General features: G+C 46.1%; 58 protein-coding genes, 1 tRNA gene and 1 other RNA gene (2 of these 60 cut by a window edge). 17 read left to right on the top strand and 43 right to left on the bottom strand.

Annotation, left to right across the window (positions count from 1 at the left end; translation table 11 throughout):
- From HYN51_RS10150 to ffs, 3 genes are all read right to left on the bottom strand, one after another.
- On the bottom strand, nt 1-739 hold the start of the coding sequence (locus tag HYN51_RS10150; protein WP_230513966.1) for a GH3 family domain-containing protein. 791 nt of this gene lie to the left of the window's left edge; the window shows 739 of its 1530 coding nt (coding positions 1-739); the start codon lies at nt 737-739; the stop codon falls past the left edge of the window.
- Nucleotides 732-1442, bottom strand: coding sequence for a hypothetical protein (locus HYN51_RS10155; RefSeq protein ID WP_108899921.1), 711 nt, complete (start codon nt 1440-1442; stop codon nt 732-734). Before HYN51_RS10155 ends, HYN51_RS10150 begins: the two co-directional genes overlap by 8 nt.
- A 372-nt stretch (nt 1443-1814) precedes the next feature.
- An RNA gene (gene ffs, locus HYN51_RS10160) (signal recognition particle sRNA small type) lies at nt 1815-1911 on the bottom strand.
- A 183-nt stretch (nt 1912-2094) separates the two neighbouring features.
- Here ffs and HYN51_RS10165 point away from each other — a divergent pair.
- The 3 genes from HYN51_RS10165 to HYN51_RS10175 all read left to right on the top strand — a co-directional run bounded on the left by HYN51_RS10165 (nt 2095) and on the right by HYN51_RS10175 (nt 5060).
- On the top strand, nt 2095-2415 hold the full coding sequence (locus HYN51_RS10165; RefSeq protein WP_108902027.1) for an MGMT family protein: 321 nt from the start codon (nt 2095-2097) through the stop codon (nt 2413-2415).
- 225 nt (nt 2416-2640) lie between these two features.
- Nucleotides 2641-3507: an acyl-CoA thioesterase II gene (tesB, locus tag HYN51_RS10170; protein ID WP_108899922.1), complete on the top strand. Its 867-nt coding sequence runs from the start codon at nt 2641-2643 to the stop codon at nt 3505-3507.
- 251 nt (nt 3508-3758) lie between these two features.
- Nucleotides 3759-5060 carry a serine/threonine transporter gene (locus HYN51_RS10175; RefSeq protein WP_108899923.1) on the top strand — a complete coding sequence of 434 codons (1302 nt, stop codon included), beginning with the start codon at nt 3759-3761 and terminating at the stop codon, nt 5058-5060.
- A 204-nt stretch (nt 5061-5264) separates the two neighbouring features.
- On the opposite strand, the gene amtB is transcribed toward HYN51_RS10175, so the two are convergent.
- The 7 genes from amtB to HYN51_RS10210 all read right to left on the bottom strand — a co-directional run bounded on the left by amtB (nt 5265) and on the right by HYN51_RS10210 (nt 12506).
- A complete protein-coding gene (gene amtB, locus HYN51_RS10180) occupies nt 5265-6551 on the bottom strand; it encodes an ammonium transporter AmtB (protein ID WP_192878394.1) in 1287 nt (428 codons plus the stop codon).
- Between the two features lie 37 nt (nt 6552-6588).
- Nucleotides 6589-6927 carry a P-II family nitrogen regulator gene (glnK, locus tag HYN51_RS10185; RefSeq protein ID WP_108899925.1) on the bottom strand — a complete coding sequence of 113 codons (339 nt, stop codon included), beginning with the start codon at nt 6925-6927 and terminating at the stop codon, nt 6589-6591.
- Between the two features lie 482 nt (nt 6928-7409).
- Nucleotides 7410-7625: a hypothetical protein gene (locus tag HYN51_RS10190; protein ID WP_108899926.1), complete on the bottom strand. Its 216-nt coding sequence runs from the start codon at nt 7623-7625 to the stop codon at nt 7410-7412.
- A 33-nt stretch (nt 7626-7658) separates the two neighbouring features.
- Nucleotides 7659-7865, bottom strand: coding sequence for a hypothetical protein (locus HYN51_RS10195; RefSeq protein ID WP_108899927.1), 207 nt, complete (start codon nt 7863-7865; stop codon nt 7659-7661).
- 533 nt (nt 7866-8398) lie between these two features.
- A complete protein-coding gene (locus tag HYN51_RS10200) occupies nt 8399-10171 on the bottom strand; it encodes a SmdB family multidrug efflux ABC transporter permease/ATP-binding protein (protein WP_108902028.1) in 1773 nt (590 codons plus the stop codon).
- 1 nt (nt 10172) lies between these two features.
- A complete protein-coding gene (locus HYN51_RS10205) occupies nt 10173-11912 on the bottom strand; it encodes a SmdA family multidrug ABC transporter permease/ATP-binding protein (RefSeq protein ID WP_108899928.1) in 1740 nt (579 codons plus the stop codon).
- 132 nt (nt 11913-12044) lie between these two features.
- On the bottom strand, nt 12045-12506 hold the full coding sequence (locus HYN51_RS10210; protein ID WP_108899929.1) for an Lrp/AsnC family transcriptional regulator: 462 nt from the start codon (nt 12504-12506) through the stop codon (nt 12045-12047).
- Between the two features lie 149 nt (nt 12507-12655).
- Between HYN51_RS10210 and HYN51_RS10215 the strand changes: the two genes are divergently transcribed.
- Nucleotides 12656-13696, top strand: a complete 1041-nt coding sequence (locus tag HYN51_RS10215; RefSeq protein ID WP_108899930.1) for a PLP-dependent cysteine synthase family protein — start codon at nt 12656-12658, stop codon at nt 13694-13696.
- Nucleotides 13697-13950: 254 nt separating this feature from the next.
- Here the strand turns inward: HYN51_RS10215 and rhtA are convergent, their stop codons facing one another.
- Nucleotides 13951-14859 carry a threonine/homoserine exporter RhtA gene (gene rhtA, locus HYN51_RS10220; RefSeq protein ID WP_108899931.1) on the bottom strand — a complete coding sequence of 303 codons (909 nt, stop codon included), beginning with the start codon at nt 14857-14859 and terminating at the stop codon, nt 13951-13953.
- A gap of 181 nt (nt 14860-15040) precedes the next feature.
- The gene (fabB, locus tag HYN51_RS10225; protein ID WP_108899932.1) at nt 15041-16255 is read right to left on the bottom strand and encodes a beta-ketoacyl-ACP synthase I; all 1215 of its coding nucleotides are present in this window, start codon (nt 16253-16255) and stop codon (nt 15041-15043) included.
- A 175-nt stretch (nt 16256-16430) separates the two neighbouring features.
- On the opposite strand from fabB, the gene mnmC reads away from it, so the two are divergent.
- Nucleotides 16431-18455: a bifunctional tRNA (5-methylaminomethyl-2-thiouridine)(34)-methyltransferase MnmD/FAD-dependent 5-carboxymethylaminomethyl-2-thiouridine(34) oxidoreductase MnmC gene (gene mnmC, locus HYN51_RS10230; RefSeq protein WP_108899933.1), complete on the top strand. Its 2025-nt coding sequence runs from the start codon at nt 16431-16433 to the stop codon at nt 18453-18455.
- Between the two features lie 58 nt (nt 18456-18513).
- On the opposite strand, the gene HYN51_RS10235 is transcribed toward mnmC, so the two are convergent.
- From HYN51_RS10235 to prmB, 6 genes are all read right to left on the bottom strand, one after another.
- Nucleotides 18514-18786, bottom strand: coding sequence for a YfcL family protein (locus tag HYN51_RS10235; protein ID WP_108899934.1), 273 nt, complete (start codon nt 18784-18786; stop codon nt 18514-18516).
- Between the two features lie 70 nt (nt 18787-18856).
- Nucleotides 18857-19417: an elongation factor P hydroxylase gene (locus tag HYN51_RS10240; protein WP_108899935.1), complete on the bottom strand. Its 561-nt coding sequence runs from the start codon at nt 19415-19417 to the stop codon at nt 18857-18859.
- 43 nt (nt 19418-19460) lie between these two features.
- On the bottom strand, nt 19461-20261 hold the full coding sequence (locus HYN51_RS10245) for a sulfite exporter TauE/SafE family protein (RefSeq protein WP_108899936.1): 801 nt from the start codon (nt 20259-20261) through the stop codon (nt 19461-19463).
- Between the two features lie 3 nt (nt 20262-20264).
- Nucleotides 20265-21101 carry a penicillin-insensitive murein endopeptidase gene (gene mepA, locus HYN51_RS10250; protein ID WP_108899937.1) on the bottom strand — a complete coding sequence of 279 codons (837 nt, stop codon included), beginning with the start codon at nt 21099-21101 and terminating at the stop codon, nt 20265-20267.
- Between the two features lie 11 nt (nt 21102-21112).
- The gene (aroC, locus tag HYN51_RS10255; protein WP_108899938.1) at nt 21113-22198 is read right to left on the bottom strand and encodes a chorismate synthase; all 1086 of its coding nucleotides are present in this window, start codon (nt 22196-22198) and stop codon (nt 21113-21115) included.
- Between the two features lie 68 nt (nt 22199-22266).
- Entirely contained in the window at nt 22267-23199 is a 933-nt protein-coding gene (prmB, locus tag HYN51_RS10260) for a 50S ribosomal protein L3 N(5)-glutamine methyltransferase (protein ID WP_108899939.1), read from the bottom strand.
- A gap of 202 nt (nt 23200-23401) precedes the next feature.
- Between prmB and smrB the strand changes: the two genes are divergently transcribed.
- The 3 genes from smrB (at nt 23402) to HYN51_RS10280 (ending at nt 25100) form a co-directional block, all read left to right on the top strand.
- Nucleotides 23402-23953 carry an endonuclease SmrB gene (gene smrB, locus HYN51_RS10265; RefSeq protein WP_108899940.1) on the top strand — a complete coding sequence of 184 codons (552 nt, stop codon included), beginning with the start codon at nt 23402-23404 and terminating at the stop codon, nt 23951-23953.
- 74 nt (nt 23954-24027) lie between these two features.
- The gene (locus tag HYN51_RS10270; RefSeq protein ID WP_157953026.1) at nt 24028-24441 is read left to right on the top strand and encodes a hypothetical protein; all 414 of its coding nucleotides are present in this window, start codon (nt 24028-24030) and stop codon (nt 24439-24441) included.
- 335 nt (nt 24442-24776) lie between these two features.
- Nucleotides 24777-25100 carry a low molecular weight protein tyrosine phosphatase family protein gene (locus HYN51_RS10280; RefSeq protein ID WP_108899942.1) on the top strand — a complete coding sequence of 108 codons (324 nt, stop codon included), beginning with the start codon at nt 24777-24779 and terminating at the stop codon, nt 25098-25100.
- Between the two features lie 92 nt (nt 25101-25192).
- Here HYN51_RS10280 and sixA read toward each other — a convergent pair whose 3' ends face one another.
- Both sixA and HYN51_RS10290 read right to left on the bottom strand, forming a co-directional pair.
- On the bottom strand, nt 25193-25672 hold the full coding sequence (gene sixA, locus HYN51_RS10285; protein ID WP_108899943.1) for a phosphohistidine phosphatase SixA: 480 nt from the start codon (nt 25670-25672) through the stop codon (nt 25193-25195).
- A gap of 79 nt (nt 25673-25751) precedes the next feature.
- Nucleotides 25752-26045, bottom strand: coding sequence for a YfcZ/YiiS family protein (locus HYN51_RS10290; RefSeq protein WP_108899944.1), 294 nt, complete (start codon nt 26043-26045; stop codon nt 25752-25754).
- Nucleotides 26046-26461: 416 nt separating this feature from the next.
- On the opposite strand from HYN51_RS10290, the gene fadL reads away from it, so the two are divergent.
- The gene (fadL, locus tag HYN51_RS10295) at nt 26462-27757 is read left to right on the top strand and encodes a long-chain fatty acid transporter FadL (protein ID WP_108899945.1); all 1296 of its coding nucleotides are present in this window, start codon (nt 26462-26464) and stop codon (nt 27755-27757) included.
- Nucleotides 27758-27940: 183 nt separating this feature from the next.
- Here the strand turns inward: fadL and mlaA are convergent, their stop codons facing one another.
- From mlaA to ccmA, 10 genes are read right to left on the bottom strand one after another with little or no spacing between them, the layout of a single operon-like run.
- Complete coding sequence (gene mlaA, locus HYN51_RS10300; RefSeq protein WP_108899946.1) at nt 27941-28696, bottom strand: phospholipid-binding lipoprotein MlaA; 756 nt, start codon at nt 28694-28696, stop codon at nt 27941-27943.
- Between the two features lie 32 nt (nt 28697-28728).
- The gene (gene ccmI, locus HYN51_RS10305) at nt 28729-29934 is read right to left on the bottom strand and encodes a c-type cytochrome biogenesis protein CcmI (protein ID WP_230513967.1); all 1206 of its coding nucleotides are present in this window, start codon (nt 29932-29934) and stop codon (nt 28729-28731) included.
- Nucleotides 29931-30425 (bottom strand): cytochrome c-type biogenesis protein, encoded by a 495-nt coding sequence (locus HYN51_RS10310; protein ID WP_108899947.1) that lies wholly within the window; start codon nt 30423-30425, stop codon nt 29931-29933. The genes ccmI and HYN51_RS10310 overlap by 4 nt, the downstream gene beginning before the upstream one ends.
- Nucleotides 30425-30979 (bottom strand): DsbE family thiol:disulfide interchange protein, encoded by a 555-nt coding sequence (locus HYN51_RS10315; protein ID WP_108899948.1) that lies wholly within the window; start codon nt 30977-30979, stop codon nt 30425-30427. The genes HYN51_RS10310 and HYN51_RS10315 overlap by 1 nt, the downstream gene beginning before the upstream one ends.
- Nucleotides 30976-32937 carry a heme lyase CcmF/NrfE family subunit gene (locus tag HYN51_RS10320; RefSeq protein ID WP_108899949.1) on the bottom strand — a complete coding sequence of 654 codons (1962 nt, stop codon included), beginning with the start codon at nt 32935-32937 and terminating at the stop codon, nt 30976-30978. The genes HYN51_RS10315 and HYN51_RS10320 overlap by 4 nt, the downstream gene beginning before the upstream one ends.
- On the bottom strand, nt 32934-33431 hold the full coding sequence (ccmE, locus tag HYN51_RS10325) for a cytochrome c maturation protein CcmE (protein ID WP_108899950.1): 498 nt from the start codon (nt 33429-33431) through the stop codon (nt 32934-32936). The genes HYN51_RS10320 and ccmE overlap by 4 nt, the downstream gene beginning before the upstream one ends.
- Nucleotides 33428-33643: a heme exporter protein CcmD gene (gene ccmD, locus HYN51_RS10330; RefSeq protein ID WP_108899951.1), complete on the bottom strand. Its 216-nt coding sequence runs from the start codon at nt 33641-33643 to the stop codon at nt 33428-33430. The genes ccmE and ccmD overlap by 4 nt, the downstream gene beginning before the upstream one ends.
- Nucleotides 33640-34377: a heme ABC transporter permease gene (locus HYN51_RS10335; RefSeq protein WP_108899952.1), complete on the bottom strand. Its 738-nt coding sequence runs from the start codon at nt 34375-34377 to the stop codon at nt 33640-33642. Before HYN51_RS10335 ends, ccmD begins: the two co-directional genes overlap by 4 nt.
- Before the next feature lie 60 nt (nt 34378-34437).
- Nucleotides 34438-35097, bottom strand: a complete 660-nt coding sequence (gene ccmB, locus HYN51_RS10340; RefSeq protein WP_108899953.1) for a heme exporter protein CcmB — start codon at nt 35095-35097, stop codon at nt 34438-34440.
- Nucleotides 35097-35723 (bottom strand): cytochrome c biogenesis heme-transporting ATPase CcmA, encoded by a 627-nt coding sequence (ccmA, locus tag HYN51_RS10345; RefSeq protein ID WP_108899954.1) that lies wholly within the window; start codon nt 35721-35723, stop codon nt 35097-35099. The genes ccmB and ccmA overlap by 1 nt, the downstream gene beginning before the upstream one ends.
- Before the next feature lie 362 nt (nt 35724-36085).
- On the opposite strand from ccmA, the gene HYN51_RS10350 reads away from it, so the two are divergent.
- The 8 genes from HYN51_RS10350 (at nt 36086) to HYN51_RS10385 (ending at nt 41925) form a co-directional block, all read left to right on the top strand.
- Nucleotides 36086-36328, top strand: coding sequence for a DinI-like family protein (locus HYN51_RS10350; RefSeq protein WP_108899955.1), 243 nt, complete (start codon nt 36086-36088; stop codon nt 36326-36328).
- Nucleotides 36329-36570: 242 nt separating this feature from the next.
- A tRNA-Arg gene (locus HYN51_RS10355) sits at nt 36571-36645 on the top strand.
- Nucleotides 36646-36808: 163 nt separating this feature from the next.
- Nucleotides 36809-37981: a tyrosine-type recombinase/integrase gene (locus tag HYN51_RS10360; protein ID WP_108899956.1), complete on the top strand. Its 1173-nt coding sequence runs from the start codon at nt 36809-36811 to the stop codon at nt 37979-37981.
- 122 nt (nt 37982-38103) lie between these two features.
- Nucleotides 38104-38553 carry a DUF2787 family protein gene (locus tag HYN51_RS10365; protein ID WP_108899957.1) on the top strand — a complete coding sequence of 150 codons (450 nt, stop codon included), beginning with the start codon at nt 38104-38106 and terminating at the stop codon, nt 38551-38553.
- Between the two features lie 324 nt (nt 38554-38877).
- Complete coding sequence (locus tag HYN51_RS10370) at nt 38878-39765, top strand: GTPase family protein (RefSeq protein ID WP_108899958.1); 888 nt, start codon at nt 38878-38880, stop codon at nt 39763-39765.
- A gap of 80 nt (nt 39766-39845) precedes the next feature.
- Nucleotides 39846-40946 carry a hypothetical protein gene (locus tag HYN51_RS10375; RefSeq protein WP_108899959.1) on the top strand — a complete coding sequence of 367 codons (1101 nt, stop codon included), beginning with the start codon at nt 39846-39848 and terminating at the stop codon, nt 40944-40946.
- A 117-nt stretch (nt 40947-41063) separates the two neighbouring features.
- Nucleotides 41064-41531: a DUF1281 domain-containing protein gene (locus HYN51_RS10380; protein ID WP_108899960.1), complete on the top strand. Its 468-nt coding sequence runs from the start codon at nt 41064-41066 to the stop codon at nt 41529-41531.
- 58 nt (nt 41532-41589) lie between these two features.
- A complete protein-coding gene (locus HYN51_RS10385; RefSeq protein WP_108899961.1) occupies nt 41590-41925 on the top strand; it encodes a DUF1281 family ferredoxin-like fold protein in 336 nt (111 codons plus the stop codon).
- Nucleotides 41926-42073: 148 nt separating this feature from the next.
- On the opposite strand, the gene HYN51_RS10390 is transcribed toward HYN51_RS10385, so the two are convergent.
- From HYN51_RS10390 to HYN51_RS10450, 13 genes are all read right to left on the bottom strand, one after another.
- Complete coding sequence (locus HYN51_RS10390; protein ID WP_108899962.1) at nt 42074-42325, bottom strand: hypothetical protein; 252 nt, start codon at nt 42323-42325, stop codon at nt 42074-42076.
- A gap of 61 nt (nt 42326-42386) precedes the next feature.
- Complete coding sequence (gene tssE / locus HYN51_RS10395; RefSeq protein ID WP_108899333.1) at nt 42387-42800, bottom strand: type VI secretion system baseplate subunit TssE; 414 nt, start codon at nt 42798-42800, stop codon at nt 42387-42389.
- A gap of 12 nt (nt 42801-42812) precedes the next feature.
- On the bottom strand, nt 42813-43358 hold the full coding sequence (tssJ, locus tag HYN51_RS10400) for a type VI secretion system lipoprotein TssJ (protein ID WP_230513968.1): 546 nt from the start codon (nt 43356-43358) through the stop codon (nt 42813-42815).
- Nucleotides 43359-43375: 17 nt separating this feature from the next.
- Nucleotides 43376-44416, bottom strand: a complete 1041-nt coding sequence (tssG, locus tag HYN51_RS10405; RefSeq protein ID WP_108899332.1) for a type VI secretion system baseplate subunit TssG — start codon at nt 44414-44416, stop codon at nt 43376-43378.
- Complete coding sequence (gene tssF / locus HYN51_RS10410; protein WP_108899331.1) at nt 44380-46146, bottom strand: type VI secretion system baseplate subunit TssF; 1767 nt, start codon at nt 46144-46146, stop codon at nt 44380-44382. The genes tssG and tssF overlap by 37 nt, the downstream gene beginning before the upstream one ends.
- Nucleotides 46147-46160: 14 nt before the next feature.
- Nucleotides 46161-47741: a type VI secretion system protein TssA gene (gene tssA, locus HYN51_RS10415; protein WP_108899963.1), complete on the bottom strand. Its 1581-nt coding sequence runs from the start codon at nt 47739-47741 to the stop codon at nt 46161-46163.
- Nucleotides 47731-51159, bottom strand: coding sequence for an ImcF-related family protein (locus HYN51_RS10420; RefSeq protein ID WP_192878395.1), 3429 nt, complete (start codon nt 51157-51159; stop codon nt 47731-47733). Before HYN51_RS10420 ends, tssA begins: the two co-directional genes overlap by 11 nt.
- 302 nt (nt 51160-51461) lie before the next feature.
- Entirely contained in the window at nt 51462-51719 is a 258-nt protein-coding gene (locus HYN51_RS10425; RefSeq protein WP_108899965.1) for a PAAR domain-containing protein, read from the bottom strand.
- Nucleotides 51720-51773: 54 nt separating this feature from the next.
- Nucleotides 51774-53231, bottom strand: a complete 1458-nt coding sequence (locus tag HYN51_RS10430; protein ID WP_108899966.1) for a hypothetical protein — start codon at nt 53229-53231, stop codon at nt 51774-51776.
- Nucleotides 53232-53274: 43 nt separating this feature from the next.
- Entirely contained in the window at nt 53275-53544 is a 270-nt protein-coding gene (locus HYN51_RS10435; protein WP_108899967.1) for a hypothetical protein, read from the bottom strand.
- Between the two features lie 39 nt (nt 53545-53583).
- Nucleotides 53584-55890: a T6SS effector phospholipase Tle3 domain-containing protein gene (locus HYN51_RS10440; RefSeq protein WP_108899968.1), complete on the bottom strand. Its 2307-nt coding sequence runs from the start codon at nt 55888-55890 to the stop codon at nt 53584-53586.
- Nucleotides 55891-55892: 2 nt separating this feature from the next.
- Nucleotides 55893-57410, bottom strand: coding sequence for a T6SS immunity protein Tli3 family protein (locus HYN51_RS10445; RefSeq protein ID WP_108899969.1), 1518 nt, complete (start codon nt 57408-57410; stop codon nt 55893-55895).
- A 38-nt stretch (nt 57411-57448) separates the two neighbouring features.
- A protein-coding gene (locus HYN51_RS10450; protein ID WP_108899970.1) for a DUF2345 domain-containing protein crosses the window boundary here: on the bottom strand, nt 57449-57671 show its 3' end. It continues 3059 nt past the right edge of the window; 223 of the gene's 3282 nt are visible here — the last part of the coding sequence; its start codon lies beyond the right edge, outside the window — the gene reads right to left on this strand; its stop codon occupies nt 57449-57451.

Raw genomic sequence — 57671 nt, forward strand, 5'->3', positions numbered from 1 at the left:
CTTTCTGTAACTGATAACCGGCAACCTCTCCTCCGCATTGGAGCAGCGCTAACAGCTCATGTTGACGATTATTCAGCCCTTCCAGTAACTGAATCAGGAAACTGGGGCTCCAAACTGAAAATAATCTTAAATCGCGGCTACACACCAGATAGTAGAGAGTGAGCAGTTGCCAGTCATCAACATTAGCAACCTGCGCTAGCGTCAATGGAACAGCTGAAATTTGTACAAATGCACTTAAATACTCGATCCCTAAATAGAGTGCATCTCCGCCGCCGATAGGGACTCCACCCTTTGTTTCAGTAGCCTGAGTAACCGCTGGACTCAGCGCCCAATAAGCACGTCCTCGATCAATCTGAAATTGTTCAACCAACTGAGCCAGCCAGTCTGACAGCGCGCAACGAAAATCATCTAATCCCGCCACAGAGTAAGGGATCAGTTTTCCACCACTATGGCTCCCACCGGTCTTTTCGAATCCAACCACTTCACCAGAAAACAGCTGATAGCGTTCATCGGTAACCAAGTTATCAATCCAAGGACTAAACTTGCCATAATCCGCAATCGGTACCTGTCGTTGAAAATCCTCTACGCTCTGAATTTGCTCAAAACCATACCGTTGACCATAGGCCGCGTTTTGATTACGTTTCAGGCATTGACGTAGCCATGTTGTTTGCCGTTCGCTTACGGATAAGTTTTCACTTCTCGTGCTACGACGAAACTGATGCCAAGGAGAGTTATTCACGATATTCAACCACGGGATTTAACAACAAAGAGCGGCAGCGTAAGGGCAAGTTTTCCACACTGATTTCACATAAGCAAACCAGTTCATGACCGTCAGCATACTGAGGGTTTTGCGCCAGAAAGAACTGAGCGTCTGTTTTTTTCAGGCTGGCTGGTGGTATAACAGCCATTTTTTGCGTCAGAAAACCATAATCGGGAGGGCATTCAACGACTCCCCGTTGCACGTTATACAATAGGCCAAATTTTTGCTTGGCTAATTGATCGGCTAGTTGCTTAAGCTCCGGTTGTGGTGACTGCCAGTGAGGATAAAACTGTTTGGCAAACACCAGCAAATATTTATAAGTACGGTATCCCTTTACCAGAAGAAACCAGTATAAAGGCTGCCCAGGATGCTGTTGCTTAAACAGCCCCATGCGCTGAAGCCAGACCTTATGTAATACCTGCTGCTGCCAATGTTCAGGCATCACGATAGTATCGCCGGAATAAACAATCATTGAATGCTGATAAGGATAAAACTGTAAGCTGCTAAATCCTACAAGTTCCTGATTATGCTCTAACATCAGGACTTCATCTTTGTTATCTAAATCGCGGAAAAAACGTTCGGTATCACTGCCAGAATAACATTGAAAATAGATCGCGACCATTCGCTGTCGAGTGGAAACGGAGAGTGTATTAATTTTCTGAAAATAGGCAACATAGCTCATGACTCACCTTTTCCATAAGAATGATACATATAGATATTTTCCTGTACCTCTGTCCATAATTAAACAGCAATAACCTGTTGCTCATCAACCTAACCCGACATAACTGTGCTAATAGTATCAGCCGCTGCAAGTGGTCACCATACTATTGAATCTTAGCAATATGTAAATATTTAGGTAAGTACATCTAAATCATCTACGTTTGCCACAGGGTAAAATATTCACTTTTCTGTAGTATCAGATTCTATGATGGAAAAGTATAAAAGATACGATTTCACACTAAGTGATACACAAACGTTGTACCACTTGAGCAATTGAGGAAATAATTTTTATTTTTTCAGAAAATAGGAGAGAAACCCCAGAATTGGGTGGGGGCCCTGCCAGCTACATCCCGGCACACACGACGCTTGCTGCGGCTGCTTCCTTCCGGACCTGACCGAGTTGACAAGTTAGCGTTGCGGGAGAACCAACAGAGCCCCCATTGACGACTTCATTCTCATGAAGCGCAGGCATTATCAGGGATGGGCCGTTCAATTGCAAGGCTCCTGACGCTAAGCGATGTTTTCTTACCCAGTTCACCAATTTATGGCAGAATTAGTGGCCTGATTTTTATCCTATGAATCTGCAATATCAGCCATATAAAGGAACCCTGCAGATGGAAAACGACGAACCATCACTCCCCACCCGGATTTATACTGTTGTCGCTTCAATTCCGCCGGGAAAGGTAACAACCTATGGCACGGTAGCTCGTCTGGCTGGCGCGGCGGGTGCTGCGCGTCATGTGGGGATCATATTAAGTCGCTTACCGGAAGGAAGCACGCTACCCTGGTTTAGGGTGGTCAATTCTCAAGGAAAGATCTCTTTGACGGGGCCGGACTATATTCGCCAGAAGCAGGCGCTGCTGGCTGATGGCGTTCTTTTTACTCGCTCAGATAGAATCAATTTTAAAATTTATGGTTGGCTGACGCAGCCATAATTCCAACCGATTACTTCAGTATCCGGTTGTATCTGCCGCCCACCAAGACACAAAAAACACCTACACACGAGTTTTACCGTAATTTTCCATCATTATCATCTAGCCACACATTTCACTGATAAAAACTCCCCTTTCACGACGTTCCCGACTAAAATACCCCCATTAAACCATCATATTATTGATACGAATCAAGGCTACAAGGCCATCAGACAGGACATTCCCGCCATGAGCGACGTTTTACAAAATCTATTAACGCTACTGCATCTAGAAAAAATTGATACCCATCGGTTTCGCGGACAGAGTCAAAATCTTGGTTTAAAGCAGCTATTTGGTGGGCAGGTTGTCGGTCAGGCGCTTTCCGCGGCTAAACAAACGGTATTACCAGAACGTAAAGTACATTCCTGCCACAGCTACTTTTTACGTCCTGGCGATAGCCATCAGCCGATTGATTATGAGGTAGAAATCATCCGTGATGGCAACAGCTTCAGTACCCGAAGAGTCAGCGCAATACAGAACGCTCAAACCATTTTCTATATGACCGCCTCATACCAAAGCCATGAAGACGGTTTTGACCATCAGGCTGCCATTATGCCCGATGTTCCACCGCCAGAATCGCTGGTTTCAGAAACCGATATCGCCCGAAAGTTTGCTCATCTACTGTCAGAACCCATGAAAAGCATTTTCTGCAATGAGATGCCTATCGAGATGCGACCCGTCAAATATCATAATCTATTGAAAGCAGAGATCGATAAACCGATTCGCCACGTTTGGCTACGTGCCAACGGCATCATGCCAGATGACCCGGGTATTCATAAATATCTGTTGGGTTATGCCTCTGACTTTAACTTTCTGCCAACCGCTCTTCAGCCTCATGGCGTCGCTTTGCTGCAACCCGGCATGCAGGTAGCCACCATTGACCATTCTATCTGGTTCCATCGTACCTTCCGTATGGATGACTGGCTTTTGTATGCGGTCGAAAGCCCTTCGGCGTCGGGAGCCAGAGGCTTTGTGCGCGGTCAGTTTTTTACCCGCAGCGGTTTGTTGGTTGCCTCCACCTGCCAAGAAGGCGTAATGCGCTTTCATAAAAGCTAACTAAAGTTATTTATTCTGGTCACTCACTGGAAACTAACGTCCTAAATTCAGGACGTTAGTTTTTAATTCATCTCTCATCAAGAAATTTCACAATGCCTATGACTTGAATAATAAAGTAATACACTGCTACTAGGCCTTTCGGGGCGATTTAAATTCTGATTGTGTGATCCAATACATATCTTCCCGTAGTAACTGCCCCTAGAATACGCGCGATTTTTAATATTCTATTTTTACTCATATGAGGGTTATAAATGTCGGTTAAAGACATCTCAGTATCGATACCTGATACAGATACGGGTATTCAAGCATCAAAATGGTACAAACAAGATACAACGTGGATGTTGGGTTTATACGGTACGGCCATCGGAGCAGGGGTTCTTTTCCTGCCTATCAACGCTGGTCTAGGCGGTATATGGCCTTTGGTGATTATGTTAATCATCGCCTTTCCAATGACCTATTTCTCTCACCGAGCCTTAACACGTTTCGTTTTGTCTGGTTCATCACGTGGTGGTGACATTACCGAAGTGGTAGAAGAACACTTTGGTAAATTTGCCGGGGCGCTCATCACCCTGCTCTATTTCTTTGCTATCTACCCTATTCTGTTGATTTACAGCGTGGGTATTACCAATACCACTATCAGTTTTATTGAAGTTCAGATGGGTATGACTGCGCCGCCACGCTGGCTGCTGTCGATCATTCTGATCCTCGGCCTGATGACTATCATTCACTTTGGTCGTGATATGGTGGTTAAGGCAATGAGTATTCTGGTTTATCCGTTTGTTACCGTTCTGATGCTGCTGGCGCTGTATCTGATCCCTCAGTGGAGCGGTGCGATTTTCGAACAGGCTAACACCAGCTTTGACGCAGGCAGTATCAAAGCTTTGCTGTTAACCTTATGGTTAATTATTCCTACCATGGTATTTTCATTTAACCATTCTCCCATTATTTCCTCTTTTGCCCTTAGCCAGAAAGAAACGTATGGCAAAAACGCCGATGAGAAAAGTGGTCGTATTTTAAGATACGCGCATTTGATGATGGTAATCACCGTCATGTTCTTCGTATTCAGTTGTGTGTTAAGCCTGTCTCCTGCAAATCTGGCAGAAGCCAAAGCACAGAATATTTCGATCCTGTCTTACTTAGCTAACCATTTCCAAACGCCGCTTATCGAGTATGTTGCACCGGTTATCGCATTTGTGGCGATTACTAAGTCATTCCTTGGGCACTATCTTGGTGCAAGCGAAGGTATGCAAGGGCTAATGATCAAATCGCTCCGCTCCAAGGGCAAGCCGGTACAGATCAAAAAGCTGGAACGCATTACTGCGGTTTTTATGATTATTACCTGCTGGATCGTTGCCACACTGAACCCAAGTATTCTGGGCATTATTGAAACCTTAGGTGGCCCCGTTATCGCGATGATTCTGTTTATCATGCCGATGTACGCCATCCATAAGATTCCTGCCATGCAGAAATACCGCGGTCATATAAGCAATATCTTTGTGGTACTGATGGGCCTAGTAGCAATGTCAGCAATTTTATATTCACTGTTTGCGTGATGGATTATTGTTGATCATGGGTTTAAATCAACATTAATGGATATTCCGGTCGTAAAATCTAGAGGGCTTATATTGGCTTGGTGCTCGACCGGAAGACCAACTGTGCTTGGCTTTAGTGCATGTCGGGAGGATCTCCCTCCCGACATTTAGCTATTTTAAGACACCATACTGAACAATCCGGTTTTGTCATTCATTTGAGTATGACTACTGGTTATACGCACTCTCACCGTGTGAGTTGACATCCAGCCCTTCACGTTCCATTTCTTCCGCTACCCGCAGGCCGAACAAGATATCTGCTATTTTGTAGGCCACAAAAGCAACAATACCTGACCACAGCAGACAAACTACGATACTTATCCCCTGAACACCGACTTGCTTCAGCATGGTCACGCCTTCAGCGTAGCCTGTTCCCCCCAAGGTCGCGGAGGTCAATATGCCGGTCCCGATACAACCCACAATACCACATACACCGTGCACGCCGAAAACATCACAGGTGTCATCAACGCTTAACCATGACTTCAGTACTACCACGCCCCACAGGCCAGCAACACCGGCAATAATGCCCAGAATCAGTGCGCCACCGATACCAACGGAACCCGCAGCAGGCGTAATGGCAACCAGACCCGCGATACAACCGGAACAGGCACCCAGTAAAGAAGGCTTACCGCGCACCATCCACTCTATAGCCAGCCAACCCAGTACGGCTCCCGCCGTTGCGGTTACTGTGTTAACAAAAGCCAGTGCGGCAATTTCGTTAGCACTGCTGGCAGAACCGGCGTTAAAACCGAACCAACCGACATACAGAATTGCGGTGCCGGTAAATACCATTGGCAGGTTATGTGGTTTAAACGCTTCACGACCAAACCCACTGCGTTTTCCTAACATGTAGGCACCAACTAAAGCTGCAATCGCTGCATTAATATGTACCACCGTACCACCGGCAAAATCGATAGCGCCCATTTTGAACAGGTAACCGCCTCCCCATACCATATGCGCCATTGGCAAATAGGCCAGCGTAAACCAGATGAAAACAAAAAGAATTACCGCAGAAAACCGAACCCGCTCCGCGAATCCACCGACGATTAATCCTACGGTAATACAGGCAAACGATCCCTGAAAAGCAACATGAATTAACTTGTAAAACGTGCCGGTTACATCGGTTAAGTGGACATCTTTCAGCAATATACCGTTAAAGTTACCAAAGAAATCATTCCCCTCACCAAAAGCCAAGGTGTATCCATACATCACCCAAAGCACACACACTAAAGAAAACGTGGCTATCACTTGAGTCATCAAAGAAAGTACGTTTTTTGAACGCAGTAATCCACCATAAAACAGCGCAATGCCAGGAATACTCATAAACAGAACCAGCGCAGTACTTATCATCATAAAGCCGTTATCAGCTTTATCGGCGACACTCTCAGCAGCCACGGCGAAACCAGGAAACATGACCGGCAGACTCATCGCTATTGCGGATAAAAATCTTTTCATCTCTATTCATCCTTCTCACATGTTGAGTATTTATGACTTACAGAGCGTCTTCGTCTGTTTCGCCGGTGCGAATGCGTACTACCCGCTGCAATTCGGTAACAAAAATCTTTCCATCGCCAATCTTTCCGGTGTAGGCAGACTGAGTTATCGCTGCGATAGCGCCCTCAACCTGATCGTCAGACATCGCAATATCAATCTTCACCTTCGGCAAAAAGTTAACGTTGTATTCTGCACCCCGATATAACTCCGCATGTCCCTTCTGGCGGCCGAATCCCTTAACTTCTGTAACCGTCAATCCCTGAATTCCTATTGAGGATAAGGCTTCGCGTACATCTTCCAACTTGAAGGGTTTAATCACTACGGTGACAAGTTTCATATGCCTCTCCTCGATTAAGGGTTAACGATGAATAATGGTTAGCTGATAAATGGTCCACAATCAGATAAAAGCAAATTACATGCCAGAAAAGAAAGATATCGTCCTTTTTTACGCTAAATAATTTCAATATAAAAAACATTACGGTGTTAAAACGCGTTTTAACATTCACAAATAAGCAGATCCAACACATGGTTTTTTAAGGCGAAATGACAATGCGTACATAGATATCTTCACCATTAAGCAATGGTAAATAAAAGCAGTAGCTGTAGTTAATAGAAGAAGTGGGTTATAAGGATAAACGCATTCAGTCAGCGAAAATAAAACTCACTGCATTATTGCTCCGCACTAAAATAGTGCGAAATAAAGCGTAATTTGATGCAAAATAATCTTTATATATTATCTATTGCACAAAATTGATCTGTTTCTGAGCGCATAAAAAAACCCCGAAACCGGGGTTTTTAACGCGTGTGACAAAACTGATATTAGGCCGCCGGAGTCATCGACTGCTGGCTTGTTGATTTAGTGCCAGATTGAGCTTTAGCATGTTGCTTATGGTGCTTCGCCTTGCCACCCGCTTTATGTGTAGTAGACGAAACCTGCTGAGCATCTTTTACCGGTTGAGTATTACTATCAGCCGCAAAGGCTGTGCCAGACAGAACAAATAAAGCGGCTGTGGCTATTGTGAGTAATTTTTTCATTTGGTACACCCTAGTATCTGTTATTAGTGCTAATTACTTAGCTGCTGGTTCTTGAGTTGATTGTTTAGCTTCAGCTTTCTTACCGTGTTTTTTATGCTGTTTGCTCTTATCGGTAGTTTTGTGCTGAGCGGTAGCTGTTTGTGCAGAGTCAGTTGGAGTGGTTGTAGCCATATCAGCAGCGAATACAGAACCAGACAGTACAAACATAGAAGCAACGGCTAAAGGTAATAATTTTTTCATTTGATAATTCCTCAGAATTGTTAATTCATATTACGTTTGATAACTCAGCAGGCGGAAACGAACCGGATGCCTATTGTTGATTTAGCTTCGTATCTCGTTAAATCTGAAATAAATATAATCTCTATTTTGTCAGTGAGAGTAAGAGCTAAGTAATTGCTATGTAAATTAAATGTAACCAACAGGCACTACTTACCGCTAATACAGCCATAAGACAAAAATCATTAAAAATCAATAGATAGAGATATTTTCATTGAATATTTTTGTTATAAAATATCAGGTCAAACCAGAGAGGAAAACGATAATTTGAGTAAGTTGTTTAGTTAGGGAGGTATTTGTTACTAATTGATTATCAATAGAAAAATAAAATCGCAACAATAAAGGTGAAATGTAACTGTATTCATAGTTTGTCGATATATTAAGTTTATTTAACCGTTGCTAAAAATAGAAAAAAGGTATTCAACACAATTAATTGCTTAATAAATAATATAAAGTATAAGCAGGCCATTAATTTCTTCCCCGCTTATGTTTTATATTTAAACCTGCGCTTCTAATTCCGTGGCGGCCAATTGTAACTGGTGCATTTGATAATAACGCCCTTGTTGCATCAGTAATTGATGATGAGTGCCATGTTCAACAATCTGACCGCGATTCAGTACCACAATTTTATCCGCCTCCACGACAGTAGACAGACGGTGAGCAATCACCACCAACGTAGTTTTATGCCGGATAGCGCTCAAGGCACGGTGAATAGCCTGCTCGGTACCTGAGTCAATATTTGCTGTAGCCTCATCCAGAATCAAAATTTCTGGGGTTTGTACCAGAACCCGTGCTAAGGCCAATAACTGTTTTTGCCCGACCGAGAGATTGTTTCCTTGTTCACCGAGCACCGTATTGATACCAGAAGACATGGCTTTAACCAACGTTTCTAACTGGGAAATGCGTAACGCTTCCCATACCTGTTCTTCGCTGATAGCGCGACCTAAGGCAACATTGCTATAAACCGTATCAGCTAATACCACGGGATCCTGTTGTACCATCGCCACGCCGGTACGTAACACCTGATGACTTAAGCTTTGTAAAGGACGATCGTCAAGGCAGATCTCCCCGCTGGAAAGCGGATAATAGCCCATCAGCAAATTAGCCAATGTGCTTTTACCACTACCGGTATGACCAACCAGAGCAATAAAGTCGCGGGATGCGGCTGATAAATTAATATCGCTTAGAACCGTTTTGTTTTGGTTATAGGAAAAACTCAGGTTACGAATATCAATTTTTCCTGATTGCAACGGCTGGTCGTCATTACCGTATTTCTGTTGTTCACCATCCATTAGTTCAAAAATACGTTCACCGGCGACAACCGCCTGTTGCATCATCGCCTGTTGAGAAGCCAGCTCAATCAGCGGTTCATTCAGTCGTGACAAATAGTTAATAAAAGCATATAGAACGCCAACGCCAATGGAACCTTCAGGGCTAAAGCCAAACAGCATCAGCAGACCGCTCAATACCAATGCAGAAATTAAACTTAGCAACGGACGTAACAGCAAGCTTTCCAAACGTAAGGTTTTCAAGCGCATCATATAGTGAGTACGGTTAGTTTCCCCCAGTTGCTCACCAAAACGAACCTGCTGACGGAATTGCTGCAATACCACCATGCCACCGATCGCTTCATTAAAACGATTATTAATATCTGCTAACAGGCTGCGTACTTGACGTATTACCGGCGTGCTATAACGCTGATAGATACTCATTAACACCAGCACGACAGGAAATATCGCCATGGCTACCAGCGCCATGCGCCAATCGAGGCTAAACATGGCAATCAACATCGCACTGATTAATGCTGCACTGCGAAGTACCGTTGCGACCACCGTGACATACAGGTCTTTAATCACTTCAGTATCGTTAGTCACTTTTGAGATTAACTGACCAACCGGTTGGGTATCAAAAATAGCGATAGGCTGTTTTAGCGCTGCGTCCATAACCTCACTACGGATAGTCTGTACTACCCCAACGGCGGCACGGTTAAACAGCAGGGCTTGATTGTAACGCAGGGCTGCCGCCAGTACCTGCAGCAGCAGAAACACCACGGCCAGCGCGGTTACTTTACCGAGTGGCATCATGTTTTTTGCCACCATATTATCAATAAAATAGCCGATCAGTACCGGACCGCAAACCTCGGCCCCTGCGGCTAACCACAGTAATAAAGCGGCAAGACTTAGTGGTTTACGATAAGGGGCACCATACGCCAATAGGCGTTTTAGCGTTGGCCATAATTGACGGAATTTCTGATTTTTATTGGTCGTCATATTACTCATCCAATGCCGCTTCCAGTTGCTGATAGCGGTACATATTGCGATACCATCCTGCCTGCTCCGCCAGTGCTGAATGTGAGCCGCGCTGGGCTACATGGCCATCCTGTAGTACCAAAATTTCATTGGTATACAACAATCCTGAGAGTCTATGTGCACTGATAATGAGGGTACGATCTTTGCCCCATTGACGTAAATTTTGCAGGATCTGATACTCAGTACGACCATCTACCGCAGAAAGTGCATCGTCGAGGATCAATATTTCACTTTCCATTAATAACGCTCTGGCTATGGCTATTCGCTGTTTCTGGCCGCCAGAGAGCATAACGCCGCGTTCACCTACCTCGGTCTGATACCCCAACGAGAGATTCAAAATATCTTCATGTACACAGGCCAACGCGGCAGCGTGCTCAATCTCATCCTGCGTAGCCTGCGGATAACCCAGTGCAATGTTTTCAGCAATGGTGGCAGAAAACAGGAATGGCATCTGGCTAACCACGGATAGACGAGCACGCCATTCATCCAGCTTTATCTGCCGAAGCGGTAATGAGTGATAGAAAATATCCCCTTCCGTGACGTCAAACTGGCGTTGAATCAAGGCCAATAGCGAGCTTTTACCGGAACCGGTCGGGCCACATAGCCCCAAGGTTTTTCCGGGCTCCAGACTTACATGGATATCCTCCAATGACGCTTTTTCCGTCAGAGGATAGTGAAAACGTTGAATGCTTATATCCAATACGCCACGACTAGGCGGTAAGTCCAAATCGCCGTCCGTAACTTCAGGCTTCTCTTCCAGCAGGCTGGAGATACGCCCGTAAGCCGCACTCCCCCGCTCAACAATATTAAACATCCATGCCAGCGCTAACATCGGCCAAATCATCAGGCCCAAATACATCACAAAACTGGTTAACTGCCCCAGCGTCATCTGATTATGAATCACCATCCAGCTACCGCCGCCAATCGCTAGCATATTGGCACAAGCAACCGCCAGATAGATGGTGGGGTCAAAGCGGGCATCAACTCTCGCCACATGCATATTTTTGGTGCCGGCATCGGTAGCAACATCAGAAAACAGCTTTGACTGGTAATTCTCTAGGCCAAATGCCTTAATCATCCGAATGCTGGTCAGGCTTTCTTGAGTGCGGTCATTTAATGATGAAAATGCCGCCTGCGCCACCCGAAAACGGTTATGTAATTCATCACCATAACGTTTAATGAAAATCGCCATAATCGGCATGGGAAGTAATGATAGCAGCGTCAATTGCCAGCTAATTTGGACGCTCATCACCACCAATACCGCACACCCCATCACCAGTGAATCCACTAGGGTTAATACCCCTTCTCCCGCAGCAAACACCACCCGATCGACATCATTAGTGGCTCTAGCAATTAAATCACCGGTACGATGGCGCAGGTAAAAATTGGGATGTTGACGACTCAGTTGACGATAAAAATTATTACGCAGCTCAACCGCAAGTAGATAAGAGGCACCAAATAACAACACGCGCCATACGTAACGCAACAAGTAAATAACGACTGCGGTGCCAACGATCAGACCAATCCACATCATGAGGGTATAACCATCCATCTGGCGATGGGTGATACCGTCAACAATCGTACCTACCAGCTTGGGAGGCAACAGTTGCATCAGGGCAATGGTGATAAGAAGTGTCACTGCACCTAAATAGCTTTTCCACTGTAAAACAAAAAACCAGCGCAATTGAGAGAACAGTTTCACTATATTAATCCGGTCATAAGGCAATCATCAGGGGACTGCGTTAATTTAAATTCAACATCTTCAGCGGCGAAAGGATACCATTTCCAGCATAGCCAAATGAAATTATTTCTCATTTAGCTATTAAAAATAGCCCTATTCTGCAATAGGTAAACAGGTGGTGAGCTTGATCTCTTCCATGGCAAAACTGGATGTCACATCACTAAGCCCGCTCACGCTATTAACCAGCCGCTTATAAAAGTTGTCAAAGCTCTTCATATCGGCAACCTGAACGCGCATCAGATAATCATATTCACCAGCCATGCGGTAAAAGGCCATCACTTCAGGCATATCTTCTACACAGTCTACAAAGCTTTGATACCAGTCACGACTGTGACACTGGGTTTTTATCAGTACAAAAGCCGTCAGGCTCAACCCTAGCTTTTCTGCATCTAACAGCGCGACCTTATGGCGAATATATCCCTCATCTTCCAGCCTTTTCAGGCGCTTCCAACAGGGTGTAGAAGTCAGGCTAACCTCATCCGCTAGCGTCTGAAGTGACAGCGTGCAATCCTTTTGTAACAGGGTCAGAATTTTTCGGTCAATTTTATCTAACACATCGGCCTCGGAGAGAAATATTTTCTACCATATGACGATTATACAGTAAAAATAGCAATAATTTTTCCTATCAACGCGGTTAATCTATCAGTATAGACTCACAACCTGCCCAGCAGGTTATCCATACGCTGTCATCAGAGGAAAAGAATATGAATCGCCAATGGGTTAAACAAGCTATCAGTGAAATCGAAGCCGATTTTCAACGTTCTGCCGATACGCACTTGATCCGTTTGCAGCTTCCTCAGTTTCCCGGTATTCATCTTTATCTGAAAGACGAAAGCACGCATCCTACCGGTAGCCTGAAACACCGTCTGGCCCGCTCGCTGTTTTTATATGGCCTGTCTAACGGCTGGGTAAAGCAGGATACCACCATTATTGAAGCCTCATCGGGCAGCACTGCGGTATCTGAAGCCTACTTTGCGCGTTTACTGGGCCTGCCATTTATTGCCGTTATGCCAGATTGTACCGCCAAGCGAAAAATAGAGTTGATTGAGTTTTACGGTGGTCGCTGTCATTTCGTAAAACATCCATCAGAGATTTATGAAGCATCGGAACGTTTGGCAAAAGAACTTAATGGTCACTATATGGACCAGTTTACCTATGCTGAACGAGCTACCGACTGGCGCGGTAATAACAATATCGCCGACAGTATTTTCCGCCAGATGCAGCGGGAACCTCATACTATCCCAAACTATATCGTGATGAGTGCCGGTACCGGTGGTACCTCCGCAACGCTGGGTCGCTACATTCGATATCAGGGATACGACACCCGACTGGTGGTAGTCGACCCGGAAAATTCGGTGTTCTATAACTATTACCAAACGAACGATCGTACATCATCCTCCGAGTGTGGTAGCCGCATTGAAGGTATTGGTCGCCCACGTGTTGAGCCTTCATTTATTCCACAGGTTATTGACGAAATGGTGCAAGTTCCTGATGCCGCCAGTATCGCCACCATTCTCTGGCTGGAAAAGATCTTGGGCCGTAAAACCGGTGCCTCCACCGGTACCAACGTCTGGGGTGCATTGCAGTTGATGAAACGCATGCGCGACAAAGGTGAAACCGGTGCGATTGTTACTCTGCTGTGTGACAGTGGTGAGCGATATTTGGATACTTATTATAATCCGGAGTGGGTGAAGCAAAATCTTGGGAATTTAAGTGAGTATCAGAGATTATTACTAGACCTATGATTTTTAAATCAAATTTAGCTACGAATCAATTTCGTCCACGATAAGTACCGTGTCTGAATAAACACTTATACCAGTGGCCTAGCAAGGGGCGTTAAAAGGCGAACGCGCCTTCGCCCCCGAATTCAGGTCGCTAAAGCGACTTCCCTCCACCTTTATTCGGGCTCACGCACCGGCGCAGAGCCGTTCCCGACGTCGCTGCGCCTCGACTGGCCTCCGTGCCAGTCGTGCTACCCTCATTCAGTTGTCGGCTGAATTCATTTTTCTAAATTAATATCCACCTTCTCCAACTTTACCTTCCGCTTAATCGTCAACGAAGCCCCCATCGAAGCCACGATCACCGCAAACAGCCCCATCCATTGCATTGAGGAAAGGGTTTCATTGAGGAAAATTAGCCCCGAAAGCGCACCAATTGCTGGCTCCAGACTGGTCAGGGTGCCAAAGGTTTGAGCGGGAAGTCGAGTCAGGGCAACCATCTCCAAAGAATATGGTAATGCCGTAGACAGAATCGCGACACCAATAGCCACCGGCAATAATGATAACGTAAACAGATCGCTACCCGCATGGGCAACCCCGATGGGAACCGCTATGATGGTGGCTACCAGTGCGCCTAACGCCACCGAACGGGTGCCGTAATTGGCGCCAGCACGTTGACCAAATACGATATACAACGCCCAGAAGAAACCAGCCCCTAACGCACAACAGGCACCTACCGGATCGATACCATTCACCGACTGTCGCAGCGGTAGCAGTAAGCCCAATCCGACAATCACCAGACCAATCCAGAGGAAGTCCACCACCCGACGAGAAGAACACATTGCCACCGCCAGCGGTCCAATAAACTCTAATGCAACCGCAATTCCTAAAGGCACCGTTCTCAGAGACATGTAAAACAGTAGGTTCATCCCGCCAAGGGATAGACCATACGCCACCAGCCACCAACGTGCACCGGGAGCAGGTATACGGGTGGTATGTTTACGCCACGGGCGTAAAAAAATCATCAAAATAATGGTACCCAGAAACAGGCGATAGGCCGTTACTCCCTGAGCGCCAACCGCAGGAAACAGCGTTTTCGCCAACGCCGCACCACCCTGAATAGATAATATGGCAATAAGCAGCAAAATGATGGGAACTAATACAGGTGACTTTTTATCTTTCAAAGACATATAAATACTTAACCGTCCTTCAGCAATCAGGTTAGCCGAAAGAGCTTTTATTAACTAAGGATGGCAGGGCCAGAATAGCCACTATGATACCTGAATAACACAACGGGTTTACCCCGTCCGATAAAATAAAAACTGCCGATGATTATCTCGCCGGCAGTTTTTTATCGACAAACTGAATCGCTTATTTGTTGTATTTACGCATGACCAATGTGGCGTTAGTACCACCAAAACCAAAGCTGTTAGACATTGCCGTAGTTAATTCACGACGAGTCATTTTGGTCACAATATTCATACCAGCAGCCTGTTCATCCAGGTTTTCAATATTAATGCTTGGCGCAATAAAACCGTGTTCTACCATCAGTAAGGTATAGATAGCTTCGTGTACACCGGCCGCACCCAGTGCGTGACCGGTCATGGCTTTAGTAGAAGAAATTGCCGGTGTATTATCACCAAACACTTCACGAATCGCACCCAGCTCTTTCACATCACCAACCGGTGTGGAAGTACCGTGTACGTTAAGGTAGTCAATTGGGGTATCAACACCCTGCATTGCCATTCTCATACAGCGTGCAGCACCTTCACCTGATGGAGCAACCATATCGGCACCATCTGACGTTGCACCATAGCCTACGATTTCAGCATAGATGTGCGCGCCGCGCGCCAGAGCATGCTCCAGCTCTTCAACTACCACCATACCGCCACCACCAGAGATGACAAAACCGTCACGAGCGGAATCATAAGTACGAGAGGCTTTTTCCGGTGTATCGTTGTACTGAGTAGAAAGCGCGCCCATAGCATCAAATTCACAGGAGAGTTCCCAGCACAGCTCTTCACCGCCGCCAGCAAACACCACATCCTGCTTGCCCAGTTGAATCAGCTCAACGGCATGACCAATACAGTGTGCAGAAGTCGCACAGGCAGAACTGATTGAATAGTTAACACCACGAATTTTAAATGGTGTTGCCAGACAGGCAGAAACACCCGAGGCCATTGCTTTGGTCACCATGTAAGGACCAACGCCACGTAAACCACGAGAACGCATACCATCAGCGCCAGCAACCTGACTGCGTGGGGAACCACCGCCAGAACCAACCACTAACCCCGTACGCTCATTAGAAACCTGATTATCCGCTAATCCTGAATCTTGAATCGCTTCCTGCATAGAAAGATAGGCATAAATCGAAGCATCGCTCATGAAACGAGCAACTTTACGGTCAATTAACCCAGTGGTATCCAGCTTAATATTACCCCAAACATGACTACGCATGCCGGCATCTTGCAGTTCCTGAGCATGGGTAATACCAGAACGTCCTAACTCTAGAGACTCAAGGACCTCTTGTTTGTTATTACCAATACTAGAAATAACACCTAAACCGGTGATAACTGCACGTTTCATCTATTACCTCTGTTTTTACTTTATATAGCATGACGGAATTTGCATAACAGATTAGCTTACACTTGTAAGCTGAACAAGTCCGATCAGCAAAAAAGATGCAACAAAAGATGTTAATTTTCTGACGAGTCGTCCATCATTAAGCTCTCGCTAGCACTTGAACAGACGGTCTTTTAACGTGAATGACACCCCAATCCAACATGCTGACCTCAACTGGAACGAACAGGGTACACCTGTTTCCCGAGAATTTGATGACGTCTATTTTTCTAATCAAGATGGTCAGGAAGAGACAAGATATGTTTTTCTAACGGGCAATGGCATTCCTGAAAGATTCTCTGAGCATAAAAAGCGTTGTTTTACCGTGGCTGAAACCGGATTTGGCACTGGACTCAATTTTCTTACCTTATGGCATGCTTTTCGTCAGTTCCAGACAAACCATCCGGAAGCGCCGCTAAAACATCTGCATTTCATCAGCTTTGAAAAATTTCCTTTGCGGCGTGCAGATTTACAGCAGGTTCATCAGACATGGCCCAAATTTTCATCATTATGTGAACAACTACAGCAGCAGTGGCCTTCTGCCCTGCCCGGCTGCCATCGGTTACTATTGGATGATGGACGAGTAACCCTTGACCTATGGTTTGGTGACGTTAATACACTGCTACCTCAGCTTGATGACAGCACTAATGGAAAAGTAGATGCTTGGTTTCTCGATGGTTTTTCCCCCTCTAAAAACCCGGAGATGTGGACCCCTTTATTGTTTCAACAGATGGTCAGGCTTGCCGCCGAACAGGGCACCTTTGCCACCTTCACTGCTGCCGGATTCGTTCGCAGGGGCTTAAAGGAAGCCGGCTTCGAGGTTTCACGCATTAAGGGATTTGGTCAGAAACGAGAAATGCTAGTGGGTGTACGCCAGCCTAACTTACCTCTTCAACAACCGCAAAATGCGCCTTGGTACACCAGCCCATGCGCCCAACAACCTATGGATGTCGCGATTATTGGTGGCGGTATCGCCAGTGCTATGACGGCCCTCGCCCTGCTACGTCGCGGGGCGAGGGTCACTCTGTATTGTGCCAATGAACAACCGGTGCAGGGCGCATCAGGAAACTATCAGGGCGCTCTCTACCCACTATTAGGGCGGGAGCAAAATCCAATGACCCGCTTCTTTAGCCATGCGTTTACCTTTGCTCGCCAACGCTATGACAGCCTGTTAAGTGAAGGTATACGGTTTGATCATCAATGGTGTGGCGTGATCCAACTGGGCTATAACGATAAGAGCCGTAATAAGAATGAAGCCATTCTGACATCCGCCCCTTTACCAGAGATTGCCCACCAACTGTCACAGCAGCAGGCCGAAACGTTATGTGGAATGCCTACCGGCTGTGGAGGTATCCACTATCCTTTAGGAGGATGGCTCTCTCCCTATCAGTTAACCACGAATGCATTACGTCATGCACAAACTCTCGGCATGACAGCCTATTACAAACATACTCTTGTGGCGTTAGAAAACCTTGAACAAGGCTGGGAGTTAACGTTTAGCCACGGGAAAAGGACCCAGCATGCTACCGTCATTTTAGCTAACGGTTATCAGGTAACTGAATTTGATCAAACCAATCAGCTACCACTAACACCGGTACGCGGTCAGGTAACACAAGTTCCAACCAGTTCAGAGTTAAGTCAGCTAAAACAGGTGCTTTGCTATGATGGCTATATGACACCGGTGGATGCAAATCATCAATACCATTGCATTGGTGCCAGCTATGAAAGGGGCGATAGTCAAACAGATTACCGTCAGGCAGAACAACAAGAAAATCACCAGCGCTTGCTAAATTGTTTACCAGAAATTGACTGGCCCCGACATATTGATATTAGCGATGGGTTAGCCCGATGCAGCGTGCGTAGCGCCATCCGTGACCATTTACCCATGATGGGCGCTGTCGCGAATTACTCACGATTGCTCGAGGCCTACCTACATCTTCAACTCAGACTAAAACGCGGGGAAAAAGTGGAGCAGGCTCCCGTATGGCCGGGGTTGTATATGATTAGCGGTTTAGGGTCTCGAGGACTTTGCTCCGCCCCTCTGCTGGCAGAAACGCTCGCAGGGCAGATCTTTAATGAGCCGTTGCCACTGCCTGCGGATATTTTAGCTGCGCTGAATCCAAATCGACTTTGGGTAAGAAAGCTACTGAAAGGAACACCACTGTAAGTCATATTGGGTTCGGACATGTCATGCGGTTAGTCCGAACCCCAAAAAATAAAATAAATTATTCCACTTTCTGCCGTAAACTTTTCCACAAATTGAAAACCAATACCCGATCCGGTGGAGAGAGTTCACCGCCTTTAATGGCTTTATCCAAGCTTTGTTCAATCAGTTGTGCATAATCGTTCAAACAGCTACTACCTAGCTCTTCAGCCTGAGCCGCCGCTAACGTAATATGACCGCGCAAATAACCTCCTGCAAACAGTTCATCATCGCTGGCATGTTCAACGTTACTATCGATCAAAGCCAGTATCCGGTTTTCTAATTCTGCAATCATGCGGTTTCTCTACTTGGTTAATAATATATCGGGCTGCAAAAAGTCCGTTTGAATTTAAGACCAGAGCGAATTAATTACACCAGCCTGTAGGGTATTCTGGATAAGGGAAATCGGCCGCCGTTAATGGTTTAGTCTGGTAAAATTTTTGTAACGCCTGAATAAAACGTGCTGGCCGCTCTGGAATTCCCTTCTCCAGATATTCCATTATCTGAGCATGGACCTTACGCTGAAAAGCGATACGATCAGGCTGAAAATCCCCTTCGAGATTATCGCAACTCACGTTGAATGGATAACCCGATGCCACACAGAAAAGCCAGTCAAAAGCCTGCGGTTTAATTTCCACCACTTCAAACTCGGACTGCTTATCGGCACTGCGCCCATCCGGGCAATACCAATAACCGTAGTCCACTTGCTGACGGCGCTGCTCTCCGGCAATACACCAGTGAGAAATTTCATGAAAAGCACTGGCGTAGAATCCGTGGGCAAAAACCACCTGATGATAAGGCGTTTTATCATCTGCAGGCAGATAGATAGGTTCATCATCGCCCTGAATCAATTTAGTCTGGTAATCTGTACCAAAAGTTTGCTCAAACAGATCGATAAGATCCTGAGGATTATGTTGTCTGGTCAATTAACGTCACTCTGTTTTAAGAGGGTGTATCCCTACTGTTTTATTAGAAAAAACCTGCAACCCACTGATGAATTTCAGCACTGTGGTTATCATAAATTAGTTTACAGCTCATCACGAACGATACCGTAATCAGCATTGGTCGTATCAACGTTTGCCCTTTGGTCAACACCATGCGAGCACCACTACGGGCACCGATAACCTGACCGCACAACATCACTAAGCCTACGCTCCACACCACCTTCCCCCCCAGAATAAAAAACAGCAGTGAAGCTAGATTAGAAGTGAAATTCAACACTTTGGCATGAGCCGTGGACTTGGTCAGATTGAAGCCGCGCAGTGTAACATAGGCTAATGCAAAGAAAGAACCGGCACCGGGACCAAAAAAGCCATCGTAAAAACCTACGCAAAATCCGGCCACGAAGGCAAAAGGCCAGGTGGTTAAGCGTTGCTGGCGATCTGATTCCCCGACTTTGGGGCTAAAAATAAAATAGAGGCCAATAGCAATGACTAACAGCGGCAGAATAGAACGTAAAATATCTGCCTCAATATGCTGAATAAGAATGGCGCCAAACATGGCGCCAATAAACGTCAGCAAAATAGCCCATCGCTGATCTTTTAAATCCACCGCTTTCTGGCGGATAAAATAGAGGCTGGCAGAAAACGATCCACCTATGGACTGTAGTTTATTCGTGGCAAGCGCTTGGGCTGGCGGAATACCGACTGACAAGAGTGCAGGCAAGGTAATCAGCCCACCGCCCCCCGCAATGGAGTCAATAAATCCAGCCAGCATTGCGACAAAAAATAAAATCAGATAGATCTCAACGCCGAGCGGAAGCCACTCCATGTATTATTCTGCCTTAAAATTATTAACTATTAATGCCTTACATGCTGCCGGTGGCTCTGGAATCACCGGGTCTTTAGGTTTAGCGTTTGGTAATTTAGCCGGTGCTTCCAACCAACTGGTCAGTTCTTCTCCACAGCCGTCACCCACAGGAATAGCAGCCTGCTCTTCACACTCTCGGCTATCCGCCGGGCAGCGTAAACGCACGTGCATATGGGCCCGATGACCAAACCATGGGCGAACTTTACGCAACCAAGTACGGTCAGTTCCGGCGGTTTGGCACAGCTTCTGCTTGATGGCCGGATGAATAAATATACGCGTAACATCACGATCGTTGGCGGCCAATTTAATGAGTTCACCAATTTGTGGCTGCCACAGGCTTTCTACCACTCGCTTACCATCACCGGAAACTAAATCAATGGCTTTTGGATTTAAAAGTTGAGAGGCACTCCAGCGTGACGTTGGCAGTTGCAGCCAAATATCCACATCTAGGCCGCTTTGGTGGCTGGCATGCCCGGTAGCAAAACGCCCACCGGCAGGCATCCCCATATCACCTACCAACACATTACCTAACCCATTCGCCTGAGTTTCACTGGTTAAACGTTCAATAAACGACAGCAGGTCTGGATGGCCAAAATAGCGTAACTGCTGGCTACGCATCACCTGATATCCTTCTCCCTGCAATGCCAAAGGTTGTGCACCAATGATACAACCGTTAGAGAAACCACCAATAGACTGAGGTGTTCCCGCAACCGGTTCTTTAACCGACTGCCATGGCGTTGCTGCCGTTACGGTAGCGGCACTAAAGGCTAATACTGCCGCGACTAAAAACCACTTTTTCATTACCAATTTCCTTACCAACGTGGAACATCTGATTTCACGTCATTGCACTGTGCGCGATTACGCATCAAGTGATCCATTAAAACAATTGCCATCATCGCTTCCGCGATCGGCACCGCTCGAATACCAACACAAGGGTCATGACGACCACGGGTAATCATTTCTACTGCTTCGCCCTGCTTATTGATCGTCCGTCCAGGGATAGTAATGCTGGACGTTGGTTTCAGCGCAATATTAGCAATAACTTGCTGACCACTGCTGATACCACCAAGAATACCACCAGCGTGGTTGCTCAAGAACCCTTCTGGTGTAATCTCATCACGATTTTCACTGCCGCGTTTATTCACAACGGCAAAACCATCACCAATCTCTACCCCTTTCACCGCATTAATGCTCATCAAAGCATGAGCCAAATCGGCATCCAAACGGTCAAAAACCGGTTCTCCTAATCCAACGGGAACGGCATCCGCCACCACCGTCACTTTGGCACCAACCGAGTCACCCGCCTTTCTTAATTCGCGCATCAATTCATCCAGCGCTTCCAGACGATCGGCATCAGGACAGAAAAAAGGATTCTGTTCTATCTGATCCCAATCTTTTAACTCACAGCGAATATCACCCATTTGTGATAGATAACCACGAACCTGAATGCCAAACTGCTGCTGCAAATATTTTTTAGCAATCGCCCCAGCAGCTACGCGCATCGCTGTTTCACGCGCAGAAGAACGACCGCCGCCACGATAGTCACGCAGGCCGTATTTTTGCTGATAAGTGTAGTCAGCATGGCCTGGGCGAAACAGATCTTTAATTTCGCCATAGTCTTGTGAACGCTGATCGGTATTTTCTATCAACAAGCCAATGGGAGTGCCGGTTGTTACCCCTTCAAATACGCCGGATAAGATACGAACACTGTCAGGTTCACGACGCTGAGTGGTATAGCGGGAAGTACCAGGACGACGACGATCCAGATCGTGCTGTAGGTCAGCCTCCGTCAACGGAATACCGGGAGGTACCCCATCAACAATACATCCCAATGCAACACCGTGTGATTCACCAAATGTCGTCACACGGAATAATTCTCCAATACTGTTCCCTGCCATCACAGCTCCTTAGCTGTTATTTATCATCAGAGCGTTCAAGAGCCCGGTAAAGTGATTGTCGTGACAAATTAGTCACGATAAAGACGAAAATGTTCGCTGCATGCCAGCAATTGATCGCGAGTTAACATAAATACACCATCACCACCGCACTCAAATTCCAGCCAAGTAAATGGAATATCCGGGTATTCGTCCATCAAATGCACCATGCTGTTACCCACTTCGCAAATCAGTACGCCGCCTTCATTCAGATAATCTGGCGCTCGAGCCAGTATACGACGCACTAACTTTAAGCCATCGGTTCCCGCCGCCAGCCCCAGCTCCGGCTCATAACGGAACTCTTTCGGCAAATCGGACATATCTTCCGCATCGACATAAGGTGGGTTGGTTACGATCAGATCGTATTTTACCGGTGGCATATCGCGGAACAGGTCAGAACGAATGGGCGTAACGCGATGTTCCATACGATGGGCTTCGATATTTTGTTCTGTTACCGCTAGCGCATCAGCAGAAATATCAACGGCATCGACTTCAGCCTCAGGGAAAGCATAAGCACAGGCTATTGCAATACAACCGCTGCCGGTACACATATCGAGAATAGTCTGAGGTTCCTGAGTAATCAGCGATTCAAAACAATGATTAATCAGTTCACCAATGGGGGAACGAGGCACTAATACGCGTTCATCAACAAAAAATTCGTGACCCGCAAACCAAGCTTTATTGGTCAGATAAGCCACCGGTAAACGCTCGTTTACCCGACGAATAACTCGTTCAACAATGCGCTGACGTTCACTGAGCGTCAGACGAGAAAAATACATTTCCGGCGGAATATCCAGCGGCAGGAACAGTGTTGGCAGTACCAGTTGAACGGCTTCATCCCATGGGTTATCCGTTCCATGTCCATAATAAATACTTGCCGCATTAAAACGACTGACGGACCAACGCAGCATATCCTGAATGGTATGCATGTCGTTAACCACTTCATCTACAAAAATTTTGTCCAATGCGCCCTCCGGCAAGGAATAGAATATGCAAATAACCCCCTAGTTTGCCACGAAGCGTGTAACAAATCAGCTGTAATCAAATGTAATTCAGCTGTCCGTTCAGCACAAATATTGATACTCATTTTATATCTAACGTAGACAGAACGCGCTATCGGGTTACACTAAGCATTATCTTTTATCATATTTAGCCAATTTTGAACTCTTGAAGAAAAATAAATTTACCTTATCAGATGAAGAATATGCGTTATTTCGGGATTCCGTTCGCGGAGTGAAACCCCTGCGCCAAGATAAGGCCCTTCATCGCATCAAACCCAAAGTGAAGAAACGGCCGGTAGAACGTCTACTCCAAGAACAGATGGATGCCAGTTTCTATTTCTCTGATGAATTTCAACCGCTACTGAGTGAAGATAGCCCGATCCGCTACGTGCGCCCCGACGCCAATAGCTATGAAGTTAAAAAACTCAGACGCGGTGATTATTCGCCAGAGCTGTTTCTTGACCTGCACGGGCTTACGCAATTAGAGGCTAAACAGGAGTTGGGGGCGCTCATCGCCGCCTGCCGTCGGGAGCATATTCATTGCGCCTGCATTATGCATGGCTACGGCACCTATGTGCTGAAACAGCAGACGCCTCTTTGGCTAGCACAGCACCCGGATGTTGTAGCCTTTCATCAGGCACCTAAAGAGTTTGGTGGTAACGCCGCCATACTAGTTCTGATTGCTCAGGAAACAACGGAAGAACCGTCCTTATTCTGACTTCACGCTATTTTCACCTACACGGGTTAATCTGCTGGAAAATCTGGTTAGAGCAACCTCGGGGAATGGCCGATATGAGTAAAATACATCGAATAATCAATAACGCTATCTGGTTTACACTTTTTGGGCCGTTAGTTGGATTGATAATTGCAATACCCACCATATACATCAATATGGATTATCCTTCCGATTATTTCCATGATCTTCCTAAATACCTGCTGATAGGCCTGTTGATCGCTTATATCTGGGGAAGTTTACCCGCATTAGCAACAGGAATCATTCTTGCCTGTTTACCGCCTTCATATCAAGGCCTTCCTCTTGCTGCGTTGATTGGTGCTTTGGCTTCGGCACTACTTCCGATTACCGCATTTATTATTGTTGGCTATGGCATTGATATGCTATTAATTTCTGTTTTATGCGGAACCCTCTCATCGGTAGTCGTGTATCAGTCCATTCACTACTTACCGGCTATCAATTCACAGAAATAGCCACTACGGGTATCTGCCACATTCGGTATCACAACGCAGGACATTAATCTGTCCGTAAACCTCTCTGTATTATCGCGGCTGCTGAACCACGATTAATCTGATGAGGCATCAAATATGGATAGCATCCGAAATCGCGCCTGGCGGCTTTCACAAAACAAACGTAAAAAAACACCAGAGTGGTCGGGCAAAATACGACTATTGTGAAGAAAAGAACTGGAAGATGCTCTACACCCGTCATGTCAAGCTGGCAAGATCTGTGCAATTAGGTATTGAGTACCCCAGAATATCCAATACCCAACGAACGCTAAAAGCCAAGGAAGAGGCCTGACTGCCATATGAATGTGTTATTTATCTGTAGCCGTAACCAATGGCGAAGCCCTACCGCAGAACAGGTATGGCGTCGCCATCCTGAGCTTTCGGTTAAATCTGCTGGAACCAGTTGCAATGCCCGCAAGCCGTTAACCCCGACATTATTACGGTGGGCTGATGTTATTTGCGTTATGGAACAGAAACATAAAAACCGTATTGTGGCGGAATATCGGCGTCTGATAGCGCATAAAACCATTCACGTGCTGGATATTCCGGACGACTATCAATATATGGATCCGGAATTGGTTCGTTTGTTGGAGGAAGTGGTAGCACACAGGCTAGGACTCTAAGTTGGTCTTTCCGGCCGGGCGCTATGTCCGTTCAAACATATCTACTTTTACGGCCGGAATATCCAGAGGCTCATCTAAAAACGATTCAACAATTAATCTAACGAGCTTGGCGCTTGCTGCCAGTCAATGCTGCCATTGCCGGTTTCGGCATCCAGCGTGATCGCCGCCACAGCAGAAGTACCGAACATAGGTGGATAAATACCGCCGCAAAGTTCAGAGACCAGATAGCCCACCAGCGGTAAATGAGAAACCACCAATACGGAACCCACCCCATCTTGTGCCAGCGTCATCAGGTAATCAGCGGATAGCGTAGCATCTCCGCCCGGAGTCAGGGCTGAGAACGTTTCGATGGTAGAGGAAGGGGAGAGAGGAAATTCGTTTTTGACTACGTCCAACGTTTGCTGAGCCCGAACATAAGGGCTGACCAATACCCAATCAATTTCAGCAATTTTTTGCCGTAGCCAGAGCGCCATTTGGGCCGTTTCCTTGCGCCCACGTTCTGTTAAGCTGCGAGCCGGATCGCTGTCAGCATGATAACTGGCTTCACCATGCCGCATAATAAACACCTGCATGTTTGCTCCGTCCATTTATGGCTAACGCCGGTATTCCGGCGTTAGCGTTATTCTAAACTGTGCAATAAACTGGCGGCGATTAACGCAGGCCCAGTTGGAAAATCATGGTTTCGGCCTGACATGAGAATGTGAAATCAACACTCAGTTCAACGCCACCGGCAACGTCAGTTAAACGGCTTTCAATCAGGCAAGGCTCAGACTCGGTGGCCCGCGCTTTTTCTGTCAGCATTTTCAGCATGAGTTCGGCTTCGCCGCGATTGGTAAAAATATTTTGGTAAGACGCAGTGCAATCTGTGTTGTCCATCACGGTACCAACATCAACGCAACAACAAGCAGCAGTTTCTTGTGCATTACATTTTAATGAATCAGACATCGTACTCTTCTCCTGTGAATAAAACGGCTGAGTAGTCGTTTCATTTAAAACCTGAATGAGATCTAGCTCAAAATTTAATAATCTTTCCTATACTACTCTTCCTACCAAATTTACGCATGAGTTTTGTTATTGCCACATTAACCATATGGATAATTATTAATCACCCTTACCCATAGAATCAATATAATGAATTGATTATTCTAATTTTAATTATTTTTTACTTTGATATATGTTGAAGGATGTCTATTCAGTATGTAAAAAGTATTTACTTTTAAACAAAATATTAGGTCTTAATGCTTTCTAACCCCAATAATGGCCTTCAACTGGTCTAATCTGTCGCCATGACCTTACTCCCTACAATGCCGCCTCAATTATTACAATCCGTAATAATTCTTATAACTTTTTGAGATTTTGGTATGCACCACAAAAATATTTTAAGAAAGTCAGCATTGGCAATTGTTATCGCAGCAGTATCTTCTAATCTGTATGCTTCGGGCTTTCAGCTTCAAGAATCATCGGCTGCAGGATTGGGTCGTGCATTTTCCGGTGAAGGTGCTATTGCAGATAATGCAGCATCAGGCAGCCGTAACCCTGCATCAATGACGATGTTTGACCGCCCTACTTTTTCTGGTGGTGCCATTTACGTTCAGCCTACGGTAAAAATCAGCGGTACTTCACCGTCAGGCACAGACATGTCAGTTAGCGATATCACGCCGAATGAGTGGGTTCCCAACCTTCACTTTATCTACCCAATTAACGATCGTTGGGCTGTGGGTGGTTCTGCAACCAGCAACTTTGGCCTTGCTACTGAGTTTAGCGACGATTATACAGCCGGCCCTTTGGCGGGTAAAACTTCACTGAAAACCGGTAATCTTAATTTTAGTGCAGCCTACCGTATTAACGAATATTTCAGTTTTGGTGCTGGTTTTAATGCCATTTACGCTGAGGCAGAAATCAACCGCTATGCGGGTGAAAACAAAAACGGAATGCCAAAGGATACCGAAGTCGTCCATATGAAAGGCGACGAGTGGGGCTACGGCTGGAACGCCGGACTGCTATATGAAATTGATAAAGAAAACCGCATCGGTCTGAGCTATCGCTCTCAGGTAGACATCGACTTCAGCGGCGATTACAGCAGCGAACTACCATCTAAATATAATGCGTTACAGAAAGCGACTGGGATGCCGTGGGGAACCAATAGTCAAACCATTAACGGCGATTTGACCCTATCCCTACCTGAAATATGGGAACTGTCTGGATACCATAAAGTAGCACCAAAATGGGCGATGCATTATGGTTTAAGCTATACCAGTTGGAGCGAGTTTAAAGAACTCAATGCAACCGGTTCAGATGGGCAAACGCTGTTTTATAAGAAAGAAAACTTCCGTGATGCATACCGCATAGCATTAGGTACCACTTACTATCATGATGATACTTGGACATGGCGTGCCGGTATCGCATTTGACGACAGTGCTGCTCCTGCTGACACTCGTTCTATTTCTATCCCTGACCAAGACCGCTTATGGTTAAGTCTGGGATCAACTTATAACTTCACCAAAGATGCTTCAGTTGATGTTGGCGTATCTTATATGAACGGTCAGAAAGTGAAAATTGAAGAGAAATTGAACAATTCGGCCAAGAGCCCAACTTATACTTTCCATTCAGAAGGAAAGGCATGGCTATACGGTATCAACCTGAACTATACCTTCTAATTTCAGCCCTGCCGTTTTGTCTCTGACGCCACCCATAACGGGTGGCGTTATTTTTTGTTTAAACATTACCTGCATCACTACGCCTATCTATCACACAGACTTACTTATCGCACAAATAAAAAACCTCCGATAACAATCGCTGTTAATCGGAGGTCTACGATTTTTCAATCAAGGGATTAATTATTAATCGATATCATTCAATTGATCTTTCAGCGCATTCGCGTTTGGGTTCTTCTCAGCATCAACCTTACCGTCATTGACCAAGAAGTCATGGCGTTGGAAGTAAGCTTCACGAACAAAGATATACGGATCTGGTGAGTTAGCCAGCATCTGATCCTGATCGAGGAGTTGAGCGCGGCTTTCAATACCCTCAACGGTCCATTTACCCACAGAACCCCAGAAGGTTATCCAGCTTAGTACCGGATAAACATAATCCACATAACCACCACCTTCATCACGCAGGGTCGCAGAGCCATAAGCAGGTAATACGGCATAAGGCCCGTAAGGGACATCATAATGCCCCAACACCTGACCGAACGCTTTGTTATCGCCTTTTTTCAACTTGTCATTGGACATACCGGCAACATCGATAAAGCCGCCCATACCCAACAAAGTATTCACGAAAAAGCGGTTAAAATGGCGGAAACCATCATAAACGTTACCCTGTAAGAAATTGTTCACCATGCTCGCTGGCTCACCTAAGTTACTGGTGAAATTGCTGAGGCCATTACGCGCAGGCTGCGGCATATAATCACGCCATACCACCGCAACGGGGCGAACAACATACGGATCCATGAACTTATAGTTAAAATTGAACATGGAGCGGTTAAAACCTTCCAGTGGGTCCTGACGGGTTCCATCTTCGTTCAGGCTCCCACTGTTAGCACACCCGGTTAACATCACTCCGGCCAGTGCCATACTGATAAGACGGCGTTTCATTCTCTTCTCCCTAATATGCAGGCTTACAGCACTTACTGTTTAATATGTCCGATTGTCACGTCGACAGTTTCTTTACCGCTGAATGGATGAATATCACTTTCCCCAACCAAACGCTGGGTATCAGCCTGATCGTTACTGGTAATGGTCGCCTTCACTTTCACCTGCTTTAGGTTGGAAAGTAAACGTGCGGGCATCATCGAATTACTGTCATCTAATAACAATTCTAACGGAAATTTATCTAACGGCAATTGTTTAACTGCCACCGGTATTGGCGATTCACCATCCATTACCGCTATCATGACCCTTCCCTGTGCAGGTAAATGCGAGGTCATTTCTGGCGATAATACCAGTTTAACCGCTAATCGATAGCCGTTAGAGGTCACCTGAGCTTTAGCATAGGCAAGGCTACTTTTAATCACATCAATACCTTTGTCATCCGCAGGCAGCAGCGTTAACACCTTCTCCCAAGCCATAATCGCTTCATTGAAATTACCCTGACCAAAAGCATTCATCGCTAATGCCGACAGTGCGTCGGTATTATTGGGTTCCACCTTTAGGATATTTTTCAGCATATCGCTGGCCTGCTGAATATCATTCGGGTTATTAGAACGCGTCAGCAATTTAGCGTAGATGATCTGAATATAACTATCTTTTGGCGACAGCTGATGGGCTTTTTCATAAGCCTGTAATGCCATCTCACCATCGCCCAGCTTCAATCCGGCTAGTCCCAACATCGTCCAGTCACGGACATTGCTAGGGTCGGAAAGCAGCTCGGTACGCAAACCCAGTCCAAAGCGCGCAATATCTTCCGCAGCCACCAGTTGACCGCTATCTGCTTTCTGACGTAGCTCCGGCAACATTTTCATAATCTGCTGCCACTGCATCACCTGCGCTAAGCCACCGGTATGAAAATAAAGCCCCAGCGATACCACAACCAACAATAATACGCCGGGTATCAGTGCCGTCTTGCCAAGTGGAGTCTGTTTCACCGCACGTTCACTTTCCGGGATATCTTCCAGCAAATTATGCTGTAGCTCGGCGATCATGGTGTCTCGCTCACCAATAACCCCCTGCTCTTCATCGGCACTTAACTCTGTCAGACGCTGCTGATAATATGCTTTGTTGATGGCATCACGGTCGGTATCTGCGTTAGGGTCCGGCTGGCCCAGCGTTGGCATAATCAGCAACGCCGCAGCAATAACCAGTAATACAATAATTGTCAGCCAAAATGCGATCATGATGTCTTCCTGCCTTTAGCGTCTGTTTTATCGTTAAGTAGTTGCTGTAATCGTGCTTTTTCTTGCTCCGACAGAGTCTCAGGCTCAGCCCATGAAGCGCTGACTTTACGACGACGAGATAGCATCACAATCGCACCAGCGCCAATCACCACACACAGCACCGGAACTAACCACAAGAAAATGGTGGCTGGTGTAACCGGTGGTTCATAAGTGACAAAATTGCCGTAACGGGCGACCATATAATTGATAATATCCTGCCGTGACTGCCCTTGCTCCATCAGTTCATACACCTTTTCCCGCATATCCGTAGCGATGGGGGCATTTGAATCAGCAATGCTGTTGTTTTGGCACTTAGGGCAACGCAATTGCCCTGTCAGCTCACGAAACTGCTGCTCCTCTTCCACTGACTTAAAGTTATAAGTATCAATGGCAGCGTGAGCAAAAAAGGTCACCACCAGACCAAATAGAATAAAGGAAATACGCTTAAACATTATGAACCGCTCCCCTGATATTTAATCCAAAGGGGTTTAATTTCGTCTTCCCAAATACGATCGTTAAGGTCACCGGCATGGCGATAACGCACAATGCCGTCGCCATCAATCAGAAACGTCTCCGGAGCGCCGTAAACACCGAGATCCAGCCCCAGCATGCCGTTGTTATCATACAAACTTAACGCATAAGGATTGCCCAAATCGTTCAGCCATTTGATGGCTTTATTGCGCTCATCTTTATAATTCATACCTACTACGCGGATCCCCTGAGCCGACAGCTTATTTAAAAACTGATGTTCGGCATAGCAGGTTGGGCACCATGTTGCCCAAACGTTTAACAATATGGGTTTGCCATCATGCAACGCAGCCTGATCGTAGATTTTTCCCGGGATATCCAGGGATTCCAGCTTAAATTTTGGTACCGGTTTACCTATCAGCGCCGATTCCAGAGTCGTTGGATCGTCACCTTGGGCATTACGCTGTAGCTGCACCATAAACGCCACAACCAGCCCCAGAAAGACAATTAATGGAATAAACAATAGCTTCTTATTCATATTGTCTCCTCACGGGCCAATGATTTCTTAATCCGGTAACGCGGGTCCAGAATACACAGCAGACCACCAAACGCCATAAACAAACCACCGAACCAAATCCAGCGGATAAACGGTTTATAATAGATACGGACAGCCCAGGCTCCGTCATTAAGCTGTTCACCCAATGCGGCATACAGATCCCGTGTAATACCACCATCAATGGCGGCTTCGGTCATCATACTGCCAGCCACTTTGTAGTAGCGCTTCTCTGCATGCAGAGAAGCCTCAGGCTTACCTTTACGAGTAATTTTCAACTCACCGGCACCGCCGGTATAGTTTGGCCCAGAAATTTCGCGAACATCAAGAAAAGTGAACTTATAATCATGAATCATGATGCTATCACCATCTTTCATGCGCACATCACGTTCCACACTATAGTTCTGGCTAAAGGCAATACCAAATACGGTAACTGCCATACCTAAGTGAGCGATGACCATTCCCCAATGACTGCGGGAAAGTTGGGTTAACCCTTTAAAGAAACTATGACGATGTGTGGCACGCTCGTGCAACTCCATCAGTGTCAGTACCACCACCCAGATGGACATCATCAGACCCAATACGGTCATAGCCATAATCTGGTCCTGCAACAGCCACGGTAAGGCAAATGAAGCAGCCAGTGTAATAATCAGGGCAACGATCAGGCGTTTTAACAGTTTCGATGGCTCATCACGACGCCAGCGAACCAATGGAGCAACGCCCAATAACAGGGAGAATGGCACCATCAGCCAGATAAACATGGAGTCAAAGAATGGCGCACCCACCGAGATTGAACCTAATCCCAACTGTTTATGCACCAGCGGTAACAGCGTGCCAAGAAGAACCACCAACATTGCCGCCATCAGCAGAATATTGTTGCTCAATAAGAAAGATTCCCTAGAGAAAAACTCATGACGAGCTTTGGTCTTACTCACTCGCGCACCGTTTACGGCATAGAGCAATAAAGATCCACCGATCACCACCACGAGGAACGCCAGAATAAACATACCGCGCGCCGGATCCGAGGCGAAGGAGTGAACAGAAACCAGAATGCCGGAACGCACCAGAAAAGTGCCTAACAGACATAGAGAAAACGCAATAATCGCCAGTAATACGGTCCAGGCTTTGAAAGTGCCTCGTTTTTCCGTTACGGCTAGGGAGTGCATTAATGCGGTACCGGCAATCCATGGCATTAATGAAGCATTTTCTACCGGATCCCAGAACCACCAACCGCCCCAACCCAACTCGTAATAAGCCCAGTAAGAACCCAGCGCGATACCCAACGTCAGAAAAATCCATGCGGCAGTGGTCCACGGGCGAGACCAGCGGGCCCAGGCTGTATCCAAACGCCCTACCATCAGAGAAGAAATAGCAAACGCAAAGGCTACGGAGAAACCAACATACCCCATATATAACAGCGGCGGGTGGAAAACCAGACCGATGTCTTGTAACAGCGGATTCAGGTCTCGCCCATCAATAGGGAACATCGGTAACGTACGGGTAAACGGGTTGGAGGTCAGAATAACAAACAGCAGGAAACCAACATTAATCATCCCCAAAACTGACAGCACTCTAGCTACCGCATCCAACGGCATTTTGCTACTCAAAAGCGCAACAGCCGTTGTCCATAATGAGAGCAGAACGATCCACAGCAGCAGGGAACCTTCATGCGCCCCCCAAACCGCCGCCATGCGGAAATAAACCGGAAGCTGACTGTTAGAGTTAGTGGCGACATAAATAACGCTGAAGTCATTAATAATAAAGGCATACACCAGACAGCCAAAAGCCAGCAAAGTAGTAGCCAGTACGCCATAGGTCAAAGGCCGGGCAACGGCCATCATGCGAGCATCTTGTTTATAAGCACCCAATAACGGATAGATGCTTAATAGCAGCGCCAATGCCGTTGCCAGCGCCAGCGCAAAATTCCCAAGCTCAGGTATCATTTAGCATTCCCCTGAGCCGCTGGTTTATTTTTATAGTCGGCCTCAGGACGATGATGATTCTCTTTCATCGCCTCTTCCACTTCTGGCGGCATATAATTTTCGTCATGCTTGGCTAATACTTCTTTAGCATTAATCACATTGTTCTCTTCAAATACGCCCTGAGCAACCACGCTTTGTTCTTCACGGAACAGGTCTGGCAGAATACCTTCATAGTGAACGTCGATTGCCGCGCGAGCATCGTAAACTTTAAAGCTGACTTTAAGCGAGTCTGGATCGCGTTTTACCGACCCTGTCATCACCATGCCGCCAATACGTAACCGCTGCCCCGGTTCAGGTTTAATTTTTTCTTCACCTTTACCGTAGACGATTTCACCCGGGGTGTAAAACAGGTCGATATTGGAACGCAGGGCATACAATACCAACGAAATCGTCACTGCCATTCCAACCAATACGGCAAGTGCCAAATACATTCGGTTCTTACGACGCGGATTCATAGGCTTGCCTCCTGCTTATTCTTTGCATTTTCGATTCGGGCTTCGCGAGATTTACGACGCTGAATTTCCGTTAATAATTGTTTCCGCTGCCATCGGGTATGCCAAACCAGTGCCAGTAGAGGGATCAAGGTTGCCGCCACGGCCAGCCAGACAAAAAAGCCATAACCGCCCATTGCAAAAAATTCCTGCCATGAAGAAAATGCCGGTGTCATTTGCCAATCCCCTTACTAACCAGTGACTCAACCCAAGGTTTCTGGCGGTCATGAATAAGAATCAAATTACGTAACCGCATGAGGGTTAACGTAATAAAGAAGAAGAGATAACCAAAAATAGAGAGTCTCAGCGGTGCTCTCATGCTCGGGTCAACGGTTTGTTGCATATTGGTTGAGCCCTGATGCAAAGTATTCCACCACTCCACCGAAAAATGGATTATGGGTAAATTCACTACGCCAACCAGCACCAGAATGCCAGCGGCGCGCCCGGCCAAGCGTCGATCGTCAAAGGCGTTATAGAGCGCGATAGCGCCTAAATAGAGGAACAACAGAACCAGTTCAGACGTTAGGCGAGCATCCCATACCCACCACGTTCCCCACATTGGTTTTCCCCATGCAGAACCGGTCGCTAATGCGATAAAGGTAAATACAGCACCAACCGGCGCCATAGCGGAAGCCACCATATCGGCCGATTTCATTTGCCATATCAGGCCGATAAAAGCAGCGATGGCCATGGAACCATATATTCCCATCGACCAGATGGCGGCCGGCACATGAATATAGATAATCCGGAAGCTGTCACCCTGTTGGTAGTCTGATGGGGCAAAACCAAATCCCCATATCCAGCCAGCCAATAAACTAATAACACCAGCAATCGCCAGCCAGGGAATAAACTTACCGCAGATTCGATATAACGTCTCTGGTTTCGCGAGGGAATGTAGCCACTTCCACATAGTCGTTTATGCTCACACTTGGTTGTAATTAAAATAATCAGTTAATAACAATTATGCTTGTTATTGCACACTTACCCGTAAAGCGGCGGAAGCGGCAAAAGGTGCTAACGTCGCGGTTCCTGCCAAAATAGCGCCTAAAATGGCCAAATAACCATTAATTGGCAACGACATCGAAGCGGCATCAATCGCCGAAGTCGCAAAAATCAATACCGGAATATATAACGGCAGTATCAGTAAACTCAGTAAAACCCCGCCTTTACGCAGGCCAACGGTTAACGATACACCAATTGCGCCAATAAAGCTTAAGGTTGGCGTTCCTAACAGTAAGGTCAGCACGACGGCTTTCCAAGTTGCGTAATCAAATGACAGCAACAGCGCCATCAGTGGCGATAAAATAAGTAATGGCAAACCGGTTAACAGCCAATGAGCACATACTTTTGCCAAAATGGTCAGTGGCAGAGGCACGGGCAACAGCATTAGTTGTTCCAACGAGCCATCCAGAAAATCATCTCTCAGTAGCCGTTCCAGCGAGAGTAAAGAAGCCAGTAGCGCCGCAACCCAAACCACACCTGGAGCTATACGCGATAACAACTGCGGCTCCGGCCCAATGCTTAATGGGAACAGTGTTACTACAATTAAAAAGAACCACAGTGGGTTAATAATCTCAGAGCCCCTGCGAAAAGCGATTTTCAGCTCACGGTGCAAAATCGAAACAAACATCAGCGCCACACCCCGCCATCAAGCTTAATTTTACGAATCGGGCAGCGGGTACTCATCATATCCTGATGGGTGGTCAGTATCACAATACCGCCCTTTTCTGCATGTTGTTCAAACAGGCGCGTTAAATGCTCTACGCCCTGTTTATCGATGGCGGTTAATGGCTCATCCAGAATCCACAATGGTGCATCACTCAGCCACAAGCGCGCCAACGCGACCCGACGGTGCTGACCGGCAGAAAGCTGCGCGACTGGCACATCTTCATATCCCACTAGCCCAACTTGTGATAGCGCACTCCAAATGGCATTTGAATCTTTTTTACCGGTGGATTTCTGGAAAAATGAAAGGTTCTCAAACGGCGTTAATACCGCCTTAACACCCGCATGATGACCAATATAGAGAAGAGAGTGATGATAACTATCGCGATTGCGGCGCGTTGATTCGCCCTGCCAAAGGATATCACCACCATCACTGCTGGCTAATCCGGCAAGAATGCGTAACAGGCTGGTTTTCCCTGCACCGTTAGGCCCTTCAATCTGGACTAGCTCTCCGGGATGAATAACAAAACTCAGCTCAGTAAACAGAGCTCTTTCGTCACGGATACAATTCAGTCCTTGCGCTTCCAACATCGTATTACACATAACTCTCAATTGGTAAAAATTGGCTTTATCATACCACAGCCTTTTAGCGGCTCGTAGCTTCACACCGAACGGTAATGTACCTAATTGTGAGTAAAATACGGGCTCAGATCAAACACTGATTGGGAAACTAGAAGGAATGTGAACTACATCTAAAAACCACCAATCACAGAAATGAAAGAAACAATCAACCTACTTATTTAATTTGAAAACAAATCAAAATAACACTTCACCATGTGCACCAATATGTACACTCCAAATTCATCTTTATGTTGCCCTCCTTAAATTACTGTGTTTATATACAGTAAAATGGCTTATGGATGATAAGTCATTCCAATTAATGGAGACTAACTATGCGTGTAGAAATCACTATCGATAAACGAAATCAGAAACAGTTACCAAGTGATGGTCTTGCTGTCGTGGAAAATGAACTACAAGAACGATTATCAAAAAAATATCCGGGTACCGGTATTCGAGTCCGATTTTCATCTGCAACGAGTATTAGCGTTACTGGCGGTTCTAAAGATCAGTCCGCGGCGGTTAACAAAATCGTTGAGCAAATGTTTGAAGAATCAGAAGAGTGGATGTCGAATTAAAGGGGATTTGACAGTAACACATGGCACTCTGATATACCCCTTTCCAGCACAACCTTCACTACCGTTAATAACCGGTGTGCCAGTAACCTTTGTCGCCTCTCGGTCAATCGCTTTTCCTGCACATTTGCAATTTCATCAACCTATAGTGGCATAGTTAATTTGACCACTACAGGTTGCTGAATAGAGGAAAAACACGATAAGATAGAAAAGAAGAGAAAAAGATAGAAAACCTCACAAAAGAAGTCTCCGTAGTTAAATGGATATAATGAGCCCCTCCTAAGGGCTAGTTACAGGTTCGATTCCTGTCGGGGACGCCATTTCAATGTCAACCCATATCACCCCATCTCAATAAAATCCCTTTAAAATGCGGCTCGCATCGAATCAATAGTCAATCATTGGCAACCGAAATCTATTGGTTACAATGATCTTTTGAGGGCATAATGTGGGCATAATTAAAAATCACCGTGGAATTGTGCCCACATGCTGACAATTAAACAAATTGATTCATCAAAGCCTAAAGACAAGGCATACCGACTTGCTGATGGTGAGGGGCTGTTTCTTTTTATCCCACCAACAGGAAAAAAAGTTTGGAGGATGAGATATAGATTCGAAGGAAAAGAAAAAACTTTGGTTATCGGACCTTATCCTGAAATCAGTCTTGCTGATGCCAGGGCAAAACGTTTTGAAGCAAAAGTAAAACTCTCCAGCGGCATCGACCCATCTGAGCAAAAACAGGTATCAAAAAGGCAAGAGAAAATAGCTGACGCTGATTCTTTTTCTGACATCTTCAATGAATGGTATTTAAACAAATCTAAAGTATGGTCGATTGGCTATGCTGAAGAAATGAAGGACATGTTTGATAAAGACATTCTTCCAGTTATTGGACACATGAAGATGGAAGAAATCGAGCCCATGGTAATGCTTAAAGTGATTCGTCTTTTTGAGAATCGCGGCGCAATGGAAAGAGCAGATAAAGCAAGGCGTAGATGCGGGGAAGTGTTCAGATATGCCATTGTTACAGGTAGAGCTAAATATAACCCAGCACCAGATCTGGTTGATGCCATGCAGGGATACCGGAAGGCAAACTACCCTTTTCTCCCTATGGAAGAAATTCATGGTTTTAATCGTGCTCTGACCGGATATGGCGGCAGTATTATAGCGAAAATAGCCACTCAAATTTTGCAATATACAGCTCTCAGGACCGTAGAGTTACGTTCAATGGAATGGGATAAAATCGACTTTGACAACAAAATTATCACAATCGAACCCTCGGTAATGAAAGGCCGCAAGCAGCACATAGTCCCTATGTCACAACAAGTTATAGATTTACTGAAATTCCTTAAAGCCATTACGGGACAATATAAATTAGTCTTTGTTGGACGTTCAAACCATAACAAGTCAATCAGTGAAAACACTATTCTTGGAGTAATACGCCGTATAGGGTATTCAGGAAGGACATGTGGACACGGATTCAGGCACCAATTTAGTACTGTGTTAAATGAAAAACACTGGCATAAAGATGCCATAGAGGCTCAATTAGCTCACGTAAATAGTGAAGGTACGCGCGGAATATACAATCATGCTAAATATTTAGAAAAGCGCCGGGAAATGATGCAATGGTGGGCAAACTGGATTGATGAATTGGTTGAATAGCATATTATCTACACGGCTTTAAATTAGCCATCCAGACACCCATTTAAAGATCTTGTAAGTAGAGGAAACTTTTTGTTTCCTCTTTTTTTATCCATAATCAATAATACGAATGAGAAGCATTTATGAAATTAAAATCTACTCGACTAAAAAGAAAAGTGCCACACTTAACCATCACCTGTGATTTACCGATTTTTAAACCTTTCATTACCCTGCTGGCAAATGTGATAGAACTTCATCCTAAGGTCTTCAGCATTACACTCAATTACAACAATACTGACTATACGGCAAAATCGGGCGGTTACCGCCCTGTTGAGATTAGACTGGAAAGGAAACAGGATAATCGCTGGCATATTTGTTACGTAACTGAGTTTACCTATATAGCGACACCATTTGGCCACGAATCAACTTATGCCATTGATTTTGACTTTAGCCGGGGCATCGGTTACCAGTTAGGTATGACTTCAGAACCTATTGCTGCCTACGGGCCACTGTTTAGCCTCTGGCAACGTAACTTCTGTCGTTACCATTCCTATGATACCTATCAGTGCAAAATCAGCATTGAGGAAGCATAAAAACGTACAGCCGTTATTTATCATTATGTTCCACACTATCCTTATCTACTCTTTCATCAGTCCTTTTAGCGGCATCTAACCATAACAGTCATCCTACCGAATACCGTTCATTTATATAAATATGAACTGAGTTAGCCAAAATAAATCTTCAATATTGACGAATATTAAGAATATTCCCCCGGTTAAATAGCGTTTAGCTGTTTTTAACCTCATTGATCGTCATGAACGATCAATCTACATGATGTGATCGGTACAAACGATCAATCCCAAATTCGTGAATTGATAGACTGATGCCATTTAAAACTCCGTCAAAAGGAAAGCCTTATGAATGATGAATCTGGCATTGATATTGTTAGGTCCTGCCTGGATATTTTACCTAAGTCAGTCAGTGACAAAATCATTGATAAATTGAAACACTCGGTTAACTACGAACCTGTCATCGGCGTGATGGGAAAAACGGGGGCCGGAAAATCCAGTTTATGCAATGCCATATTTCGCAGCAATATCTGTGATGTCAGCGATGTCGGCGCTTGCACCCGGGAAGTTAAGCGAATGAAGCTGACCTTTGGCAAACGGTCTCTCATTCTGATTGATATTCCCGGCGTTGGTGAAAGTCAGGAGCGTGATGATGAGTACAGGCAGCTATACCGTTCACTACTACCTGACCTGGATATTGTACTGTGGGTATTAAAAGGGGATGACCGGGCATTCTCATCGGATGAATACTTTTATCACCATGTGATTAAAACCAGTCAGGAGGGAGATAACAAAATTATTTTTGTCTTAAATCAAATAGACAAAATTGAACCCTACCGGGAATGGGATACAGAAAATAATTGCCCCTCCCTCTCCCAACTTCAAAATATCAAAGAAAAACAAGCCTATGTTGAAAAATGCTTTGATTTCCCCAGAAACCACATTGTTGCCGTATCCGCAAATGATAAATACAACATTGATTTATTGGTTGAGGAAATCATTCGATGCCTCCCAAAGCATGCCAAAAGCAACGTCATCGCACAGGTCGATCCCAAAAACAGAACCGGCCAGGCAGTCACAGAATCAAAAGAGGCTTTCGGCGACGAACTCGGTAATTTCATTGATAACTTATTAGACGTTATACCGCTGCCTTCTCCTGTTAAAACAGTGCTAAAAGCGAGCAAAAGTAAGGTGATATCAACAGCTAAAAAGGTGTGGGGATTCTTCTTTGGCTAATAACTCACCTAATCAAAAAAGCTAATAAACATTAGCTATTTTGAAAATAATCATTTTTACAATGGAAAGGAAATTCAAACATGAAAAAGCTTATCCCATTAATATTAATACCTTTACTACAAGCATGCGGAGATGCAGGTTCGGATACTGAACTTCCTACAATAAAAGCGAAGTCTGCCTATACATGTTCGCAATATAACGAATATAGAATTCATGGTGATAAAAGATCACAGAGCAACATAAAAAATGCAACTATTCAACAGTTAGATGCAATATACACAGGAAATACACTGATAGAGAAATACTATCAATCTCTGTTCAGTCGGAATAGGCAGGTAAATCTTAATAATATGAAAGATGACATAATTTACGATATGGCACTTGATAAAAAAATAGATGATATCTGTTTAAATTCAACTGATAGTAATCTTACTGATGCAATAACTTCAGCAATAAATAAGTTATACGTTGAAATGTCAAATCAACCACAATTAGCGACTTGTCAATCTTATATCGAGAACAAGATCAGTTATAAAGATATATTAGTTAAAGCTACTGAAGAAAAATATTATAGAATTATTAACCCTGCCAATAAAATCACTCATACGCAAGGTTATGGTGAAGAATTTATTGAAACTAAGTTAAAAGAGAGTTGTTCCAAATCCCCACAAAAAAGGCTTTGGACTATAGCTGAATGGGTTGTGTCTTCTTATGAATTTGAAATAAGCAAGAAAGAAGATGCTCAGCAAAAGCAAGAACAAGAAAAAGCGCGACTCAAGTTTGAACTGGAAACTTATGGTGTTTCTTTATTTAAAACGGGGAATGCGGATTGCCGAGACTATCAAACTCAGTATGAAAAGAGCCAACAACCGGGTGAGCATCAGGCTCAGTATAAAGCAGCCTTGCTCAGTACGCTGACTGACGCGGGAGAATTACTGACGCCTCGTCAACGAGTTGTGTTCGATAAGCTACTTGCTGATAACCCTGAAGGATTTGCGGCTGCATTACTTGAAGCGACGCGTAGTGGACATTTAGGGAGCAGCCCATGCTACAAAGAACGTAAAGGGGAACGGAGAAAAGGCGTTGAGTTAAAGGACGCAATCGAGTCTATGGACAACATCCCAGCGGCCATAGAGCCTAAGCCATTAACTCAGAATCAGCTTGTACCACTAGGTCGTTAATGTATTAGGGTAATTAGGACAAGAAGTATTATTTTCACGCTATAGATCACTTCCCGTGAGGGTATAACCCCTCATGGGGTTATACCCTCTTTTTTATGCTCAAAAGAGGACAATATCATGCCAAACTGGTGTGCCAATCATCTGGATATCACAGGTGAACCATCTCAGCTTAAGGCGCTGGAAGACTGGCTAACGGGTAAATCCCCACTACTGGCCTATCAACGAGCCATTTATCAAAGCATCAAGCTTCTGGTTGCCGGTTGTGCCGGAATACGGGTACCAACCCTCCTGGAGCATGAAACTCAACCAGTTCAGTGGCATTTTCCACCACTGCCTCAATTAGTATCACCAGAAACTACTGGCGTATTTAGTCCCGAGGATCTTGCGTTTACCCGTTGGTTAAAATTACTAAAATGTAACCCGGCACTGGATAAACATTATTGTCAGGTGATTGAACGCTATTGGCAACAAAGTGGCCTGAAGGATATACGCTGGGAGAATCTGACCGATGCACAACAAGAAACTGTTAATACACTGTTTCATAAAAAGTACGCGGACTGGTTTGGCACTTTAGCCTCTGTCTGATGATGATCCAGACCGTGAGCGCTGGCGTAATTTTCAGCCCAGGAGCAGTGGTTATGGTTTGTACCTTGATTTATATGGTATCAAATCTCCCGAAGCTTATAACCTGCACTATAACCGACATAGTACAAGCAATATGACCGTGGATTTTGACAGCCCCTGGAGTCCACCCAATGATGCAGTCATGGAAGCCTTAGGCAAACGCTTTGATTGCCAACTGGTACATTATTATTGTGAGGAAGGCGATTGTTTCTGTGGGCGAGGAGAATATGAACAAGGTACTCTGATTGAAAGAGTCTGTGATGAACTGGTGTACGGGGAAATGGATGACGAGGGTATGTCTGAAATCATCGGTCCGGATTATATTCTGGAGAATATCAGCCATTTTGGCGGTTAATATACGATGAGCTCAAAAGAGCCCGGAAATCACTTCAGGCTGAAAGGATGACTTTACCATAGACCGTATTACCCAACTGACAAAGTCGAATAATAACGTCATGATCTACCTGAATATGCAGGTTTAGTTTATACAAAGATAGACCGCCTCAGGCTCGCTGGTTAATCTCCATGACATAACGGATCAAGTCTTCAGCATTCCCCTCAAAGACCCGTCCCCGATGCTGAATTTTATTTGATGTCGGATAAAAACAAATTTTTCCGTCAGATGTCGGAATGACCATAGTTTGATTCAACGGATATTCAATATAAGAAATAGAACTGTGCATAAGCAGTTCTATATTCTTATTTTTTCTTTCCTTTTTTAGCGTTTCTAACGCCATCATTTCATCGTTCGTCATTTTATCTATTCCCTGACAAAACACACATCATCATTATGATAAGACATCCATCCCTGCTTTTCTAGCGCACCGTCAACCGCCGCAATATCGCCCTGCCTTCCGGCATAAAGTAGGTACCGAAGCGTACCAGCCCTATTTCTTTTAGATGGCAGGTTAAGGTGTAGCTGAGGATCATCTCTTTTCCGCCGGGCTCCAGCGTCAGTTCAACGTCATACAGGCGCGGTTCGTACTTGAGCAACGTATGCTGGATAGCCCGCATCAGGCTGTGGGCTGATGACGGCAATTCCTGATAAATCAGGCTGAGATCGGGTAAGCCATAGTCCGGCAGATATTTAATCGCGCCAGCCCGGCTGTTGAGGATACGTTGAATGTTGTCCATCACGCTGAGGATGGTTTGCGTCTGTTCATTCACCTCATCCACCGCGATACCCGATTTAAAATTCCCCATCAGGGATTCATACAGTGACGGTCCCATCGTGACTCCTTGCTATTTGACCGGAACCAAACCGATTTCCGCGTAGTTCGCCACCAGCAGCCTCGGTTTATCTGCCTCTAAATCATTACGTTCAATCAGCACGCGCCAGCTGTTATCGTCCAAATTGGGCGTGCGGAATAAGGCGACCACCCCGACAAACGCGGCCTCTTTATGCATTGATGAATCCAGCGCAATGGCGGACGACGGGGTCAACACCACGTCATCCCGAGAGATGAAGTCCGCCCCCAGCACCTTTTCATCATTTTCCAGCAGGTCTTGATAGGTGGCTTTTTCAAAGTTTTCCTTTTTGCCCAACTGGTAGGTGCGAATCACCAGTGAAGCAGGAACGCCGCCGTCACCGGGGTTAAGCTCGGCGCGAGCAGCAAAGTCCAGATGCAGCTCTTTGATGTCTTTAATAAAAATGGCTTTGGCGACGCTGACCGTTCCATCCGTTGCGGTTTGCATCAGCCCACATCCGGTTAATAGACCGCCCAGTAACATCATGCCGACAGCAAGTACCGCGACTGACTTATTCTTTTTTTGCTGTTTCATTGTCATTTTGTCATTCCTTTTCTCTATTGCTGTCCAGCGGCTAAACCCACATAGCGCCCCAGATTGACCGTTATTGCCTGATGTTGCTTATCCCATTGCTTCATGCCCAGCACCGCCGTGAGCCCTAAACGCACCCGGGATTCCCCTAACTGTGCTTTAGGCAATAACGACCGTTTCACATTCATGTTCATACAGGCGTCAAAACGATAGCCGAGGTAGGCCCGCAGCAGCGCCATTAAATCGGTATGAATCGATTCACCGGGCAGCAGCCCTTCTACCTGTTGAATATTGATGGGGGTGATGGTGACGTGAACCGCACTGTTGCTCTCTTTAAAGCGTCGGCCTAAAACCGCCGAGCGCTGTAGGCTAACCGGTTCATCCCGTTGTAATCGGGCGGGCGACTCAAGATTGAACCACTGGGGATAGAACTCCCGCACCTCAACCTCCGCGCCCGGTAGCAGCAAATTTACCACACAGCGTAAGCCGTCACCGGTGCGGGTTCGTTGGGTGATCAGCCCCAGCAGCGCCAGAAAACGCGACGGCGGCGCGGCTATCTGCTCGCTAGATCCTTCGATACCGAAGCCCGCCAGCCCCAGTAAACACTGGGAGACTAAATCTGTCCCCCCGGCGCGAAATCCGGCCGGATAGTAATATTTCAGCCAAATTCGATAATACTGGGTCATGACCCGATGGTTGAAGATATCGAGAAACCCTTCCAGCGACTCATGCCCCTCCTGACGCTGAACAATGTCATCCAGCCAGGCGTAAGGCAGTACCGCATCGACGCCGTACAGTCCCAAAAAGGTGGTGCGTACCGTCGGCGGGCGCTCGGGAAATTGTGCGTCCCACTCTACTCGCTTCATTTCACTGGCGGGAAAACCCATCTCCGGCACTGGCCGAAAGCGAACCGGATCGGTGCCCGGCGTTTCGGTTTTGCCCAGCGGCGGTAAATCAGGATGTTGCTGTTCAATATACTGACAGAACTTATAAAAATTCATTCGCGGCACGTGCCGGAACAGCCCTTCCATCAAAGGGGAGAACGTACTGTCTTGCTGTCGGTCCATTTTAAACGTTTCCCTGTAGGTAAAAGTACTAACGTCAGGCGGGTAAAGAGATTCAGGTCGGCATACAGCGCAAAGAACTGATGCAGCAGCTCACCAAACAGGGCCACATCCCCCTCGCCGGGGAACTGATGGGTATTCAGGGTGATTTCAATTTCCACCCCGCGTTCCAGCATGCCCTTGGTCATGCGCTGTACCGGTTTGTGTTTCACCTCCACAATGCCTTCCAGACGGCGGCGATTAAGCTCATTGTCCGTCCAATCGTACAGGGCCAAGGTACCGCGCAGCACTTCGGCATTCATTAATGACAGGTAGTTAGGAGCCAGATGGGACAACACCCGCCAGTGAAAACGGTCATTCACCGGTGGGTAGCACGGCAAGGTTGGCGCACACAGATTACGCACCGCCACCACGCCGGTTTGGCTATGGCTGATTTGATTGATTGACGCATTACGCAGCGCCTTGCGGGGTAACATGCCGTTGGTGCCGGTAATGCGCAGAGAGAGCGTCTCATCATAGACTTCTTCTGCCCTATCCCATACCTGTCCCCCCAGAATCAACCAAGTATCGTGCAATCCCGATGCGCCGCGCCGCACGCGCGTGTGGTAATAGCGCTCCGGTGCGTCATGGCGCAACATCCCGCCGCGATGGCGAAAGCTGGTGAAGGGAACATAGCTGGCACGGCCGTGGCGGCTGATGGACTGCACTGCATCCACCGAATAGATTTCAATGTGTCCATCCTGCAAAAGCAGCGGACGCAGCAGATATTCGCTGTCCAATTGATTCACTCTGACCGGATCGGCTTCCATCGGAAACAGATTAATCACCGGTGAACAGTGCAGACGGATATTCTCTGCGTTAAAAGGCAGGTCGTCAGCCCAGATTTCATTTAACACCAGCTCCAGTTCAAAAGCGTTACAGGCTAGCGGTATTTGCGCCAAATCCAGCCCCTGTAAATCAACAAACATAAATTTTTCGCGGAAGGTGAAATACTCCAGCAGCAGTTGATAGCCGCCAAACGCATTATCCGGCTTCAGCCACAGCCGCTCATCGGAAGAAAAACCCGCCGGGGTGATGCGCCCATTAAACGGCTGTAGCGCGCCATCCTGATAGCCGGGATAGCGGATTTTCATCGCGCCGACCTGATACACCATAGCGCGGTACAGGGCTGACGCCACCGGTGTGTCGGCGTTGATATACAGGCACAGATTAGACAGATCCATCTGTTTTCTGTCCGCCATCTCACCAAAATCAAAGCGCATATGGATAACCGAGCGCCCATCCTGATGGCTGCGTATGCCTGCGCGGGTAATTTTGATTGGCTGTATTTCTACCCGCTGCGTGGTTTGATATTTACAGCAGGTTTTCGAGGGACCGATAGGCGAAGTTTGTACCCCAAACCCCGGCTCAACGATCTCTTTACGCGGCAGTACGTTGAAGTCTGGTAATAGTTCAACAATCGCCAGCGAAGGAATAATACGCAGATAGTGCGGCCACAGCAGACTGACCACCCCTTCGGTCAGCTCCGGCAGGTCATCGTCCAGCTTTTGGCGCAGGCGGCCCATGAGAAAAGCAAAGCCTTCAAACAGCCGTTCTACGTAGGGGTCTCTGTCGCCAACCCGATCGAGATTCAGCAGGCCTGCCCTGTCCGGATGCACCTGTGCAAACTCTTTACCTGCTTCACGCAGATAACGCATTTCCGCTTCATAATAGCGTTTAATCAAATCGTCCATTGGAGTCGGTGCCCTTAAAATGTCAATGCGCGAGCAGGATGCAGTACCGTTAGCTCACTGAGTAGTTGATCGGCGTCTTTATTCAGCGTGGTTTTATCCGCATCTTTCAGTACGCTTTTTTGTTGAACCAGCTTTAACAGCCGCGACTTGAGTTCAAACACCAGATCCGGCTCCCAGCCGGTTAAGCGGTAGTTATCACATTCCCGATTGAGCGCATTCAACAGACGAAAGGCCATATCCCGCTGCCCATGCTGTTCTGCCAGTCGCGCCAACAGCATACGGTGCAGATAGCGTTGGCGGTCGGTCACCATATCCGGCAGGTTGTTCATCCAGTTAAACGCCGACTCCAGCCCGTCGCGACCGGCGATTTCCATCGCCTGCTGTTCGATTTCGCCCCAATTCCCCCCCACATTCACCGGAATGGGTGCCAGAGACTCGCCTTCATCCAGATGACGAATAGAGGCGGACGACGCTATCCAGTTCAGGGTGTCATCATCGGCAAACGGCGTGCCGTCGCTGTAGGTCAATCGCTCCAGCCCTTTTAGCCGGTCTAGCATCAGGGCCACATCCGTCAGGCAGATCTCCTGCCAGCCGCTATAGGGTGCGCCAGCATTGAGCATGGCATCGCAGGCATAGCGTTGCAGATCGAGCCAGAAGTGGTTGGCCGCCTCAGAAAACGCACGCTCTACCTGCTCCAGCAGTTCTATCCAGCTTTGTTGGAGCCACAGGCGATTAAGGTGCTGTTTCAGCTCGCTGCGGGGAGCGATTAAGCGCGTCGCATAGTGGGTATCGTGCGGGGGTAACGCCGTGACCGTATCCCATCGGATACTGCGGATCAGGCGAAACGCCGCCAGATAGCCATCCGGCTTCTCGCGCAAAAATGCAGAAATCTGACGGGTTTGGTCCAGCACTTCCCGTAATGAACGCACGTCCTCAGTCTTCACTTTCAGGCCGTTGGTCGAAACCGTATTGGTCAGCGGCGTGACCGGTGCCGACGGTAATGGCTCCGGTTCCGGGTTTTCCAGTCGGGTTTCAAACAGGCGGATCAGGCCGCGTAAATCCGGCGGCAGTTCCCCTTCCCACTGATTGGTATAGCCAACCATCAGCGACAGTGCAGAGATGGCGCGTTCCAGATCCTGATGCTGAAAGCTGTTTTGCACGTCCAGTAAGTCAATAAACTTACTGCTGGCTAACCACTCGATGGACGACTTTTTGCTTTCGGCACGTTTGGGATACAGCGCGGTATCGTAACGGGCCACCAGACCGGCCATCAGTTCCAGACCGTCCGCCAGTCCGGAAATACCGTCCAGCCGCAGGCGCGCCCAAGCGTAGTAAGAGGCCACGCGAATGTCTTTGGTGCGCTTTTGCAGCAGCTTTTCACTGATTTCAATAATCAGCGCGGCGTCAATACCGGACAGTTTGGCGATCTCTTCTTTTATCAGTTGGAAATCGTCGTCATAGCTGGGGTCGATGCCCGTGGGGTTATCCCCTTCGATTGGCACCAGCCACGATTGCCAATGTTGCTGGATGCGTTTTTTCACCCCTTCCTGCGGGTCGCGGCTGCCAAACAGGGCTTGCAGTAAATTAGTTAGCATCGTGTTCTCTTCTCATCATCGGGACGATGGTTGTTTCCTCAGCCGGTTCGGGCTGTACACTTTCGTCAGTCGCCGTTTCGTCCGGGGTCGCGGTTGCCTGTTCGGCGATGGATTGCGCCACCTTATCCGCCGCGGCCTTTTTCTTGCGGTACTTCGCCGGCATCACCGTAGAGGCGTCGGCGGTAGACACGGGCGTATGTTTTCGTGGGCTGGCGGTTGTCTTGGTTGCTGGTTTGGCCGGTTGCGTCATATCTCCCGAGGCGTCCGGCATCACCGGCGTCCGAGAGGTCAGGAATACGTTAGCCGGTAAGGTGAAGCCTTTCAGACTCAGCAGCTCGACCGGGCCGCTATTGTTCTGAACTCGCAGGATATAGTTGAGTTCGCTGCCGTCATCCGCCTTCCACACCAGTCGATAGCGGGTGCTGTCCAGTTGAGTGATGTTGGCTTTATCCAGCAGGCGAACCCAGCCCCAACTGCCTTTTGGACTGTCCAACAGGCGCAGCCCGGTTTGTTCGGTACTCCAGCTTAGCTGCGCGCCGGGAGTGTAAGCATCGCCCGGCCAGCGCAGGGTTTTCCAGCTTTCCATTTGGTTGAAATAGCTCAGGGTTGCGCCATCCAACAGCAGTTCGGTTTTGGTGACCCCCGGGCTGGGGCGTGCCATCAATTCAAAGGTCATTCCCGCATCACCGTTGGCATACAGCATGGCGGAAATGCGACTGAGCTGATTTAACGCGCTGATAAACTGCGGATTAAGGGTTAATCCCTGAGAGTTCAGCGCATCGGCAACCCAAACGTCCCCTTGCTTATGCAGCATTCCCCCCAGTTGAGTGCTGACAAAGCGCTCAATCAGGCCGGTATCGGGACGCAAAAAACGCCCCAATTCAGGCAGGGAAACATCGTTCGCCGTGGCTTTAAACGGATAGCGGCCATTAAAGGCCCGGTACCACGGGTCGACAATGCTTTCACGCCAAGCATTATTAAAGCTCATGGCCGCCGGCTCGAGTACCGCCTGCCACGCCTGCTCCAGCGGCTGTACAAACAGATTGCTGCCAAAACCCGCCCACTCTTCTCCCATACTGGCGGCAATCAGGCTGCCGTAATCGCGGGTGTCGGTTAAGTCGATGGCTTTACCTTCAAACACGGTTTTAGCCAGCGATTGCGTCATGGCCTGCGGGTCCGGCGCGCTGGTAATTTGCTGAAGTTTGAGGCGAACCCGAGTCACGCGGGTCAGGTAGGTTTGCAGGCTAAGGTTATCGCAGCCCTCTTTGGTGGTGGCCTGCACAATACGCAATAGCGGCGCGAAGGTGCCATCCAGCGGGCCGACGGGCGTATCGTCGTCTATCGGAATGGCATCCAGCCGTTTGGCTTTGCTGCCAAACGCCGCCTGCGCTGATTTCACCAGCGTTTCGGTTAATGCCCGTCCTTTTTGGGCGGTCTGGCCCTGATATTTGACGGTATTCATCAGCCCAATCAGCGGCGACTGGCGCGCGTCCGCCAGCAGGGTCAATTGGTCAATCACATCGGACATGGACTCTGCCCGCGTCCAACTGATGCTGTTCAGGAAGTTCAGCCAAGCGGCGCTGTAGTCGGTAAAATAACGTTCGTTTAACCGCTGTTTGAGTACCTCTGGCGAAATGTCGTTGGCGGGCTGTTTGCCGCCGTCCGTCAGTACCCAGTCAATCTCTTCACGGCGGTTTTTCACCGCCTTATCAATCTCTTTCTCCACCATGCCTTCCCACGCATCGCGGGTAAACATGCCCGGCACCTCTTCGTCGGTGGTAAACAGCGTGCGGCTGTCCATGCCGTTGAGCACCTGACTCAGCGACATATTGCCGTAGTTTTGCCCCACGCGCCGTAAAATACCCTGATAAATCGAGGTTTCCGCATTTTGCATACCGATCTGGTTGATCAAGACCTGACGGGCATCGCTAACCAGCGTTCTGTCTGGCTTAATCGCCCAATCTGGATGGCGGGAGAGATTGCTGGCATAGAACTGCATCAGCTCCGGGCCAACGCTTTGCCACACGCCGTCAGAGACGGTAGCCGGAGCCTGTTTGTTATTTTCAATCAGAATATTGCCCAGCAGCGGCGCATCAACTCGGTCGGGGCGGGACAGCATCAGATAGGCTTTTAGCCGGTCGTAACCCGCTTTGGCTAGCGCTGCGCGTTCCGGGCTGTTGGGGGGCATTTGCACCAATTCACTCAGTTTGCCGTACAGGTTATCCACGATAGGCTGCTGAATGTTCTGCTGATTGGCGGTGTGGTAATAAGGCCACAGCACCGTCAGCAGCTTATTGTTGGTGCTCAAACCAAAGCGCAGATACCACGGGCTACCGTGCTCAGCGCGGTATTGCAGTTGGGAAATTTGCTGTTTAAACGCCTGCTGGCGCGTTAAGCGTTCGGTCAGGCTGGCGCGAGGATCGGTGCTCTGCTTCGCCAAATCTTCCGCCGAAGAGATAAGACCCCGGTTGCCGATGTAGGAGACAATGCAGCCCACACCAAACAGCAGCACAATACCTAATACCGTTGCCACCGCGCTGTTTACCCACTGAATACCCACGCCCCGCCCTTTGGCTTTGCGGCTGTCGTCCGTCACCACCTGCCATGCTGGCGTAGGGAGAAAGGCGTGTTCCGCCAGCGTATCGGGTCGGGTCACTTTAGACGTAAACAGCAACCCACGCAGTTGATTACCGCCCTGAGTCGTCACAAACGCCGGTAACCACGCGCGCAAACGAGGAATATCGCGCTGTTCTAAGTCCTGAGCCAGTTGCAGCAGGAAGGCGTGACGATTGTTGATCATCACCTGCTCCATACCCAAGCCGGTGGTTTGTTTCACCACCGCTGACAGCAGCTTGGTCAGGGTATCCGGCTGGGGTTTGGCGGGGAACAGTGTACCCACCTGAAGCTCTTCCCGTTCATCCTGCGTCCACGTCATGGTGCGAAGGTCCAGCAGATACAGCGGCGCTGCCCAGCGCAACAGCTTATTGCGGCTGTGCATGTGCCACAGTGCCTTATCCTGAAATGCTTTCTGCACTTTGGTCGGCTCATAGTGAAGCGCAGACACCACCCAGACCTGCGCATCAATCGGCCTGCGCCAGCGCAGTTTTTTCAACTGCTTTAACCACGCTTCATCCGGCGGCGTTTGGGATGAACCACCCCAAATCAATAGCGTATCGTTACTGGTTTGCCAGCCCTGAGCGATTAACCCCGGTGCCGCCTGCTCTACGTCTACCGCTTCACCGGTGACTAACAGCCAGCGTAATTTGCGACGCCAAGAGAAAAGGCCGTAGCGGTGGCGGAGGTGGGTTGCCAAATCTAAAAAAGGAGAATTAACAGCATCAGTTTTTTTATTATGTTCAGTAATTGGTGGGGACTTTTGTTCTTCTTGATGCTTAGCTTTTATTTGATTATTAATCATAAACATTATTGGTAGTAAACCAAACAATGTAAAAAATAAGCAAGCTGAACCCCAAATAAATAGTTTCTGACCTAAGTCATTCCATCCCTGTATTTCTGTAAAATAATCAACAACCCACCACAAGGCTAATATGAATAAAAAAGTAATTATAATAAAACTGAAAAGCTTCCATTTACTCATTAAAATAATTCCTTAAAATAGTATAATCGACTATCTTATTAAAATAACAGCTTGAGCGAACAATCAAAGAAATAGAGGAGGGATATATATTTATAATATAGTACGATTGATTATTTTTATTATTATTCAAAAATCACATTTTTCTGACTGGAAAAAACAATCGAACCACATGCACTTTTACATTGTTCAACCACAATGCCCTTCCCATTTTCTACAAATGAACGAGAGCATTCAACAATCGGATTGATTCCATGTTCAGGACAAGAAACTAAATCATTAATTAGTGCAACAGGCACACCATCTATATTAAATGATGATGTTGCTGTAATGACCTTTCCACCATGAGAGGTGATGTCATTAAGTCTGATTACTTTTTTCATTATTAAGCCTATCGTGTTATTGATACCATATCTGTTAGCAGTTTTTTTCAATGTCTATTTATAATAATCTTGTATTATCTTCGCGCTACATAACAAACGATGAGAGAAAATAACAAATAAACTAATAAGAAAAACAGCTAATACTGTTAATAAAAATAACACCCCATAGTTCAGTTTAGGGAATAGCAAAAAAACTGAGATGATTAGCGGTAATATCAGTGCAAATGAAAGAGATACACTACCAAAAGGAAATACTATATGTTCGCTATCATAAGTGAAATTTTTTACTATCTCATCTTGATTACCAACAATTTGCAAAACTATTTTATCGTCATTAATGGTAGAAATTGATAAGCAAGCGCCTTTTCTTTTTTTCAGCGAATTTCCGGAAAAAGCTAATACATACCAAAAAGTTAAATATCCTGATGGACCAATTATTTTATCCAGCTTAACTAAACCAAAAGGTGCCTGTTGACGGTTTAGAGGTATATTTAATTGGCTGGCAATGACATTAAGCTGTGTTTCTATCTCTTCATCAACATTAGCAAACCAAATCGTATCAATCGAAGCCAGTGGTTGTTGACCTGCTTGAAGAAGATGTTCAATGTCATGAGACAAACTGTCCTTTGAAGAATACATAATTCGATAGGCATTCGGCGAATCAGGAGCAGCACTTCTTGACATAATCAAGCTTGGTAATAAAAAAACTATCGTTGCCAACTCATCAGCTCCTTGTGTTACTGGTGTCTGATATTTTGCCGTGATAATCAATATCCCCTCCTCGTGTTCCTCTTCAAGTCTTTGCTGTAAGTCATCAATGGCCTGTTCAGAGGTAATAAAGCACACCTCGATATTATGCTTTATACTTAATTGCAGCCAAAGCGCATTAAACTGTTTCTTAATGCGGTTTTCTAGCAAGGTCTCTGTGGTTTCAGCTATGTTTCTTGATTGTTTCTGAATAAATTCATCTAACTGTAGATAAACAATTATTTTAGTTTTAACATCCAGTGTTTCTAATGTAGGTTTAATGTCAGTAATTAGTTTCTTACACATTAAATTTAGTCGTGTCAAACCCGGTGGTGCAAACTCTTCAGCAAATAATGGCAGTCTGTCACTTTCTATATCTGTACTAAAGATTTCTTCTGCGCTTTTACTCAATGGTAAACGCGTTGACAGTATTGCACTATCTACCAATACATAATGCTGATGACTCCAGTTCTGCCATGCATGTAGATCGCTGGCTCGCCAGCGATTCCATAATGAAACTTTAATTTTTTCGTGTTCAATAGGTAATGCATAGGCCGATAATATAAAGAACATACCCACAACAACGCCAATAATAATAGATGTGTATTCTGAAATTGATTGAGTATATAACCTTTCTATAGGTGTACTAATAACAATATAAGCAATTCCCACAACAACACACATCAGTATTATCAGAGAAATAATCCAGCCACGATAACGGGACCTTTCTTTTAACCTGTTTATTTCAGGAATAGCCCAACTCATTAATTAACTCCAATGAATTTAATCTTGAAGACGACCAGGATTCTTAGAAAGAATAATCATTCGATATTACGGCTTCATTAAGATCAGCACTGGTTTGCTCCAGTACGGTTTCAGTATTAATATCAGAAGGCATGGTTACGGGTAGTATTTTCTGGCAAGGATAATATTGAGGAATGAGTGAAGCCGCTGCAGGTTCCTGAGCCAAGATCCCCTTATCCATATAAAAATCACTATCGGTTAATGTCCAGTCAGCTAATTTAATTAGCTCATCTTTAATTTTTCCCAGACTACGACCAAAACCTATTATTAGCATAATAGACCAGCACTCTATACTGTGATTTTTCAATAATTGTTAGTCATAAACAATACCGTGTTCTTTGGCTTCTTCATAATCTTTTGCCACCTCATGTCCTTCATTAAGTAATACATCCAACTCTTTTTGTGTGAGCCTACTATGGTTCACCGTCGATGGCATTGCAGGAGACAATTTAGTTTGATTCGCAAAATATTCTTCTATCAAAGCAGCCCCTCCAGAGTTCTGTGCCAGAACTCCTTTTTCCATATAAAAGTCACTATTAGGTAGGGTCCAGTCAGCCTGCGTTATCAGAGCCTCCTTAATATTATCCAAACTACGGCCAAAGCCTATCGGCAGATCAAATGCTAACACTCGGCTCATAATCTTCTGGTTTCTGGGCAAAGTACTATGATCGGTTGGCCGAGAAATATAAGTCTTGGCCTTTTCATCCGTTTGTTTTAATGCATCTTCATACTTTTTAGTATTGAACTCCAAATAGCAGTAGTAATGAAATATCCTGTTACCATCACTCACACCTGCTTTTTGTGGGGTATTGCCATTGACATAGTTTTTATACTGCCAGACTATCCAGCCATTATTTATTCCCAACTCGCCTTTACTTCGGTTAATGAGGCGTTGTTTTTCCGCCGCTGGACTGGGTTCTATTCCCTCTGGCAAAGTATTTAATAATGTGACTGAGTATCTATGAGGCGCTTTTAGTTTATCCTTTTGGTAGCCAAGCTCCTTCATCTGAAAAATCGGCAGATAATAACGATAGCCGTCATCATTATCTATTATCTTATTATCTTTTACTGTTTTTTGCCCCCATCCTTCACCAAACGGCCCTTGCTTCATTCTGTCTTTATGTCGATTATTCTCATCGAAAACCTTCATCTCACTGTCCGTCAAAGGTTCCGGTACCTCTTCAGCATTGATATTCATTGTTTGCCATTCTGGTGGCGTTTCCCAAATTGGCATAAAACTATCTTTCAGAAGAAATACCGGATAAGCCACTTTTACTGCCCAACTATTAATTTCTACTGCAAAACCCATATTATCCCAAAACGGCTCTTTATACATATCAGGTAGTGTACCAAAATTAGTTTTAGCATTCGGCTCACCTCCGCATGGTGTTGATCTGGCCATTAATCGTTGAAATAACTTACCTTCACACTCTGCCAGTAACGGATGCATCTTACCGTCTTTACTGTTGGGAAGCCCCTGCCAACCTATACTTACCAGCGCGACGGACCCCATTACTCTGTCATGAGCATTGCAATAAATATAGGTACGACCGTGATTATCCCTTTCTCGAATATCCTTACCATTGACTCCTCCATGTAATGCATTTGGCGTCCATGCTCTACCGTCTTTACCTTTTCCCAAAGATATATGCTTCTCCAAACCACTTTTGGCAAGTTTATTCTCATTTTCGGCCACAGCCTTAACCACAGCCTTCAGCGTTTCCTCTCTACCCGCGTCGCTCACCCACTCAGACTTATCCACTGCTGAATAATCAGTCATGATATTCATCATACGATAAGGTGAGTTAAGTAAAAACAGTGCATCAGGGGCACTAATTAATGCCGCCGCCGCCGCCACCATTGTCCCTTTACTGTGGGAAACAATTGTTACTGTATCGTCCGGGTAGTCATCTCGAATACGTTGAATAAGCATCGCCAGTCGCCAGGCTGCGTGAGAATAGTACTTGCGCGACGGTGCCGTCGTTAGCAGACGGTCATCTTCCGGATTAAACCATTGAGTCGACAGTAAACCACCGGCAATCTCCTCGCTAAAGCTAAAGTCCCCCCACATTGGATTAAGAGTGGTTGAAGCATTCTGAAATGGCCCTCCGCCCCAAAAATAGGGTCCCAGCTCGGCAATCTCTTTATCCGATAACTTCCGATCCAGCAGATACTGCTGATAACTATCCCCTTTGTTATTTCTTAGCGGTACCAGATAATCCCCCAAATCTACTCCAGCACGGTACCCCCAATAAAAGCGAATGACAGGCGAGTTATTTGATTCTATTAAATAACTCATATCACCCTTATTAAGGATACGATCAACCTCAGATTTTTTATCACCTCGATATAGATTCGGCTTTAATTCAAATTTATTGCCTTTTTCTAAAAACAATCGCTTATTTAAGCCATCACATAGTGCTTGCTCGGCCTCTTCATACCACTCGCCCTCCGAATTAACGCCATGGACAAAAATGATCACGCCGGGAAGGTGAGATTTTGGAGAAACTTCAGGGGTTACATCGACATTACTCGGCCTTGCTGCCGCAGAAGCCGTCACCTGACCACTAGCATTATTTGAAATATTGAGCTTTCTGGTTGCTCCATCATGTTTACCCATGATTAATTCCCTTTTCTTTGTCTGTTGTACTCTTCTACTGAAATACCACCAATACTTTTGGGTTTAATGCTGGCATCACAGAAATAACTGTCCATCATAACGCTATAAGACGGTATGCTATCTTCATCACTATAAATTCTTTCTGGCGTTTCATTTTTATTCTCTTTATTCAGCACAATTTTTTTAACTTTGTATATACGTCCGTATTTTTCATACACTATCAACTCATTATTAGTAATGATGGTAGTATATTGTTTCGAATGCATTAAAGGATTTGTTGCCTCATCTTTACCATTACGAAAGGTAAGAAAATGGAAAGGTTTAAATGTGTTGCCATAATCAGTAGAGTAATACACCATCGACTCTCCACATAGTTCCTCTTCACAAGTCATTCTGTCCGGTGTAACCGGAAAAGCCAAATTCTTACCGCTTGGGTCGGCGTTGATAACCCGCCCCTGATAGTTACGCATTTTCGAAAAGAGTCTGGTCTTAATATTACGTCTCAGGTCGTGATACCAGAGTTCCACCACTTTTTCATCTTCATAGGTCGGTAGACAGCCACCATAATTACTTAGCTCCACGTAGCGATGATCATCTAACCGATAAATCACTTGCGGCACTATGTCATAGGCTGCATAGTTCGTGCGTAGCGTTACCTGCCAGGATTCGACCTTATCAAGTACCGATATAACCCCGTTCACCACTGATAAAAGCGATTCGACATATGAATTGCGACGCTCATCGTATTCTTTTACCGTAATACGCCCAACACTTTTGGGTTTAATGCTGGTGTCACACTGATAGTGGTCCATCAATACTGGGTAAGGTGGTATGGTTTTTACGTGATCATAATGACTTACTAATTCTCCATTAATGGTTTTTCCATCAAGCTCAATTCTCGAAAAGAAGTAATCACCCTCCTCACCGTTATAATAAATCAGCTCTTTTTTCGTTATCACTACGGTAAATTCTTTCGAATCTTCTGAAGGGTTTGACGATGTACCGGAGCCACCTATCCTTTTATAAGACAACGTTCTACCATAGTCTGTAGAGTAAGCTATTGTTGAACTACCGCATCCTCTTTCCGAACAGTTCAATCGATCACTTGACGCAGGAAAAATAAGATTCTTGCCGCTCGGGTCAGCATTGATTATTCGTCCCTGATAGCTGCGCATTCCTGTTGATAATTCCGTCTTTATACCCAAATTTCTATCATAATACCAAGCCTCTGCTACCCACTGATCTTCACCCGTAGGTTTACAATCCTCATAGTTACTCAGCTCTACGTAGCGGTTATCATCCAACCGATAAATCACCTGCGGCTCTATATCATAAGCCGCATGATGTGTTCGCATAGGCAAATTCTCAAACCCTGCACCACCAAAGGCGGCCCCTATACTTAGCCGAGTTTGAATTTGTCCCCAAATACCTAACAACAGCACCATAGAGAGAACTGCGGCTAATACAATAAGCAAAATAATATAAATCGATTTCTTCTTTTTTGGTGATGGTGTTGTCATATAGATCCCTTTTGTGGAAACTCAAATCATAACCCGTGTTATAACAGTTCGATTTTCACACGATCAATGGCACTAAATTCCATCAATTCAGTTAAACCATCTTCTCCTGTTATTCCTTCAATAATGTTACCGGAGGAGGTAGTCACCCGGTACTTCTGATTCGGTAATGTTTCTCCGGTACTTTGATTAGTAATAACAAAACGTTCTTTAAATGTATTAGGGTCAAAAGACTTCATTGCACCCTCCTGACTGGATGCACCC

The sequence above is a fragment of the Limnobaculum parvum genome (genome assembly GCF_003096015.2).
In the GTDB taxonomy this organism is placed as follows: Bacteria; Pseudomonadota; Gammaproteobacteria; order Enterobacterales; family Enterobacteriaceae; genus Limnobaculum; species Limnobaculum parvum.

Excerpts from the sequence above, each read along its gene's own strand:
- tesB (WP_108899922.1), top strand. The coding sequence starts at position 2,641 with ATGAGCGACGTTTTACAAAATCTATTAACGCTACTGCATCTAGAAAAA.
- HYN51_RS10375 (WP_108899959.1), top strand. The coding sequence starts at position 39,846 with ATGAAAAAGCTTATCCCATTAATATTAATACCTTTACTACAAGCATGC.
- HYN51_RS10365 (WP_108899957.1), top strand. The coding sequence starts at position 38,104 with ATGAAATTAAAATCTACTCGACTAAAAAGAAAAGTGCCACACTTAACC.
- ccmA (WP_108899954.1), bottom strand. The coding sequence starts at position 35,723 with ATGTTGGAAGCGCAAGGACTGAATTGTATCCGTGACGAAAGAGCTCTG.
- HYN51_RS10420 (WP_192878395.1), bottom strand. The coding sequence starts at position 51,159 with ATGATTAATAATCAAATAAAAGCTAAGCATCAAGAAGAACAAAAGTCC.
- ccmE (WP_108899950.1), bottom strand. The coding sequence starts at position 33,431 with ATGAATCCGCGTCGTAAGAACCGAATGTATTTGGCACTTGCCGTATTG.
- fabB (WP_108899932.1), bottom strand. The coding sequence starts at position 16,255 with ATGAAACGTGCAGTTATCACCGGTTTAGGTGTTATTTCTAGTATTGGT.
- HYN51_RS10390 (WP_108899962.1), bottom strand. The coding sequence starts at position 42,325 with ATGACGAACGATGAAATGATGGCGTTAGAAACGCTAAAAAAGGAAAGA.
- HYN51_RS10165 (WP_108902027.1), top strand. The coding sequence starts at position 2,095 with ATGGAAAACGACGAACCATCACTCCCCACCCGGATTTATACTGTTGTC.
- rhtA (WP_108899931.1), bottom strand. The coding sequence starts at position 14,859 with ATGTCTTTGAAAGATAAAAAGTCACCTGTATTAGTTCCCATCATTTTG.
- HYN51_RS10290 (WP_108899944.1), bottom strand. The coding sequence starts at position 26,045 with ATGTCTGATTCATTAAAATGTAATGCACAAGAAACTGCTGCTTGTTGT.
- HYN51_RS10380 (WP_108899960.1), top strand. The coding sequence starts at position 41,064 with ATGCCAAACTGGTGTGCCAATCATCTGGATATCACAGGTGAACCATCT.
- HYN51_RS10190 (WP_108899926.1), bottom strand. The coding sequence starts at position 7,625 with ATGAAAAAATTACTCACAATAGCCACAGCCGCTTTATTTGTTCTGTCT.
- HYN51_RS10200 (WP_108902028.1), bottom strand. The coding sequence starts at position 10,171 with ATGACGACCAATAAAAATCAGAAATTCCGTCAATTATGGCCAACGCTA.
- HYN51_RS10430 (WP_108899966.1), bottom strand. The coding sequence starts at position 53,231 with ATGAGTTGGGCTATTCCTGAAATAAACAGGTTAAAAGAAAGGTCCCGT.
- HYN51_RS10425 (WP_108899965.1), bottom strand. The coding sequence starts at position 51,719 with ATGAAAAAAGTAATCAGACTTAATGACATCACCTCTCATGGTGGAAAG.
- tssE (WP_108899333.1), bottom strand. The coding sequence starts at position 42,800 with ATGGGACCGTCACTGTATGAATCCCTGATGGGGAATTTTAAATCGGGT.
- HYN51_RS10370 (WP_108899958.1), top strand. The coding sequence starts at position 38,878 with ATGAATGATGAATCTGGCATTGATATTGTTAGGTCCTGCCTGGATATT.
- tssF (WP_108899331.1), bottom strand. The coding sequence starts at position 46,146 with ATGGACGATTTGATTAAACGCTATTATGAAGCGGAAATGCGTTATCTG.
- HYN51_RS10435 (WP_108899967.1), bottom strand. The coding sequence starts at position 53,544 with ATGCTAATAATAGGTTTTGGTCGTAGTCTGGGAAAAATTAAAGATGAG.
- HYN51_RS10235 (WP_108899934.1), bottom strand. The coding sequence starts at position 18,786 with ATGATTGCAGAATTAGAAAACCGGATACTGGCTTTGATCGATAGTAAC.
- aroC (WP_108899938.1), bottom strand. The coding sequence starts at position 22,198 with ATGGCAGGGAACAGTATTGGAGAATTATTCCGTGTGACGACATTTGGT.
- tssG (WP_108899332.1), bottom strand. The coding sequence starts at position 44,416 with ATGGACCGACAGCAAGACAGTACGTTCTCCCCTTTGATGGAAGGGCTG.
- HYN51_RS10245 (WP_108899936.1), bottom strand. The coding sequence starts at position 20,261 with ATGGAGTGGCTTCCGCTCGGCGTTGAGATCTATCTGATTTTATTTTTT.
- HYN51_RS10350 (WP_108899955.1), top strand. The coding sequence starts at position 36,086 with ATGCGTGTAGAAATCACTATCGATAAACGAAATCAGAAACAGTTACCA.
- mlaA (WP_108899946.1), bottom strand. The coding sequence starts at position 28,696 with ATGAAACGCCGTCTTATCAGTATGGCACTGGCCGGAGTGATGTTAACC.
- HYN51_RS10310 (WP_108899947.1), bottom strand. The coding sequence starts at position 30,425 with ATGTTTAAGCGTATTTCCTTTATTCTATTTGGTCTGGTGGTGACCTTT.
- HYN51_RS10155 (WP_108899921.1), bottom strand. The coding sequence starts at position 1,442 with ATGAGCTATGTTGCCTATTTTCAGAAAATTAATACACTCTCCGTTTCC.
- glnK (WP_108899925.1), bottom strand. The coding sequence starts at position 6,927 with ATGAAACTTGTCACCGTAGTGATTAAACCCTTCAAGTTGGAAGATGTA.
- HYN51_RS10195 (WP_108899927.1), bottom strand. The coding sequence starts at position 7,865 with ATGAAAAAATTATTACCTTTAGCCGTTGCTTCTATGTTTGTACTGTCT.
- ccmI (WP_230513967.1), bottom strand. The coding sequence starts at position 29,934 with ATGATCGCATTTTGGCTGACAATTATTGTATTACTGGTTATTGCTGCG.
- HYN51_RS10280 (WP_108899942.1), top strand. The coding sequence starts at position 24,777 with ATGAATGTGTTATTTATCTGTAGCCGTAACCAATGGCGAAGCCCTACC.
- tssA (WP_108899963.1), bottom strand. The coding sequence starts at position 47,741 with ATGCTAACTAATTTACTGCAAGCCCTGTTTGGCAGCCGCGACCCGCAG.
- HYN51_RS10360 (WP_108899956.1), top strand. The coding sequence starts at position 36,809 with ATGCTGACAATTAAACAAATTGATTCATCAAAGCCTAAAGACAAGGCA.
- tssJ (WP_230513968.1), bottom strand. The coding sequence starts at position 43,358 with ATGACAATGAAACAGCAAAAAAAGAATAAGTCAGTCGCGGTACTTGCT.
- ccmD (WP_108899951.1), bottom strand. The coding sequence starts at position 33,643 with ATGACACCGGCATTTTCTTCATGGCAGGAATTTTTTGCAATGGGCGGT.
- amtB (WP_192878394.1), bottom strand. The coding sequence starts at position 6,551 with ATGAAAAGATTTTTATCCGCAATAGCGATGAGTCTGCCGGTCATGTTT.
- HYN51_RS10175 (WP_108899923.1), top strand. The coding sequence starts at position 3,759 with ATGTCGGTTAAAGACATCTCAGTATCGATACCTGATACAGATACGGGT.
- HYN51_RS10445 (WP_108899969.1), bottom strand. The coding sequence starts at position 57,410 with ATGACAACACCATCACCAAAAAAGAAGAAATCGATTTATATTATTTTG.
- HYN51_RS10440 (WP_108899968.1), bottom strand. The coding sequence starts at position 55,890 with ATGGGTAAACATGATGGAGCAACCAGAAAGCTCAATATTTCAAATAAT.
- HYN51_RS10270 (WP_157953026.1), top strand. The coding sequence starts at position 24,028 with ATGAGTAAAATACATCGAATAATCAATAACGCTATCTGGTTTACACTT.
- HYN51_RS10320 (WP_108899949.1), bottom strand. The coding sequence starts at position 32,937 with ATGATACCTGAGCTTGGGAATTTTGCGCTGGCGCTGGCAACGGCATTG.
- fadL (WP_108899945.1), top strand. The coding sequence starts at position 26,462 with ATGCACCACAAAAATATTTTAAGAAAGTCAGCATTGGCAATTGTTATC.
- mepA (WP_108899937.1), bottom strand. The coding sequence starts at position 21,101 with ATGAAAAAGTGGTTTTTAGTCGCGGCAGTATTAGCCTTTAGTGCCGCT.
- sixA (WP_108899943.1), bottom strand. The coding sequence starts at position 25,672 with ATGCAGGTGTTTATTATGCGGCATGGTGAAGCCAGTTATCATGCTGAC.
- HYN51_RS10335 (WP_108899952.1), bottom strand. The coding sequence starts at position 34,377 with ATGTGGAAGTGGCTACATTCCCTCGCGAAACCAGAGACGTTATATCGA.
- HYN51_RS10315 (WP_108899948.1), bottom strand. The coding sequence starts at position 30,979 with ATGAATAAGAAGCTATTGTTTATTCCATTAATTGTCTTTCTGGGGCTG.
- ccmB (WP_108899953.1), bottom strand. The coding sequence starts at position 35,097 with ATGTTTGTTTCGATTTTGCACCGTGAGCTGAAAATCGCTTTTCGCAGG.
- HYN51_RS10215 (WP_108899930.1), top strand. The coding sequence starts at position 12,656 with ATGAATCGCCAATGGGTTAAACAAGCTATCAGTGAAATCGAAGCCGAT.